The organism is Rhodoferax sp. LS1R11, from assembly GCF_056521395.1.
Window position 1 is genome coordinate 455,611 of record NZ_JBWMAW010000001.1, and the last position, 57,092, is coordinate 512,702.

General features: G+C 58.4%; 53 protein-coding genes and 1 other RNA gene (2 of these 54 only partly in view). 34 read left to right on the forward strand and 20 right to left on the reverse strand.

The genetic code is table 11. The features are described from left to right. The 5 genes in view from arsB to AC097N_RS02215 are tightly spaced (at most 31 nt apart) and all read right to left on the reverse strand, a layout consistent with a single transcriptional unit that may run on beyond the window. Positions 1–798, reverse strand: partial view of an ACR3 family arsenite efflux transporter gene (arsB, locus tag AC097N_RS02195; RefSeq protein ID WP_479579083.1) — the 5' portion only. The gene continues 288 nt to the left of window position 1, outside the view; 798 of the gene's 1,086 nt are visible here — the first part of the coding sequence; it begins with the start codon at positions 796–798; the stop codon falls past the left edge of the window. Beyond that, complete coding sequence (locus tag AC097N_RS02200; RefSeq protein WP_479579084.1) at positions 795–1,295, reverse strand: arsenate reductase ArsC; 501 nt, start codon at positions 1,293–1,295, stop codon at positions 795–797. Before AC097N_RS02200 ends, arsB begins: the two co-directional genes overlap by 4 nt. Beyond that, positions 1,288–2,601 (reverse strand): hypothetical protein, encoded by a 1,314-nt coding sequence (locus AC097N_RS02205; protein WP_479579085.1) that lies wholly within the window; start codon positions 2,599–2,601, stop codon positions 1,288–1,290. Before AC097N_RS02205 ends, AC097N_RS02200 begins: the two co-directional genes overlap by 8 nt. Next, positions 2,602–2,940 carry an ArsR/SmtB family transcription factor gene (locus AC097N_RS02210; RefSeq protein ID WP_479579086.1) on the reverse strand — a complete coding sequence of 113 codons (339 nt, stop codon included), beginning with the start codon at positions 2,938–2,940 and terminating at the stop codon, positions 2,602–2,604. A 31-nt stretch (positions 2,941–2,971) separates the two neighbouring features. Beyond that, positions 2,972–5,554, reverse strand: a complete 2,583-nt coding sequence (locus AC097N_RS02215) for a bifunctional diguanylate cyclase/phosphodiesterase (protein ID WP_479579087.1) — start codon at positions 5,552–5,554, stop codon at positions 2,972–2,974. A 148-nt stretch (positions 5,555–5,702) separates the two neighbouring features. Between AC097N_RS02215 and AC097N_RS02220 the strand changes: the two genes are divergently transcribed. The 11 genes from AC097N_RS02220 to AC097N_RS02270 all read left to right on the forward strand — a co-directional run bounded on the left by AC097N_RS02220 (position 5,703) and on the right by AC097N_RS02270 (position 18,667). Beyond that, positions 5,703–6,551, forward strand: a complete 849-nt coding sequence (locus AC097N_RS02220; protein WP_479579088.1) for a GNAT family N-acetyltransferase — start codon at positions 5,703–5,705, stop codon at positions 6,549–6,551. Beyond that, positions 6,548–7,561, forward strand: a complete 1,014-nt coding sequence (locus tag AC097N_RS02225; RefSeq protein ID WP_479579089.1) for a M14 family zinc carboxypeptidase — start codon at positions 6,548–6,550, stop codon at positions 7,559–7,561. Before AC097N_RS02220 ends, AC097N_RS02225 begins: the two co-directional genes overlap by 4 nt. Further along, complete coding sequence (locus AC097N_RS02230) at positions 7,562–8,356, forward strand: alpha/beta fold hydrolase (RefSeq protein WP_479579090.1); 795 nt, start codon at positions 7,562–7,564, stop codon at positions 8,354–8,356. Then, positions 8,353–9,858 (forward strand): CYTH and CHAD domain-containing protein, encoded by a 1,506-nt coding sequence (locus AC097N_RS02235; RefSeq protein ID WP_479579091.1) that lies wholly within the window; start codon positions 8,353–8,355, stop codon positions 9,856–9,858. Before AC097N_RS02230 ends, AC097N_RS02235 begins: the two co-directional genes overlap by 4 nt. Positions 9,859–9,926: 68 nt before the next feature. Further along, positions 9,927–10,157, forward strand: a complete 231-nt coding sequence (locus tag AC097N_RS02240; RefSeq protein WP_479579092.1) for a hypothetical protein — start codon at positions 9,927–9,929, stop codon at positions 10,155–10,157. An 87-nt stretch (positions 10,158–10,244) separates the two neighbouring features. Continuing rightward, entirely contained in the window at positions 10,245–11,258 is a 1,014-nt protein-coding gene (locus AC097N_RS02245) for a transporter (protein WP_479579093.1), read from the forward strand. A 228-nt stretch (positions 11,259–11,486) separates the two neighbouring features. Next, the gene (locus AC097N_RS02250; protein WP_479579094.1) at positions 11,487–12,923 is read left to right on the forward strand and encodes a methyl-accepting chemotaxis protein; all 1,437 of its coding nucleotides are present in this window, start codon (positions 11,487–11,489) and stop codon (positions 12,921–12,923) included. 211 nt (positions 12,924–13,134) lie between these two features. Beyond that, a complete protein-coding gene (locus tag AC097N_RS02255; RefSeq protein ID WP_479579095.1) occupies positions 13,135–13,998 on the forward strand; it encodes a UDP-2,3-diacylglucosamine diphosphatase in 864 nt (287 codons plus the stop codon). Between the two features lie 98 nt (positions 13,999–14,096). Further along, positions 14,097–16,199 carry a polyphosphate kinase 1 gene (ppk1, locus tag AC097N_RS02260; protein WP_479579096.1) on the forward strand — a complete coding sequence of 701 codons (2,103 nt, stop codon included), beginning with the start codon at positions 14,097–14,099 and terminating at the stop codon, positions 16,197–16,199. Position 16,200: 1 nt separating this feature from the next. Next, a complete protein-coding gene (locus AC097N_RS02265) occupies positions 16,201–16,662 on the forward strand; it encodes a SixA phosphatase family protein (protein ID WP_479579097.1) in 462 nt (153 codons plus the stop codon). A 169-nt stretch (positions 16,663–16,831) separates the two neighbouring features. Continuing rightward, positions 16,832–18,667, forward strand: coding sequence for an EAL domain-containing protein (locus tag AC097N_RS02270; protein WP_479579196.1), 1,836 nt, complete (start codon positions 16,832–16,834; stop codon positions 18,665–18,667). Here the strand turns inward: AC097N_RS02270 and ppx are convergent. Beyond that, positions 18,654–20,153, reverse strand: a complete 1,500-nt coding sequence (ppx, locus tag AC097N_RS02275; RefSeq protein ID WP_479579197.1) for an exopolyphosphatase — start codon at positions 20,151–20,153, stop codon at positions 18,654–18,656. The two genes, AC097N_RS02270 and ppx, sit on opposite strands and share 14 nt — an antisense overlap. Before the next feature lie 80 nt (positions 20,154–20,233). Beyond that, positions 20,234–21,151 (reverse strand): polyphosphate kinase 2, encoded by a 918-nt coding sequence (ppk2, locus tag AC097N_RS02280; RefSeq protein ID WP_479579098.1) that lies wholly within the window; start codon positions 21,149–21,151, stop codon positions 20,234–20,236. Between the two features lie 205 nt (positions 21,152–21,356). Here ppk2 and pstS point away from each other — a divergent pair, with 205 nt between their 5' ends. The 7 genes from pstS (at position 21,357) to phoR (ending at position 28,019) form a co-directional block, all read left to right on the forward strand. Further along, entirely contained in the window at positions 21,357–22,400 is a 1,044-nt protein-coding gene (pstS, locus tag AC097N_RS02285; protein ID WP_479579099.1) for a phosphate ABC transporter substrate-binding protein PstS, read from the forward strand. Positions 22,401–22,467: 67 nt separating this feature from the next. Next, on the forward strand, positions 22,468–23,472 hold the full coding sequence (gene pstC, locus AC097N_RS02290) for a phosphate ABC transporter permease subunit PstC (RefSeq protein WP_479579198.1): 1,005 nt from the start codon (positions 22,468–22,470) through the stop codon (positions 23,470–23,472). After that, complete coding sequence (gene pstA / locus AC097N_RS02295) at positions 23,469–24,353, forward strand: phosphate ABC transporter permease PstA (RefSeq protein WP_479579100.1); 885 nt, start codon at positions 23,469–23,471, stop codon at positions 24,351–24,353. The genes pstC and pstA overlap by 4 nt, the downstream gene beginning before the upstream one ends. Before the next feature lie 36 nt (positions 24,354–24,389). Next, on the forward strand, positions 24,390–25,169 hold the full coding sequence (gene pstB / locus AC097N_RS02300) for a phosphate ABC transporter ATP-binding protein PstB (RefSeq protein WP_479579101.1): 780 nt from the start codon (positions 24,390–24,392) through the stop codon (positions 25,167–25,169). 10 nt (positions 25,170–25,179) lie between these two features. Further along, entirely contained in the window at positions 25,180–25,881 is a 702-nt protein-coding gene (gene phoU, locus AC097N_RS02305) for a phosphate signaling complex protein PhoU (protein WP_479579102.1), read from the forward strand. Then, positions 25,878–26,600 carry a phosphate regulon transcriptional regulator PhoB gene (gene phoB / locus AC097N_RS02310; protein ID WP_479579103.1) on the forward strand — a complete coding sequence of 241 codons (723 nt, stop codon included), beginning with the start codon at positions 25,878–25,880 and terminating at the stop codon, positions 26,598–26,600. Before phoU ends, phoB begins: the two co-directional genes overlap by 4 nt. Before the next feature lie 48 nt (positions 26,601–26,648). After that, entirely contained in the window at positions 26,649–28,019 is a 1,371-nt protein-coding gene (gene phoR / locus AC097N_RS02315; RefSeq protein WP_479579104.1) for a phosphate regulon sensor histidine kinase PhoR, read from the forward strand. A 12-nt stretch (positions 28,020–28,031) separates the two neighbouring features. Here the strand turns inward: phoR and AC097N_RS02320 are convergent, their stop codons facing one another. The 4 genes from AC097N_RS02320 to trxA form a co-directional block, all read right to left on the reverse strand. Continuing rightward, positions 28,032–29,747 (reverse strand): hypothetical protein, encoded by a 1,716-nt coding sequence (locus AC097N_RS02320; protein WP_479579105.1) that lies wholly within the window; start codon positions 29,745–29,747, stop codon positions 28,032–28,034. 126 nt (positions 29,748–29,873) lie between these two features. Then, positions 29,874–30,155, reverse strand: coding sequence for a type B 50S ribosomal protein L31 (locus AC097N_RS02325; RefSeq protein ID WP_479579106.1), 282 nt, complete (start codon positions 30,153–30,155; stop codon positions 29,874–29,876). Positions 30,156–30,254: 99 nt separating this feature from the next. Further along, the gene (gene rho / locus AC097N_RS02330; RefSeq protein WP_479579107.1) at positions 30,255–31,520 is read right to left on the reverse strand and encodes a transcription termination factor Rho; all 1,266 of its coding nucleotides are present in this window, start codon (positions 31,518–31,520) and stop codon (positions 30,255–30,257) included. A gap of 239 nt (positions 31,521–31,759) precedes the next feature. Next, entirely contained in the window at positions 31,760–32,092 is a 333-nt protein-coding gene (gene trxA / locus AC097N_RS02335; protein WP_479579108.1) for a thioredoxin TrxA, read from the reverse strand. Between the two features lie 86 nt (positions 32,093–32,178). Here trxA and AC097N_RS02340 point away from each other — a divergent pair, with 86 nt between their 5' ends. The 4 genes from AC097N_RS02340 (at position 32,179) to AC097N_RS02355 (ending at position 39,940) form a co-directional block, all read left to right on the forward strand. Then, positions 32,179–34,722, forward strand: a complete 2,544-nt coding sequence (locus AC097N_RS02340) for a PD-(D/E)XK nuclease family protein (protein WP_479579109.1) — start codon at positions 32,179–32,181, stop codon at positions 34,720–34,722. A gap of 13 nt (positions 34,723–34,735) precedes the next feature. Further along, the gene (locus AC097N_RS02345; RefSeq protein ID WP_479579110.1) at positions 34,736–38,071 is read left to right on the forward strand and encodes a UvrD-helicase domain-containing protein; all 3,336 of its coding nucleotides are present in this window, start codon (positions 34,736–34,738) and stop codon (positions 38,069–38,071) included. Positions 38,072–38,088: 17 nt separating this feature from the next. Further along, positions 38,089–39,342 (forward strand): TIGR03862 family flavoprotein, encoded by a 1,254-nt coding sequence (locus AC097N_RS02350; protein WP_479579111.1) that lies wholly within the window; start codon positions 38,089–38,091, stop codon positions 39,340–39,342. A gap of 70 nt (positions 39,343–39,412) precedes the next feature. After that, on the forward strand, positions 39,413–39,940 hold the full coding sequence (locus tag AC097N_RS02355) for a superoxide dismutase family protein (protein WP_479579112.1): 528 nt from the start codon (positions 39,413–39,415) through the stop codon (positions 39,938–39,940). A gap of 6 nt (positions 39,941–39,946) precedes the next feature. Here AC097N_RS02355 and AC097N_RS02360 read toward each other — a convergent pair whose 3' ends face one another. Continuing rightward, positions 39,947–40,264: a DUF1840 domain-containing protein gene (locus tag AC097N_RS02360; protein WP_479579113.1), complete on the reverse strand. Its 318-nt coding sequence runs from the start codon at positions 40,262–40,264 to the stop codon at positions 39,947–39,949. 76 nt (positions 40,265–40,340) lie between these two features. Then, positions 40,341–41,285 carry a LysR family transcriptional regulator gene (locus tag AC097N_RS02365; RefSeq protein WP_479579114.1) on the reverse strand — a complete coding sequence of 315 codons (945 nt, stop codon included), beginning with the start codon at positions 41,283–41,285 and terminating at the stop codon, positions 40,341–40,343. A 115-nt stretch (positions 41,286–41,400) separates the two neighbouring features. Between AC097N_RS02365 and AC097N_RS02370 the strand changes: the two genes are divergently transcribed. From AC097N_RS02370 to AC097N_RS02385, 4 genes are read left to right on the forward strand one after another with little or no spacing between them, the layout of a single operon-like run. Further along, positions 41,401–42,363, forward strand: a complete 963-nt coding sequence (locus AC097N_RS02370) for a Bug family tripartite tricarboxylate transporter substrate binding protein (RefSeq protein WP_479579115.1) — start codon at positions 41,401–41,403, stop codon at positions 42,361–42,363. An 8-nt stretch (positions 42,364–42,371) separates the two neighbouring features. Beyond that, complete coding sequence (locus tag AC097N_RS02375) at positions 42,372–43,385, forward strand: 4-hydroxythreonine-4-phosphate dehydrogenase PdxA (RefSeq protein ID WP_479579116.1); 1,014 nt, start codon at positions 42,372–42,374, stop codon at positions 43,383–43,385. A 30-nt stretch (positions 43,386–43,415) separates the two neighbouring features. Beyond that, complete coding sequence (locus AC097N_RS02380) at positions 43,416–44,588, forward strand: L-rhamnonate dehydratase (RefSeq protein WP_479579117.1); 1,173 nt, start codon at positions 43,416–43,418, stop codon at positions 44,586–44,588. Positions 44,589–44,590: 2 nt separating this feature from the next. Then, the gene (locus AC097N_RS02385) at positions 44,591–45,508 is read left to right on the forward strand and encodes a dihydrodipicolinate synthase family protein (protein WP_479579118.1); all 918 of its coding nucleotides are present in this window, start codon (positions 44,591–44,593) and stop codon (positions 45,506–45,508) included. Positions 45,509–45,842: 334 nt separating this feature from the next. Here the strand turns inward: AC097N_RS02385 and AC097N_RS02390 are convergent, their stop codons facing one another. From AC097N_RS02390 to ffs, 4 genes are all read right to left on the reverse strand, one after another. Then, positions 45,843–46,367: a DUF6680 family protein gene (locus AC097N_RS02390; protein ID WP_479579119.1), complete on the reverse strand. Its 525-nt coding sequence runs from the start codon at positions 46,365–46,367 to the stop codon at positions 45,843–45,845. Positions 46,368–46,473: 106 nt separating this feature from the next. After that, a complete protein-coding gene (locus AC097N_RS02395; RefSeq protein ID WP_479579120.1) occupies positions 46,474–46,758 on the reverse strand; it encodes a hypothetical protein in 285 nt (94 codons plus the stop codon). A gap of 38 nt (positions 46,759–46,796) precedes the next feature. Next, entirely contained in the window at positions 46,797–47,093 is a 297-nt protein-coding gene (locus AC097N_RS02400; protein ID WP_479579121.1) for a DUF6538 domain-containing protein, read from the reverse strand. A gap of 102 nt (positions 47,094–47,195) precedes the next feature. Next, positions 47,196–47,292, reverse strand: an RNA gene (gene ffs, locus AC097N_RS02405) — signal recognition particle sRNA small type. Between the two features lie 74 nt (positions 47,293–47,366). Between ffs and AC097N_RS02410 the strand changes: the two genes are divergently transcribed. The 6 genes from AC097N_RS02410 (at position 47,367) to AC097N_RS02435 (ending at position 53,315) form a co-directional block, all read left to right on the forward strand. After that, positions 47,367–48,725: a tetratricopeptide repeat protein gene (locus AC097N_RS02410; RefSeq protein WP_479579122.1), complete on the forward strand. Its 1,359-nt coding sequence runs from the start codon at positions 47,367–47,369 to the stop codon at positions 48,723–48,725. A gap of 29 nt (positions 48,726–48,754) precedes the next feature. Next, positions 48,755–50,692 carry a DNA polymerase III subunit gamma/tau gene (gene dnaX, locus AC097N_RS02415; protein WP_479579123.1) on the forward strand — a complete coding sequence of 646 codons (1,938 nt, stop codon included), beginning with the start codon at positions 48,755–48,757 and terminating at the stop codon, positions 50,690–50,692. A 62-nt stretch (positions 50,693–50,754) separates the two neighbouring features. Beyond that, the gene (locus AC097N_RS02420) at positions 50,755–51,087 is read left to right on the forward strand and encodes a YbaB/EbfC family nucleoid-associated protein (RefSeq protein WP_479579124.1); all 333 of its coding nucleotides are present in this window, start codon (positions 50,755–50,757) and stop codon (positions 51,085–51,087) included. A gap of 6 nt (positions 51,088–51,093) precedes the next feature. After that, complete coding sequence (gene recR / locus AC097N_RS02425) at positions 51,094–51,684, forward strand: recombination mediator RecR (protein ID WP_479579125.1); 591 nt, start codon at positions 51,094–51,096, stop codon at positions 51,682–51,684. A gap of 61 nt (positions 51,685–51,745) precedes the next feature. Next, positions 51,746–52,159, forward strand: a complete 414-nt coding sequence (locus AC097N_RS02430; protein WP_479579126.1) for an MAPEG family protein — start codon at positions 51,746–51,748, stop codon at positions 52,157–52,159. Positions 52,160–52,268: 109 nt separating this feature from the next. Continuing rightward, complete coding sequence (locus AC097N_RS02435; protein ID WP_479579127.1) at positions 52,269–53,315, forward strand: ABC transporter substrate-binding protein; 1,047 nt, start codon at positions 52,269–52,271, stop codon at positions 53,313–53,315. 14 nt (positions 53,316–53,329) lie between these two features. Here AC097N_RS02435 and AC097N_RS02440 read toward each other — a convergent pair whose 3' ends face one another. Both AC097N_RS02440 and gloB read right to left on the reverse strand, forming a co-directional pair. After that, entirely contained in the window at positions 53,330–54,922 is a 1,593-nt protein-coding gene (locus AC097N_RS02440) for a transglycosylase SLT domain-containing protein (RefSeq protein WP_479579128.1), read from the reverse strand. Beyond that, positions 54,919–55,689 carry a hydroxyacylglutathione hydrolase gene (gene gloB, locus AC097N_RS02445; RefSeq protein WP_479579129.1) on the reverse strand — a complete coding sequence of 257 codons (771 nt, stop codon included), beginning with the start codon at positions 55,687–55,689 and terminating at the stop codon, positions 54,919–54,921. The genes AC097N_RS02440 and gloB overlap by 4 nt, the downstream gene beginning before the upstream one ends. Here gloB and AC097N_RS02450 point away from each other — a divergent pair. After that, positions 55,688–56,476 (forward strand): class I SAM-dependent methyltransferase, encoded by a 789-nt coding sequence (locus AC097N_RS02450; RefSeq protein ID WP_479579130.1) that lies wholly within the window; start codon positions 55,688–55,690, stop codon positions 56,474–56,476. The genes gloB and AC097N_RS02450 overlap by 2 nt on opposite strands. After that, positions 56,477–56,926, forward strand: coding sequence for a ribonuclease HI (gene rnhA / locus AC097N_RS02455; RefSeq protein ID WP_479579131.1), 450 nt, complete (start codon positions 56,477–56,479; stop codon positions 56,924–56,926). Positions 56,927–56,945: 19 nt separating this feature from the next. Here the strand turns inward: rnhA and moeA are convergent, their stop codons facing one another. Then, positions 56,946–57,092, reverse strand: partial view of a molybdopterin molybdotransferase MoeA gene (moeA, locus tag AC097N_RS02460; protein WP_479579132.1) — the final stretch only. It continues 1,128 nt past the right edge of the window; 147 of the gene's 1,275 nt are visible here — the last part of the coding sequence; the start codon falls outside the window, past its right edge; it ends in the stop codon at positions 56,946–56,948.

Genomic DNA, 57,092 nt, shown 5'->3' on the forward strand with positions numbered 1-57,092 from the left:
CGCCAGCAGGGCAATGACCAGCGGTTGGCGGATGATGGCCTCCCCCTGAAAGGCAAACAACAAGACCAGCGTGGCCAGCAGCGCGCTGATGGACCAGGGGCCAATCTTTTCCATTGTGGCGTCGAAAGCTGCCTGCCCCTTGGCTAGCAACACCTTGCGCCAAAGCTGGGCCAGGATGACGGGAATGACGATGTACAGCACGACCGAAGTCAGCAAGGTGTCCCACGGCACCGTGATGGCCGAGATGCCCAGCAAGAAAGCCACCAGCGGCGCAAACGCCACGATCATGATGCCGTCATTCAAGGCCACTTGTGACAGGGTAAACAGCGGGTCCCCACCGGTCAGCCGGCTCCACACAAACACCATGGCGGTGCAGGGCGCTGCGGCCAGCAAAATCAGGCCGGCAATATAGCTGTCAAGCTGGTCGGCAGGCAACAGCGGGGCAAACAGGTAGCGGATGAAAAACCAGCCCAGAAAAGCCATGGAAAACGGTTTGACCAGCCAGTTCACGAACAGCGTGACGCCAATGCCACGCATGTGTGTTTTAACTTCATGCAAGGCGCTGAAATCCACCTTGACCAGCATCGGAATGATCATCACCCAGATCAGCAGGCCCACCGGCAGGTTGACCTTGGCCACTTCCATGGCGCCAATGGCTTGAAACAGGCCTGGCAGCATTTGTCCGAGCGCAATGCCGACGATGATGCACAAAAAGACCCACACGGTGAGGTAGCGCTCGAACACGCTCATGGGGGCGATCGCCGCGGGTGCGGTGATGGCTGTGGTTGGCTTGCTCATGACTTGGACAATTCCCGCACGGTGTTTTGCAGCATCAGTTTGTTGACGCTTGCGGTGGGCAGGTTGACCAGCAGGTCGAGCCGGCGGCGGATGGCATGCAAGGTCTGGCGAAAGGCTTCGAGTTTTTCAGCATCAGTGCCATCGCCTGCAGACGGGTCGGCGTAGCCCCAGTGGGCGGTGGCGGGCTGCCCTGGCCAGTAGGGGCAGACTTCACCGGCGGCGTTATCGCAGACGGTGATCACCAAGTCCATATGCGGGGCGTCAGGTTTGGCGAATTCGTCCCAGCTCTTGCTGCTGAGGCCGTCCGTTGAAATGCCCGCAGCTTTGAGTACCGACAAGCCCAAAGGGTTGGGTTGTTGATTCTCGCGTGGGCTGCTGCCAGCCGAATAGCCCCGAAAGCGCGACCCACCGATGTCGTTGAGGACGGCTTCGGCCAGGATGCTGCGGGCCGAGTTGTGGGTGCACAAAAAGAGGACGTTGATGGGTTGTTCAGACATGACAGGGACTCCTGAGGTTAAAAAGAAAGGGGGACATATCGCCTAGCTGCGGCACCACCAGGACAGGTGAAAAACCGCCTCCAGGGGTGCGGAAGTTGGTGGTTTGCCCTTGGTAGGTGCGGGCGGCCAGCAGCTGCACCTCGCCCGCATAGGTGTAGGCGCGCACATCGAACTTCAGGTCAGTGGGCATGCCGTCGACCACCACCATGCGTTCGCCCGGTGGCACCAGCGCCTGGGCAATGAAATCGCCCGCCAGAATCTCGCCCCATACCTTGCGGGTCAACTTGTCGCCGCGATACACCGCTTTGGCCCCATAGCCCGCCACGGGTTTGAAAAACAACTGGCGGCGCTGTGTCCACAAAGCGTCCGCGTTTTGTGGTGTCACCGGTTGGGTCATGGGCACCGCGGTTGCCAGTAGCTGGCGGTCCGCGTCGCTCGCGCCCCAGGCGGCCAGCAGCGCGGCGTCGCTCAGCGCGACCATGCTGCGCTTGTCGGCCAGCAGGGCGTGCGCACGCGGGTGTGGGGTGAGCACCACGGCACCGGCCGTGTAGGCTTGTTGAAGTGCCAGGTGAGCAGGGTCGGTCAGGTAGAAGTCGGTGAGGCGGTTGTAGACCATGTCGACCAAGGTCGTGCCGTGCCACAACCGGCCATCACGCCAGGTCAGGTCTTGCGGCGAGACGATGGCCGCATCAATGCCGCGCTGCAGAAACAGGTGTTTGAAGAGTTCAAATTCTGGCGCCAGGTACTGCGCCTGTGGCGCCTCGTCCACGATGACCAGGGCGCGCAGGGTCTGCTCGCCCCGTTGGGCACGCCATTCCGTGGCGAACATCTCGAAGACGGTTTGTTCAAGTGAGTTGGGTTGGTGGTTGGGTTTCCACATGGCCGACATGGACTCGCAGCAGGCCGTCTGGGCCTGTGCCAACACGCCATTGAGCAACGCACCACCCGCATTGGTGTTGACCTCAATCAGCCGGGGCCCTTCGGTGGTGACATGGAAGTCATAGCCCATGAACACGCCGGCCGGTCCGAAATGGGTTTGGGCGATGGCCGGGGCGCGTGCCAAGGCCTGGGCCTGGTAAGCGGGCAGGGTGGCAACCCGTTCAATGGCTGAGACGGTGGCCGTGATCGTGCGAGCGGTGTCGCTGGAAATAAAGACAACGGTGGACGAAAACAGATGGGGCCGGGTCTGGGCAATGGTTTGTGCAAGCCCGGCCAGCGCGGGGTCATTTTCCAGTTGCGCCTGGAGTTTTCCCGCATTCAGGGTGCGGCAGATGCAGGCGTGGTTAAGTGCGGCGGCAAGGTTCATTCAGCAGCAGTCCGGGGAATTCACCTCGCAGGCCTCGCCCTGGCAGCAATGCTCAGTCAGGTAGCCGAGCAGTCCCGTCATTCGCGCAAAGTTGGCGCGGTAAATGAGATGGCGGCCCCGTGCCTCGCTCGTGACCAAGCCGGCATGGACCAGTTCTTTGAGGTGAAAGGACAAGGCGCTGGGAGAGACGCCCAAGGCGGGCGCGATGACACCGGGTGTCATGCCCGCCGGTCCTGCGATCACCAGGGCTCTGAAAGTGCGAAGCCGCTGTGCCTGTGCCAGCGCAGCCAAAGCCGTGACCGCTGCGTCTTCGTCAATATGAATCAAGTTGGTTTCCATATTTCAATAATACTTGAAATATAGAAATGATTTAAAAGGCCGGCAGTGGCTCCTGCATGAATTCGACAAACTGCAGGTGTGGCAGGGGGCGGCTGAAGTAGTAGCCCTGCACTTCGTGACAGCCTTTGGCCTGCAGAAACTCCAGTTGTCCTGCGGTTTCCACTCCTTCGGCAATGGTGCGCATGCCCAGGCTCGACGCCATGCTGATGATGGCGCCCACGATGGCCTTGTCATCAGGGTCTTCCGTGATGTCGCGAACGAAAGATTGGTCAATTTTGAGCGTCGATATCTGAAATTTTTTGAGGTAACTCAGCGACGAGTAACCCGTGCCAAAGTCGTCAATCGACATGCGCACACCTCGCTCATGCAGGTTGTTCATCACCGCAATGGCGCCGACCGGGTCGGTCATGGAGACCCCTTCGGTGAGTTCGAGTTCCAGCAAGTGGGCTGGCAACTGCGCCTGCTCCAGAATGGCGGTCACCAGTTCTGGCAGTGCCGCGTGGCGAAATTGCACCGATGACAGGTTGACCGACATCGTGATGGGCGCCATACCCGCGTCCATCCATGCTTTGAGTTGCTGCACCGCGGTGCGCAGTACCCACTCGCCGATGGGCAAAATGAGTCCGCTGGTTTCGGCCACAGGAATAAATTCCGCCGGTGACACCCGTCCCAGCTCGGGGTGCGTCCACCTCAGGAGTGCCTCTGCGCCGATGACGGACCGGCTCTCCAATGACACCTGGGGTTGGAAGTGCAGCTCAAACTGATTTCTCTCCAACGCACGGCGAAGCGCGTTTTCCAAGGTGATGGCGCGGTCGGAGCTGGCCTGAATTTCGGCCGTGAAGAAGCGGTACGTGTTGCGCCCGTCCTGCTTGGCGCGGTACATGGCTGCGTCAGCACAGCGTGACAAGGTGTCAAAGTCAGCGCCATCGTTGGGGTAGATGGCTATGCCGATGCTGGGCGTCACGGTCAGCTCGTACTGCTGCAGTTCAAAAGACTCGCCGGTCGCTTGGAGCAACTTTTCGGCTACGTGGGCAGCGCCCAGGGCATCGGTCTCGGGCAGGATCAAAATGAACTCGTCGCCACCCAGGCGTGACACGGTGTCCTGTTCCCGCACCGTCATTTTGAGGCGCTCGGCCAAAGTGACCAGCAGCTCGTCACCAACGCCGTGCCCCAAAGAGTCATTGATGTTCTTGAAATGATCCAGGTCGAGAAACATCAGCGCCAGTGACGTGCCATTGCGCTGGGCGGCACTGAGGGCCAGGTGGCACCGGTCATTGAGCATGGCCCGGTTGGGCAGGCCGGTGAGTGCATCAAAATGCGCGAGCTGGCGTATCTTTTCCTCGGCCTGTTTGTTTTGCGTGATGTCGCGGGACAAAAACAAAAAACGGGGCTCCTCACCCGGTGCGGAGGTTTTGCGCGAAACCGACAATTCAAACCAGTGGTCACCCGTCGCCAGCGGCAATTTGAACTGCTTTCCGGTGGACCAGGATGTCTCGTTGGCCTCCTGCAGTGCAGCTGCAACGATGGCGCACGCTTCCGGGGGCAGCACTTCGCTCACCGTCTTGCCAATCAACTCTTTGGCTGGCAATGCCAGCAAGTCGGCCCGATGTGAATGGGCACTGTAGTAGCGTCCATCCAGGCCCATCTCGAACAAGGGGTCAGGAATGGCGCGCATCGTGGCTTCAAGGTGTCGCTGGGTCGAAAGAATTTCAGCGGTGCGCTCGCCCACTTCGGCCTCCAGTCCAGCGTCGCGCAGTTTCATTTCATACAACAGCCACGCCAGGTAGGCCATCAACAGGCTGACCAGCAAGCCAAGGGCGGTCTTGAACCACAGGCGTATCGGATCGCCCCAGCCGTTGGCAGGGCTGACACTGAGCGTCCACTTGCCATTGGGCAATTCAAGTGCCCGCTCAACCGGGGTTTCCAGCGCCAGCGCACCAGACGCTTCAATGACCTGTCGCGTATTCGAGCCAGGCACGTTGCGCCACAGTTCATAGGCATAGCCTCGCTCTGTCAACACGGGGAGACGGGCATAGGCCAGGGCTTGTGGAAATCTCAGGGTCACATTGGCAAAGCCCCAAAACTCGCCATGCCCCTGCGCGTCATTCAGAAAGATGGGCAAGCGGCCTACGATGCCCAGGCCGCCCTGGGCGAGCTTCATGGGCCCTGCCAATGTTAATTTACCCGAATCGCGGGCCTTGATGGCCTCCTGGTTTTGCGCAACATCGCGCAGTTGGTTGAAACCAATGCTTTTTTCATTGCCCACCAGCGGCACCACTTGTCGGATCACGCCTCCGGGAGACAGGCCCAGGGCGGCAATGCCGGGGTAAAAAGGGAGCAGTTCAGTGGCCACGGCCTCGAAGTCTGAGACATGGCCATTGCCCTGTCGCACCAGGGCTGCTACTGCATAGGTGGCTGACAGGGCGCGTTCTATTCCCCGTTGAAGGGTTTGGGCATGGTCCGACGCCAGCTCTGCAGCACGGGTACGGGCTTCTGCCTGTTCTTGTTGTTCGGTACGCCAGATGAAAGCAGCCGCCACTGAGGCGCTGATGACAAAGGCCGCTGCGCAGGCAAGCCACTGGTAAGGATGGTGTCGGAGGCCGGTGTTGATCATCAGAAATGAAGTCTATCAACATTTGCGGTGTGCCAAAACCACGTGACGCACTGAGGGGCTGTGCCGTCATGAAATTGCCACAAAAATGCCATCGAGGGGTCACGAAGGCTTGCGACCATACCTGTCACGAACACCAAGGAGAATAAATATGAAAGAGTTGCCCAACCCGACCTTTGCCTTGTCTCCGCTGTCTCTGCCCAAGGGCTGGCTCCAACGCGCCAAGCCCGTGGTCATTGAAACGCGAGCGCCTGTCCCGGGCCCGTTGGAGCGCGGCGCGCTCGTGGTGTCTTGGGCCAAAAACAACGATGAGGTCCGCCAGGCCCAGCGCTTGCGATACAAGGTCTTTGCCGAGGAAATGGGTGCCCGGCTCAATACCACCCTGCCAGGCCATGATATTGACTTGTTTGATAACTACTGCGAGCACTTGCTGGTGCGTGACGAGATCACGCAGGAAGTAGTCGGAACCTACCGACTGTTGACCCCCGTGCAAGCCAAACGTGTGGGCAGCACCTACAGCGATCTCGAATTCGACCTGACCCGCCTGCGCAACCTGCGCGATCGCATGGTCGAACTCGGGCGCAGCTGTGTACACCCGGACTACCGCCATGGTGGTGTGATCATGGCTTTGTGGGGCGCATTGGCCGAGTTCATGGTGCGCAACAAACTCGACACCATGATCGGTTGCGCGAGCATCCCGATGCTGCACAACGGCATGGTCAGTGGCGATGTCGCGGCCAGCATCTGGCAGCAACTCCAGAGTACACACCTGGCTCCGATTGAGCACCATGTGCGCCCGCGCTTGCCATTGCCGGTAGAGCGGCTTGACAGCAGCCTGGTGGTGGAGCCGCCAGCCCTGATCAAAGGTTACCTGCGGCTGGGTGCCAAGGTGTTGGGTGCGCCAGCCTGGGACCCGGATTTCAACAGCGCTGATCTGCCCATGATGATGCGCATCAATGATTTGCCTTTGCGCTACCGCAAACACTTTCTGGGTACGTGACCCTGCCTAAACTGCCCGAGTTGGTTGCGCTGGAGCGCATCATCGAGTTGGGCGCGGGCGGGCTTGATGTCCGGGTGGCCTGTGAGGTCACCATGCCGGGCGGGGACTCCTACCCTGTTCATGTGATCACGCTTGGCAACCCCGCACTTGATGTGCCTGCGGTGGGCTATTTTGGTGGCGTTCATGGTCTTGAACGCATTGGTGCCGGGGTCGTCATTGCCTATCTGCAAAGCCTGGTGATGCGGCTGCAGTGGGACAGCACCTTGCATAAGCAGCTGGAATCGGTACGGCTGGTGTTCATGCCCATTGTCAATCCCGGTGGCATGAGCCTGGGCACACGAGCCAATCCGCATGGTGTGGACCTGATGCGCAATGCCCCTGTCGAGGCGCGCGACCCGGTTCCCTTTCTGGTCGGAGGGCAGCGCATCAGTTCCGGATTGCCGTGGTACCGGGGGCCCAAGGCCAAGCCGATGGAAATAGAAAACCAGGCGGTCTGCGATGTGGTGAGCGCTGAACTGCTGTCACGCGGCTTCAGTATGTCGGTGGACTGCCACTCCGGCTTTGGCTCCCGGGACCGCATCTGGTTTCCGTATGCCCACACGCGCGCCCCGATTGCCCATCTGGCGGAGATGCATGCGCTCAAAAGTATTTTTGTAGAGTCCAACAGCCACCATCGTTACATCATCGAACCCCAAAGTCTGCAGTACCTGGCCCACGGCGACCTGTGGGATCATTTGTACAAACAGTCGTGTGAGCAGGCGAACCGCGTTTTCCTGCCCCTGACGCTGGAGATGGGCTCCTGGCTTTGGGTCAAAAAGAACCCCCGGCAGCTGTTCTCGCGTCACGGTATTTTCAATCCCTTGATTGAACATCGGCAGCAGCGGGTGCTGCGCCAACACCAGTTGCTGCTTGATTTCTTATCACGTGCAGCTTGCGGGCATGACCTTTGGTTACCGGGCCATGAGCGACGTGTCCAGCATCATGCCCAAGCGCTGCAGGACTGGTATTAAATGGCTGGCAAGATTGCTGACTTGACGCCTGAGGCTCGCACATGGATTTTTCTGCGCGGCCTGGCGCGCGAAAGCGGGCATTGGGGCAGTTTTATTCATCAGTTTCAGGCTGCTGCGCCCGGCTGTCGCGTGATTGCCTTGGACTTGCCGGGCAATGGCGCTTTGAATCATCTCGGTAGCCCCCTGGACGTCAAGGAGATAGTGGCCCATTGCCGGGCACAGCTGGCGTCGCGCAACCTGGCACCGCCGTATCACTTGCTGGCCATGTCGTTGGGGGGCATGGTGGCCGTGGCTTGGGGGCAGGCATACCCGCATGAGGTGGCGGTTCAGGTGCTCATCAACACCAGCATGCGGCCTTTCAGCCCGTTTTATCAGCGCTTGCGGCCCGCGAACTATCTGACAGTGTTGAAGTTGATTGTTTTTGGTGGATCGCCAGAAAGTTGGGAGCGAGCGATTTTGCACATGACCAGCAACCGCGCAGGCGAAGAAGTCTTGCCGCACTGGCTGGCACTTCGTCGTGCCAGCCCCGTGTCGCGTGCCAACGCAGTCCGCCAATTGGTGGCAGCCGCACGCTTTTCAGCGTCTCTGGAAAAACCTGGAATTCAAACGCTCTTGATCGCCAGTGAGCAGGATCATCTGGTGTCGGTTGAATGCTCCAAAGCTCTGGCCCGTCATTGGCATTGTGCCGTGCACCTGCACGCCAGCGCCGGGCACGATCTGCCGCTGGACGACGGACCTTGGGTGGCTGAGCAAGTGCGAGAATGGTTCATTGTGCGAAAGGATTTCAATTCATGAAGTCAGATCCCCGAATTCCCCATTCAGAAGAAATAGAACTCAAGCTGGCGTTGATTGACCCGGATCTTTCGAGATTGGCTAAACAATTGGCTCGTTCTCCGGTGTTGGCACGCCGAAAGCCTGCGCACAAGCAGTTGCACAACGTTTATTACGACACGCCGGATGAGCAGTTACGCCAGGAACGGGTTGCCTTGCGTGTGCGACGGGTGGGCACCGTTGAAAGCCCCCAGTGGTTGCAGGCACTCAAAATGGGCGCGCGCGCGGACTCCGCTTTGAGCCAACGAGGGGAGTGGGAGGTGCCTTTGGCCAGCGCCAAGCTGTCTTTGAAAGCCCTGAAGGCCTCGCCCTGGTCAAGTATTGATCCTGAGGGCACTGTGTTTCAGGCGCTGCGCCCCAGTTTTTTGACCAACTTTGACAGGACCATTTGGTTGATTCGCCGGCGTGACGGCAGTGTGGTCGAGGTGGCGCTGGATATTGGGGAGGTCGTCGCCGGTGACAAGCGCGCACCCATCTGTGAACTGGAACTGGAGTTGTTGGCAGGTGCTCCTGCTGCTTTGTTTGACATTGCACGTCAGATTGCGAAAACTGTTGCTGTTCTTCCTGCCACGATGAGCAAAGCCCAGCGTGGTTTTTCGTTGGCAGACGGTACGCTCATGGCGCCACTGCTTGCGCAGCCCCAGCCGCTAACCCGCAAGATGCCGGTGGTGGAGGCGGTGCAGCGTGTTTTGCGTGAAATGTTCAGTCAGTTCACGGCGAACCTGAATGCGATTCGTTCTTCCGATGACCCGGAGCTGGTGCATCAGGCGCGCGTTGGCTGGCGACGTTTCAGGAGCGCCTTGCGGCTTTGCCGACCGGTGCTTGCACCCGACGTCATACCGTCGTGGCAGGCGCTTGAGCCACTGCTGACCTTTTTGGGCGAGTTACGTGACCTTGATGTCGCGTGTACCGAAACCCTCCCACCGTTGGCGCAGGCCTACATGGCTGGTGACCCCCGACGCATTGAGGCGTGGGAGGCCATGGTTCAGGCGCTGACACAAGCGGCGAGTCTCCGGCGTAAATCAGTGCGCTATGCCCTTCAGGACCCGGCGGTCGGTGTCGCACTCTTGTCGATCACGCAATGGCTGGAAGAACTGTCGGTCGAAACCGTGGCTGGTGTTGTTGCCGTCGGGCAGGATATGTCCCTGCGCCATTGGGCGCGGCAACGCATTGCAAGATTGCACGCCCGGCTGAAGGATTCGCGCATCAACGACGGCACGCTTGAGAGTCAGCATCGCGTTCGAATTTTTGCCAAACGCATCCGCTACGGCATTGAGGTTGTCAAACCACTGTTGACCAGGCATCAAGCGCAGCATTGGTATAAACAGGCCGCAAACTTGCAGGCGAGCATGGGGTCGGCACGAGACGTCTTGCAAGCCGCCTCACTGGTCGCAAAGCTGGAAGGCGATCGTGGATTGATCGAATTTTTACGGGGTTGCGCAGTCGGACAAAGGTACCAGAAATAGGTTTGCCCTTGGTGTTTTGCGCGACGAGATGACTACATTGAGTGGATGGTTTCAAACAGGAGTTTTTCATGTCCAGACACCTCGATAACTTGAGTAGATTGTTGTCGAAACTTCGTGATCGGTATGGCGAACAGGATCCCACTGTTCTGGAACTGAAGTCCGAGTTTGAGGCCTTGCAAGTCATGGATTCAGTCGTGATTCAAACTCGCATGCCTTTTGGCGAGCGTCGTCGTGACAAATCGACGGCAAAATTTTGGACTGCTGCGTGTCGCAGCGACGCGCAAGTCAAAAGGCCGTGATTTAACCCGCGGTCTTCAGAACGATTTTGTCATTGAATTGACACACGGGGCGGCGATGATGAGAAGTTGAAATCAACTCGAACCCCCTTGCCTCCTTTGACTGGATTGACTTACGGCGCAGATTCCGCCGGCTTGATTTGTGGTTTCCGTTTTGACGCCGACGGGCGTGGCTTGGCGGTTGATTCAGTGCAAGCACTTTCCTGGTTATCGAGCACGTCGGCAGGTGATGGTTTCGTGTGGCTCCATTTCAATCTGGCTCACGCTACAACTGAAAAATGGTTGCGTGAGAATGTCACACTTTCTGACGTCTTTCACGAGGCGCTGCTTGAGGGGTCCAGGTCGACCCGCGTAGAGCTGGACGACGACACGCTGGTGGCTGTCGTCAATGATGTTCACTACGACTTCGCCTTTGAACCGTCTGATATCTCCACTCTCTGGCTCTCAGTCAGCTCGAGATTGGTGGTCAGTGTCAGGCTTCAACCGCTACGGTCCATTGATCGTTTGCGTGACGCGGTGCGACGGGGCACAACTTTGCGGTCAACCGTCGATTTGCTGGTTCACTTGATGCACGACCAAGGCGACGTGTTGGTCAATATTGTTCGTGACGCTACCGGGCGTGTTGACGACTTTGAAGATCAACTGCTTGCCGGTCGACTGGAAAAGCGTCGAGCTGATCTGGGGTCCTTGCGCCGGCTCCTGGTACGACTGCAGCGCCTTCTGGCGCCTGAACCAGCGGCGTTGTTTCGCCTCCTCCAAAAGCCACCGGCCTGGGTCTGCGATGAAGACCTGCAGGATCTCCGTCAGTCGACCGAGGAATTCAACGTCGCACTGCGTGATATGGCAGCGCTTCAAGAGCGCATCAAATTGCTACAGGAAGAAATTGCAGGCAGTGTTGCAGAGCAAAACAACCGAAGCCTCTTTGTGTTGACCGTTGTCACGGTTTTGGCACTCCCGATCAATATCATCGCCGGGCTTTTTGGGATGAACGTGGGTGGTATACCTTTGGCTGAAAACCAGGCTGGTTTCTGGATTGTGGTGGCAATCATCGTCACCTTTACCGTCGTGGCGGGCTGGATTGCACTTCGAAAGAATCGAGACTAGGACGATATGAATATATCCATTGCACTCGCGCGTCTACAGCCGCGTGGCTCACTGCTTTTAGACCGTCAGTCACCTGTATCTGATACTCGCTTAGCCATCCCGCCCCGTTTGTCCCGATCTTTTTCGCGCAGAATATGGACTGTACTGTCTTGTGTCTTGCTGTTTGTTCTTGCGGGGTCAGCGCTAGGCGTTTCGTCACTGCTACGCGTGTCCGGTGAGACAAGGAATTTGGTCGACCAAACCATGTCAGCGGAGCGATTGGCAGGTGAACTGCATCGCCATTTGGCTATCAATGTTGCTCGAGCCAAAGCATTTGCGTTGAGTTCTGAGCCGCAGGTCGGTGATGTGCTTACCCCGGAAATCAACTCAACTGCGCTTGCAGTGGAAGGCGTGATCGTCAAACTGGGCTCCGCTTTGGTGACTGACGAAGACCGCGCAAGATTCATTCGCGTGAAGAATGCGAATATTGAATTCGGCAAGGCACGGATGGAGCTGACGGTCGCCCGCGATAGCGGCTTGACCACGACGATTGACCGCGTGTATGCCACGCGATTCACCCCGTCAGCGCAAGCCTTGATGGCAGCTGTCACTGAGTTGGGCGATTCACAGCGAGCGAGGATTGGCGCTTCTGTCACGCGCATTGATGATGTCAGCCGGTCCGCGTGCCTGGGCCTCGTTTTATTTGGCTTGTGTGCTGTGCTGGCGGGGGGCTTGTTGTCTCTCTGGCTTGTGCGTGCGATTACGCGGCCGATAGAGGTTGCCGTTGCCACCGCCAGCCGGGTGGCGGAACTGGATCTTTCTGAGCCTATTCATGGGCACGATCGGGATGAAGGTGGACGTCTGCTGACTGCGTTGAGCCAAATGCAAATGTCATTGCATTCACTGGTGGTGCAGGTGCAGGACACTAGCAGAAGTGTGGCCGCTGGTGTTTCGGAAATTGTGACGGGAAACCTGGACGTCGCCAATCGAACCGAGCTCACCGCCTCATCCTTGCAGCAGACAGCTACCTCGGTCGATCAAATTGCTACAACCATGAACCAGTCCCTGATGGCTGCATCCAGTGCCGAAGTCTTGGCTCAATCAGCTGCCATACAAGCGGCAGGCGGCAGCAAAGTTATGTCGGAGGTCATGCAAACGATGGATGATATTGGCACGTCGTCACGACAAATCGTGGAGATAACGGGAGTGATCGATGGAATTGCCTTCCAGACCAACATTCTTGCGCTGAACGCGGCGGTCGAGGCGGCGCGCGCCGGAGATCAAGGCAGGGGTTTTGCTGTGGTGGCGGCTGAGGTACGGTCCTTGGCAAACCGTTCAGCCGTGGCTTCAAGGCAAATCAAGTCTTTGATTAGTCTTTCCGCTGAAAACGTGGCACTGGGGAGCATCAAGGCCATTCAGGCTCGCGACGCCATGAGTGCAATTGTCAATTCGGTCCAGCGCGTCACATACGCCATTGAAGAAATAGCAGAGGGAACGCGTGGCCAAAGCGCGGGTATGGCGAGCATCAACGAAGCTGTGGCCAGACTCGAATTGATGACCCAGCAAAACGCGGCGTTCGTGGAGGAGTCTGCTGCGGCAGCGCAGAGACTGCAGGAACAGGCCGATGATTTGCGTGATTTGGCTGGGCAGTTCAGACTGCCGGGTGGCCGCCCCCAATATTCGTAAGTGCCAGCTTGCTGTTTGGGTCATTTGATTGAGATTTTTGGTTCTTTTCTTTTCCGGGGTCACGAAAGTGCCATTGAACTGCCACTGAGCGGTCATGAAAGGTTGCGACGATTCAGCAACCGATCCAGAGGAGACAAATGAAAAAAATGCCCAGTCTGACTATTGCACTTACAGCGCCATTTCATGTTGGCCTTAACGCTTTGGGAGCGCGATGCGTTTGAATTTTGACTTCACGGGTTCATTGGGAGGTGGGAGCCTCAGTGGTGAGCGACCTACCCATGACGATGACGCCGTCGGCAGACGCTACCGAGCTATTTTCATCTCGGATTTGCATTTGGGAACGCCTGGGTGCCAGGCTGGCGCGCTGCTGGACTTCATGAAGGCGCACCCAAGCGATTACCTCTACCTGGTCGGTGACATTGTGGACGGCTGGCAGCTGCGTCGTCGCTGGTTTTGGCCCCAGTCCCACAATGATGTGGTACAAAAACTGCTGCGCAGTGCTCGCAAAGGCTGTAAGGTTATTTATGTGCCCGGCAACCACGACGAGTTTGCGCGTGGCTTCATTGGTCATCAATTTGGTGGCATCGAAGTCGTCGAAGATGCTGTTCATCTCACTGCAGATGGCCGCAGCTTGTGGGTCACGCATGGTGATTATTTCGACGGTGTCATCCAGTGCGCGAAGTGGCTGGCTTACTTGGGTGACAACATGTATGAATTCACGCTGAAACTAAATCGGCACCTCAATCATTGGCGCGCCCGCTTGGGTATGCCGTATTGGTCGCTTTCTGCGTACCTTAAACAAAAGGTCAAAACGGCTTTGAATTATGTTACGGACTTCGAGATCGCTGTGGCGAATGAAGCCAGGCGCCGTGGTCACCATGGGGTGGTTTGTGGTCACATTCACCGGGCTGAAATGCGGGACATTCAGGGCACGCTTTACTGCAATGACGGGGACTGGGTTGAGAGTCGAACCGCATTGGTCGAGCATGTGGACGGTCGCCTTGAACTGGTGCATTGGTCGCCTGTGCCGGAACAACGGGGTCAAGGTGCGAAAGTGGGTGCTTTGGTCATCTAATCGGACTATTGTGACGATCGTATGACATTTGTCACAATATCGTCATTGTGTGCATCAACAATCGGTCATCTATTTGAAACATCAAGACGCACAACAGCATGCCTTCATTACTTCGTCAATCGAAATTGACACTGAGATCTTCAGGCGTTGCACTCCTTGATCGTGACCATAGTATTCTTGCTTTCAATGAGCGGGTTCTGGATTGGGCCTATCGGGAAGATGTGCCCCTGCTGGAGCGTCTTCGTTACCTGTGTATTGTTTCGTCCAATCTGGACGAGTTCTTTGAGGTGCGGGCAGAACCGCATCTGGTTGCCAATCAACGGGAAGATGAGGCGGGGGCGTTTTCTGTAGACTCATTTCATAAACTTGCTGTTGCCGCACACACCTTGGTGGCACGCCAGTATGCGTTGTACAACGATGCATTGATCCCCGCACTTGAACGTCAAGACATCAAGATCGTCTCTCATGGTGATCGCAATGACGTGCAGCGACGCTGGGTCAAACAATATTTTGAACGGGAGGTTCGCCCACTGCTTATCCCTGTGGGACTTGATCCTTCGCACCCGTTTCCGCAGGTGGCCAACAAGTCGCTGAATTTCATCGTTCGGCTTGGGGGTCTCGACGCTTTTGGTCGTGCCAATGATATTGCGATTGTGAAGGTTCCCCGAGTTCTGCCGCGCATGATCCGCATGCCAGAAAAAGTCAGCGGAACCGCCAATTTCTTTGTGTCTTTGTCCAGCGTCATTCGTGCGCATCTGGCCGAGCTATTTCCGGGACGGGATGTGGGTCAGTTTTCGCAGTTTCGTGTAACTCGGCACTCGGACCTGGCCGTGGATGAAGATGATGTCAAAAACCTGCGAACGGCATTACGTCAGGGCCTGGAGCATCGAAATTTTGGACAGGCTGTGCGGCTTGAAGTGTCGGCGGGTTGTTCTGAGCATCTGTCCAATTTTCTGCTTAAACAATTTGATTTGCCACTGCCGTCCCTCTACCGCGTTCCTGGGCCGGTCAATCTGGTCCGATTGACCCAGTTGATTGATTTGGTGCACGCGCCACAGCTTTGTTTTCCGTCCTATAAAGCGTGTTATCCGACGCAACTGGTTCCTGGGGCATCTTTTTTTGAGCGGCTGAAACAAGGCGATGTCTTGATCCATCAGCCATTTGAAAGTTTTGGTTGTGTGCTGGACTTCTTGAGGGAGGCCGTCAACGACCCAGATGTGCTGGCAATCAAGCAGACGATTTATCGCACAGGCAGCGACTCCGGGCTCATGGATCTGCTGCGCGAAGGTGTACGGCGCGGAAAAGAAGTGACCGTCGTCGTTGAGCTGAAAGCCCGCTTTGATGAAGAAGCCAATATCAACTGGTCGGAAATGCTGGAGTCCATCGGGGCTCAGGTTCTCTATGGTGTGGTGGGGCTTAAAACTCACGCCAAGATGATGCTTATCACGCGCCGTGAAGGTAAGCAGTTAAAACGCTACGCGCACCTTTCGACAGGCAATTACAACCCGCGTACAGCTCGTCTGTATACGGATTGGAGCCATCTGACGGCCGATCCCCTGCTGACTGCGGATGTGGAAAATGTATTCGTTCATTTGGCCAGCCACAGCCGTTTGCCAAAACTGAACAAGATACTGCTGGCACCTTTTTATCTTCATCCCAAGTTGATCGAAAAAATCAATGAGATGGCGGATGCGGCCTCGACTGGTGGCACGGGCCGCATCGTGGCCAAAATGAATGCCCTGACCGACGAAGCGCTCATTCATGCCCTGATCCGTGCTGGGCAAAAGGGCGTCAAGATTGATCTCATTGTTCGCGGGGCCTGCATGTTGCCTGCCCAGATGCCTGGCATTACAGACAACATCCGGGTTTGCTCAGTTATTGGCCGCTTCCTGGAGCATTCGCGTGTTTTCTACTTTCGTCGCAATGAGGTAGAAGAATTGTATCTTTCAAGTGCAGACTGGATGAACCGCAACATGATGCGTCGGGTGGAGCTTGCCTGGCCGGTCACAGATCCTGTTCAACGTCAGCGCATTGTTGATGAGTGCCTGGTCGCCTATCTGCATGATGGCGTGGATGCTTGGGATCTATTGCCGGATGGTACTTATGCCCGTGTCACAACTCATGGCCGTCGGTTGCCGTATAGCGCACAAAATGCTTTGATGGCACGATATGGCTGTCAATCTGACGGAAGGGGTGATTGATATGGATCTCATCTTGTGGCGGCATGCCGAGGCACAGGAGTGGGAAGAAGGTTGTGACGATATGGCACGAGTGCTGACCTCGCGTGGTGACAAGCAGGCGGCTCGCATGGCGAGTTGGCTTGACCGCCAGTTACCTGAAGGTACGCGTATTTTTGCCAGCCCCTCGCGCCGTACCGAGCAGACTGCCCTTGCACTTGGCCGCAAATACAAGGTAAGGCAGGAACTCGCCCCAAATGGCAGTGTTGACGAGTTGCTCCAATTGGTTCAATGGCCGAATGCCAAAGGAACGGTGCTTGTCATAGGCCACCAGCCAACACTGGGGCAGACGATTGCTCAATTGTTGGGTTTGACGGCCACAGAGTGTTCTGTCAAAAAGGGGGCCATTTGGTGGCTGCGTAACCGGGAGCGTGAAGCTTTGAACCAGACGGTGGTGGTTGCCGTGCAGTCACCAGAGGTGCTCTAGCGACTAATCAATTGCAGTCGTACCAATACTGCTGAGGGCGCTTTTCATTCAAATGTCACGAAGCGTCATTAAACTAAAAAAATAATTATCAGTACGTTGGAAATTAATGAACGATGTTCGGTTGGCCACTTTTGCGGCACTTCCATTGACTGAGTTGCGTCCCGATATGATGGACGATGGTCAAGATGAAAGTGTGAGGGGAGTGCCACTTGCTATGAGGTCTGCGGCCGTTCTACGTGGGCGGGGCCCGCTGGCCGGACTGATTCGCAAGAACAGCCTCAACTCTGTCTTTCAACCCATCGTCTCCCTGCGTGACGGATCCATTTTTTCTCACGAAGCGTTGATCAGGGGACCACAAGACACCTTGTTTCAAACGCCCGATGTCCTGCTCGCTGCGGCGGCACTCGAAGTCTTAAATCTTGAGTTTGAGAGCTTTTGCGTGATGGTGGCGCTGAAGCGTTGGGGCGCCCTTCGTGAGTCCGGGCGACTTTTCGTCAACATCAGTGCTGAGGTGCTGGTGCAGGTGATGAAGCGCTGTGGACGCGATGTACTTTTGGGGCTCATGAACGGCTATGGTGTTGGCCCACGCATGCTGGTACTGGAGATTACGGAGTACGAGCGTGTCACCGACATGGACTGCTTGGCTACTGTGGTAGCCGACATCCGATCAGCTGGCGTGTCGCTCGCGCTGGATGACTTTGGTGATGGTCGGTCGAGTTTGCGGCTTTGGTCACAATTGAAACCCGAGTTTGTGAAAATCGACAAGTACTTCACAAAAGACCTGAGCCAGCATGCGGATAAATTAAAGACAATTCAGGCAATTCAACAGATCGCTGTCATCTTTGGCACCAGTCTTGTGGCAGAGGGAATCGAGGCAGAAGATGATTTGCGGGTGTTGCGCGATCTTGGCATTGAGTACGGGCAAGGCTATTTTCTAGGGCGACCAGCGCTGCTGCCGCGAGAACATATTGAGCCGGACGCTTTAGAGGTGATGCGGGATCCCCGGGTGTCGGTGTTTCCTGAGCTGCGCAGAGCATCCAATGCCGGATTTCTCAGCCGCATTGCTGTCATGGATGCTCCCACCGTGGGCGAGGTGACCACCAACGATGAACTGGCGGCACTGTTTCTGTCCCACGCCAATCTTCATGCTATCGCTGTCGTTGACTCCTATCGTCCGGTTGGCATCATTAACCGCGCCCGGTTTATGGACGAGTACAGCAAGCTCTATTACCGTGAAGTATGGGGTCGCAAGTCGTGCATGGCCCATGCCAACCGTGAGCCCCGTCTGATAGAGCGGGATCATAACGTTGATGAATTGGTTGGTATTCTTACCTCTGATGATCAGCGCTACTTGGTTGACGGCTTCATCGTGACCGAAAATGGGCGTTACGAAGGCCTTGGGACTGGCGAGCAACTTGTACGGTCGGTTACTGAAACCCGTATCGAGGCGGCGCGGCACGCCAATCCCTTGACGTTTCTCCCTGGCAATATTCCCATTAGTCAACATATCGACCGGCTTTTAAAAAGCGGTGTTGCTTTTGTTGCTTGCTACGCCGACCTGAACAACTTCAAACCGTTCAATGACCAATATGGTTATTGGCGCGGAGACGAAATGATTCGTCTGGTGGCCGGACTGGCCTTGACGCACTGTGACCCACAACGTGACTTTGTGGGGCATGTCGGCGGAGATGACTTCATCATTCTTTATCAGAGCGCTGACTGGCAGCAGAAGTGTGAAGAAATTGTGGCTGAGTTTGCGGCACGCGCTGTAGACCTTTTTGACGAGTCGGCCCGTGCTGCAGGTGGCATTCAAGCTGAGGATCGCTACGGAGTGCCCCGATTTTTCCCTCTGACCACCATATCAATCGGCGCGGTTCGAATTCAGTGCGGTGAATTGACCAGCGCAGAACAGGTTGCGTCAGCTGCAGCGCGCGTGAAGCACGAGGCCAAGACGCAAGGCGCGGGCTTGCTGGCCAGGAGTGCGGCCGAACTTAGTATTCGTTGAGGTTCAGTGACCAAGGCGTTTTCTGCCAAGCTAAGGATTCTTCGCGCAGGAGATGAGCTGACTGTGGATATGTTTGAGCCCAACCGGCCCGGTAGTCCAGTGCAAAGCTGTTTCCTTTTGCACTATCACGGGTCAAAATCAATCCATTCAAATCAGGGTCGCGGCGTGCATGGCAAAAGATCACGGCAAGGCGCAAGGCCAATAACTGTTGGATGAAGGCTTCGTCTTCAAAGTCAACTTCCAGCTTGCGCAATTTACCCCGGTGCCCTAGGACCAAAAGACTTAAGCGGTGCAGTTCAGATTGTGCGAAGCCCATGGCATCAGCATTGTCCAGAATGTAGGCGCCGTGTTTGTGGTAGTCGCTGTGCGATATCTGGCTGCCAATTTCGTGTAACTGAGCTGCCCAATTCAGTTTGCGGCCCAGGCGATCATTCGTTGTATCTCGAGTCACGCTCGCAAGCTGGTCAAACATGTGAAGGGCTACTTTGCCTACCCGCAGTCCATGGGCAGGATCGGCCCCGAACTTCGCAGCTAGCCGCTGAACCGAGGTGGAACGAACGTCACTCTGGTCCGTGGCACTGCCCATCAAATCAAACAGCAGTCCGTGGCGCAAGCCTCCTGACGCCTGTTTCATTTGATCAATCTGTAATAAATCAAAGATGGCTCGTAATATGCTTAAGCCGCCACCAATGATGGCGCGCCGATCATCTTTCATACCTGGCAGGCGAATGCGGTCGGCGCTTTGTGCGCTGATGAGCTTGTCCTGCAGCCAGTCCAGGCCCGTCCGGCTCACGTATCCACTCGGCCAGCCTGAGGCGGCCAGTACGTCACCCACTGCGCCCACGGTTCCGGCTGACCCGTAGGCTACGTCCCAGGTGTCGCGTCGGTAGGCGTTCAGTACTTCGTCAAGGACGGCTTTGGCAGCAATTTCTGCCATTTGAAAGGCGTGTTTGGTAAATAAGTTGTCTGGAAAATACCGTGTTGACCAGGCAATACTGCCCACCCGGTACGACTCCATGAGTTTTGGCTCAAAGCCCTGGCCCAAAATGAGTTCAGTCGAACGTCCACCAATATCAATGACGAGCCGCCGCTCGTTGCTTTGGGGCAGTGCCTGGGCAACACCTTGGTAGATTAGTCGCGCTTCTTCACGGCCTGAAATCACGTCGATGGGGAAGCCCAGCACTTCGTTGGCCCGGGCAAGAAACTCGTCACGGTTTCGGGCCTCACGCAGGGTTTGGGTTGCCACGGCGCGCACTTCATTGCAGTTGAATCCGGCCAAGCGTTCGCCAAAACGTGCCAGGCAGTCCCAGCCTCGCTGCATGGCTTCATCGGTTAGGTTGCGTTCGTCGTCCAGGCCATTACCCTGACGGACCGTTTCTTTCAAATATTCAGTCCGGTAAAACTGACCATGTTCAATACGGCCAATTTCAAGCCGAAAACTGTTCGATCCCAAATCCACGGCCGCCAGGCGAGTTCCATTTTGCATTGCTGATATTTCTCTGTGTTTCATTGTCCAGCATAGCATTGGGGTGCTTGCACACTTTGCCGTTTGCAGGGTAAGGTGGCTCAATAGACGTCGGGGACCATGATTTCGTGGGAGACAGGCTGACGAATGTAGTCGTCATGGCGCTCCCGTAGAGGCAACACAATCGCCGGATGTTCGATTTCACCATGCGGTATTTGTCCCAGCAGGTGATGGATGCAATTGAGGCGGGCTCTTTTCTTGTCATCGGCCTGCACGACCCACCATGGCGCGTCTGTCGTGTGAGTGCGCTCAAGCATGACTTCTTTGGCCTTTGTGTATTCCTCCCACCTACGCCGCGACTCCAGGTCCATTGGGCTGAGCTTCCATTGTTTCAAAGGATCGTGAATTCGCCCCAGAAATCGCAGGTGCTGCTCTTCGTCTGAGATTGAAAACCAATATTTGATGAGTTGAATGCCTGAACGGACAAGCATTTTCTCGAATTCCGGGACTGATCTGAAGAATTCTTCGTACTGTTCATCGGTGCAAAAGCCCATGACCCGTTCGACACCTGCACGGTTGTACCAACTGCGGTCAAAAAGAACAATCTCGCCAGCGCCCGGCAAGTGCGAAACATAGCGTTGAAAGTACCATTGAGTTCGCTCCCGGTCGTTCGGCGCGGGAAGCGCCGCCACCCGGCACACGCGTGGGTTGAGCCGCTGGGTAATCCGTTTGATCACGCCGCCTTTGCCCGCTGCGTCGCGTCCCTCAAACAAAATGACCACTTTGTGCCCTGTTTTGACGACCCAGTCTTGCAGTTTGACCAACTCGGCCTGCATGCGAAACAACTCACGAAAGTACTGGCGACGGTTCTCCTTGTACTGTTCCGAAGATGTGTCCAGGGTGCTGTCAGCGAGTTCATCGAGGTTGCGGTCCTCAAGCTCCAGCTCAAACTCTTCGTCGTAACTGTCAGCCAAGTCGTGGCGAATGCGCTGGACGAGATCTTCTTGATTCGAATTCACTACTGACTCCTGAAAACTACGTAGAGCTTTTTAGCATAAGTAAATTTTGTGACATTATTGTGACGAAAATTGCAAGATTGAGGGTGTAGCTGGTCAGATCACAATATGCAGCCAATTTCAAATATGTCACATCACTGTCACATAAAGTTCTTATATTCAAGCAGTCGCCGAAAGTCATCTTTCAATCAATATCAAAGGTATAACGATGAAAACCAGTTTTAAAATTGCCATGGTCAGCTTGGCTGGCATTGCGTCACTGACTTATGTCAGCCTTGCTGCTGCCCAGGAAATAACCGGCGCTGGCGCCACATTTCCTGCGCCGCTGTACTCGAAGTGGGCTGCAGATTACAACAAGGCTACCGGCGTCAAGGTAAATTACCAGTCGGTTGGCTCTGGTGCAGGCATTAAGCAGATTGATTCCAAAACCGTTGATTTTGGTGCTTCGGACATGCCGCAAACAGACGAGGTGCTCAAGTTCAAAGGGCAGGTGCAATTCCCCACGGCCATTGGCGGCGTGGTTCCTGTCATCAACATCAAAGGCATCAACCCTGGGCAGCTCAAGTTGAATGGTCAGGTTTTGGGTGATATTTATCTCGGCAAAATTACCAAGTGGAATGATGCGGCCCTTAAAGCCCTGAATCCGACCTTGACATTGCCAGATGCCGACATTGCTCAGGTCCGTCGTGCTGATGGCTCGGGAACGACCTTTATCTTCACCAATTACTTGAGCAAGGTGAATGCCGAATGGAAGTCCAAAGTGGGCGAGGGTACGGCGGTGAACTGGCCGGCCGGTGCTGGCGGCAAGGGTAATGAGGGTGTTGCGGCTTTTGTGACCCGTTTGCCCAACTCTATTGGTTACGTGGAATACTCCTACGTCATTCAAAACAAAATGACCTATGCCTTGATGCAAAACTCGACTGGCGCGTTTGTAACGCCCAACGATGTGGCATTCAAAGCTGCTGCTGCTGGCGCTGACTGGAATAAGAGTTTCTATCAAATCCTGACCAATCAGCCTGGCAAGGATGCGTGGCCTATCTCCGGTGCCACGTTCATCATGATGCACAAGCTGCAGGATAAGCCCGCAAACGCGACCGAGACACTGAAGTTCTTCTCTTGGGCCTACCAAAACGGCGACAAAGTTGCTGACAGCCTTGACTATGTGCCAATGCCAAAAACTGTCATTGCCACCATCGAAAAAGCTTGGGGTGAGATCAAGGATGCATCGGGTAAACCGGTTGCCTTCAAGTAACAAGCCTATGCCTTTCGTGCCGTTTAACTAGGAGTAATACGTGTCATCTACACTTCCGGCAAGCGAAATGCCCTTTAACGAGTCTGCTAGAACTTACGGACGTGTCATGACGAATCCTCCTCCAGCTAAGGCGGCCCGATCGGGTCCCATGGCGGACCGCATTTTTGGCTGGGTGGCCAAGGGTGCGGCCCTTTTTACTTTGGCTATGCTAATCGCCATTTTGTTGTCTTTGACCATCAGTGCTTGGCCAGCCATTAGTAAATATGGTCTCGGCTTCCTCACCAATACAACCTGGGACCCTGTTAAGGAGGAGTTCGGCGGGCTGGTCATGATCTACGGTACCTTGATGACTTCGGTTATCGCGCTGTTGATTGCGGTGCCTGTCAGCTTCGGTATTGCCCTCTTTCTCACCGAGTTGGCGCCGGCCTGGTTGAAGCGTCCCTTGGGTACCGCCATAGAACTGCTGGCGGCCATCCCTTCCATTGTCTATGGCATGTGGGGGTTGTTGGTTTTTGGTCCGCTGTTGGCTACTTATGTTCAGCAGCCCTTGCAGGCTGTCTTCAAGGGTGTTCCTTACATTGGGGCATTCTTTTCTGGTCCGCCTGTGGGGATCGGTATTTTGTCTGCAGGCATCATTTTGGCGATCATGATCATTCCGTTCATTGCCGCTGTGATGCGTGATGTGTTCGAGGTGACGCCAACCTTGCTCAAGGAATCTGCCTACGGTCTTGGTGCGACGACCTGGGAGGTCGTCTCTACTGTGGTGTTGCCCTACACCAAAGCCGGTGTGATCGGCGGCATCATGTTGGGCCTAGGTCGAGCTATCGGCGAGACCATGGCTGTCACATTTGTCATTGGTAACTTCAACCAGTTGGACTCCTTAAGTCTGTTTCAGGCGGCCAACAGTATCACTTCGGCGCTGGCCAACGAGTTTGCCGAGGCTGGCGAAGGTTTGCACCAGGCGTCGTTGATGTATCTGGGGCTTGTGCTGTTTTTCATCACCTTTGTGGTGCTGACCCTGTCGAAAATATTGCTTTCCCAGCTTAAAAAGAACGAAGGAGCGAAGTCATGACAACTGGTGACTCCCTTTTACAAGCCGCCGCGCTGGATTTGACACGTCAGGCCCGTTATGCAAAGCGTAAGTTTGTCAATCGCGTTGCGTTGACGTTGTCCCTCATGGCCATGGCCTTTGGCCTGTTTTGGCTGTTCTGGATTTTGTTCGAGACGGTTCGGCTGGGTTTCGAGGGGCTGACTCTCGACACCTTGACGCAGATGACGCCCCCCCCGAACGACGCCGGTGGGCTGGCCAATGCGATTTATGGTTCGTTTTTGATGGTGCTGCTTGCCACTTTTGTCGGAACCCCAATTGGGGTGATGGCTGGTATTTATCTGGCCGAATTTGACACCAAAGGCTGGCTTGCATCGGTGACTCGTTTTGTCAATGACATCTTGTTGTCAGCACCATCGATCGTTATCGGACTCTTTGTGTATGCCGTCATCGTGACGCGTTTCAAATCGTTCTCGGGCTATGCGGGTGTGATGGCACTCGCTTTGATTGTCATTCCTGTAGTGATTCGCACCACTGAAAACATGCTTCAATTGGTGCCGCCAGGCTTGCGCGAAGCCGCCTACGCGTTAGGAGCTCCGAAGTGGAAGGTCATTTTGAGCATCACGTTGCGATCGGCTCGATCGGGTGTCGTCACGGGCATTCTGTTGGCGGTAGCCCGTATTGCTGGCGAAACGGCGCCTTTGCTTTTCACCGCGTTGAGCAATCAGTTCTGGACCTCAAGTCTCAGTGAACCCATGGCAAGTTTGCCAGTCACGATTTTCAAGTTTGCCATGAGTCCTTATGAGAATTGGCAAAAGTTGGCGTGGGCTGGGGTTTTGCTGATCACGGTTGCGGTGTTGGGTCTGAATATTCTTGCCCGGGTATTGACCCGGACAAAGAACTGATCCTGTCGCTGATCAAAATTCGAGAAAAGGATAAACATGACTACCGCTATTGCTACGAATGAGAAGACCAAGATTTCCGTCAAGGATCTGAATTTTTATTACGGAAAATTTCATGCACTCAAGGGCATCAATCTGGAAATTCCCGAGAACAAGGTGACTGCCTTTATCGGGCCTTCGGGTTGTGGAAAATCCACTCTTTTGCGGATTTTCAATCGCATGTTTGAGTTATATCCGGAACAACGAGCGGAAGGACAGGTGTTGCTGGATGGCGAAAATTTGTTGACCAGTAAAAAAGACGTTGCATTGCTCCGGGCCAAAGTTGGCATGGTCTTTCAGAAGCCCACCCCGTTTCCCATGTCGATTTTTGACAATATTGCGTTTGGCGTCAAATTGTTCGAGTCGCTCAACACGACCGACATGGAAGAGCGTGTGGAATGGGCCTTGCGCAAGGCGGCCTTGTGGACCGAGGTGAAAGATAAGTTGAACCAGAGCGGCTCCAGTCTATCCGGCGGTCAGCAGCAGCGGCTATGTATTGCACGTGGTATCGCTATCAAACCCGAAGTGTTGCTGCTCGACGAACCATGTTCGGCGCTTGACCCGATCTCCACCGCTAAGGTGGAAGAGTTGATCACCGAGCTCAAGACCGACTACACCGTCGTCATCGTGACTCACAACATGCAGCAGGCAGCCCGTTGCAGTGACTACACCGCCTACATGTACCTGGGCGACTTGATGGAGTTTGGCTCGACAGAGCAGATGTTCTTCAAGCCTTCGCGTAAAGAAACAGAAGACTACATAACTGGCCGATTCGGCTAAGGGAGCAGACATGCCTGATAAACATCTTTCCACGCAGTTCGACAGCGAACTTAGCGCCGTTTCCACCCGGGTCATGGAGCTCGGTGGACTGGTTGAATCGCAGATTCGCCAGGCCATCTATGCCCTGTCCCAATTCAGTGTGGATGTGGCCAATCAGGTCACGGCAACCGAGGCGCGGGTCAATGCGATGGAGGTTGACATTGATCGTGAACTCTCCAGCATCATTGCCCGTCGACAGCCCACCGCTCGTGATTTGCGCTTGCTCATTGCCATTTCCAAGACAACGGCCAATCTCGAGCGGGTTGGTGACGAAGCCGAGAAGATTGCCCGCATGGTGCGGTCCATCATCAACAGTGGTGCACCACGCTCGTTGCCTTCTTTGGAGCTTCGCGTCGCGTCTGACCTGGCCTCCGGCTTGCTGCGCAAGGCTCTGGATGCTTTTGCCCGCCTGGATACCGCTGCAGCAGTGTCGATCCTGAAGGAGGACGATCTGATTGACAAAGAGTTTGATGGCTTTGTTCGCAAGCTCATCACCTACATGATGGAAGATCCACGCATGATCTCGCCTAGCCTGGACTTGCTGTTCCTTGCGAAGGCCATCGAACGCATTGGGGACCATGCCAAAAATATCGCGGAGTTCATCATTTATGTGGTCAAGGGGGCGGATATCCGTCATACCTCGATGGAGCAGATTGAATCGGTGTTGAAATGAGAAACCAGCCTGGCGTTCTGATTGTTGAAGACGAGCCGGCGATCGCCGAGTTGATAGCCGTCAATCTGCGCCACAACGGATTTCGCCCGACGTGGGCCATGGATAGCGTGTCTGCGCAAACCGAGCTTGATGCGGTGTTGCCCGATGTGATCTTGCTGGACTGGATGCTGCCCGGTGAGAGTGGCTTGGTGCTGGCCAAGCGCTGGCGTGCTGCGGCCCGGACCAAAGGGGTCCCCATCATCATGCTGACAGCCCGTGGCGACGAGATGGACCGTGTGGCTGGGCTGGATGCCGGAGCTGATGACTACATTGCCAAGCCCTTTTCCACCAAAGAGCTCCTGGCCCGCATTCGCGCGGTTCTGCGTCGTCGTGCACCTGAACAATCGGGGGGGGTGATATCAGCGGGCGCACTGTCACTGGACTCGTCAACCTACCGGGTTTTTTTCAATGACCAGATGCTCAAACTTGGGCCAACCGAATTCAAGTTGCTTCAATACTTCATGAAGCATGCTGAGCGGGTTCATAGCCGTTCACAATTGCTGGACAAGGTCTGGGGGGATCATGTTTTCATTGAAGAACGAACCGTGGACGTTCATGTCAAGCGCCTGAGGGAAGCTCTGGGTGTTCAAGCTGGCGCCATGATTGAAACCGTCCGCGGTGCAGGTTATCGTCTGACTGCTCAAAACGCACAGCCTGCTGCTTCGCAAGTCAGCGCCTGACCTACTAGAGAGACATGTTCGCTGGCATCAGGCAGCGACGATCTGAGCATGATCTGGCGACTTTTAACTTTTTTTGTCTTTCAATTGGCCGGATGTTTTGCCGGTTGGTATCTGGCGCCCGCACTTAAAGTGGGCATGGACCCGCGGGTGGACGTGGTCTCCGGGGTGTTGCTGGGCGGATTGTTGTGGGTTTTGGTGGACGTTTACCGGGGCACGCGCCTTTTGGGCTGGTTACGGGTGGGTGACGTCTCGGATGTCGCCATGAACGCGGGACTCTGGGGTGAGGTGTCTGACCGCGTGCGGCGCCTGGTTCGCGCCAGGGAGTTGACCATTCGTGAAAGTCAGAATCGTCTGCAGGAGTTCCTGGCAGCCCTCCAGGCATCGCCTAATGGCGTTCTGCTGCTCGACTCCGAAGGCCGCATTGAGTGGTTTAACCAGATGGCCGCGTCGCATTTTGGCCTGGATGCCCAGCGGGATATGCTCCAGCATTTGGGCAACTTGGTGCGCGACCCCGGATTTGCGGCCTATTTCGCGGGACATGATTTCCAGGCGGATCTGGTCATGCCGGGCAGGCAAAGCACGCCCGGCAGACCCGTCACGCTGTCGGTTCATCTACATCCTTATGGGGACGGGCGCCTCTTGCTTTTGTCACGGGATGTGACCGCGCTTGAACAAGCCGAGGCCATGCGCCGCGATTTTGTTGCGAATGTTTCCCATGAAATCCGTACGCCTTTGACCGTGCTGGGCGGATTTGTGGAGACCTTGCAGACGCTGCCTTTGAGCGATGATGAGCGTGAACGCTACCTCGCCCTGATGGCCCAGCAAGCCGAACGCATGCAGACGCTGGTCAGTGATTTGCTCACGCTGTCGCGTCTTGAGGGGAGTCCGCCGCCCGGCGCCTTGGACTGGGTTGCAGTGCCTTTTCTCATGCGACAGCTGGAGCAGGATGGACGCGCCCTGTCAGCTGTCCTGAGTCCAGCATCCGACCGCTCCCACAAACTGATTTTTGGCTCTTTCCTGGAGGGCGAGCTTGCTGGTTCAACCAACGAGCTTCTCAGTGCCATGAGCAATCTGATCAGCAATGCCATCAGGTACACACCTTCCGGTGGAGAAATTCACGTGCGCACCTTGATGTTGCCAGACGGCCGTGCCGAGTTTTCGGTGTCTGATACCGGCCCTGGCATTGCGCCTGAGCATCTGCCCCGCCTCACGGAGCGGTTTTACCGGGTTGACCGCAGCCGTTCACGAGACACTGGCGGGACCGGGTTAGGGCTGGCGATTGTCAAGCATGTTGCTCAGCGCCATGATGCAGAGTTGAAGATTGAAAGTGCGCCTGGCAAGGGGTCAGTTTTCAAGATCATTTTCCCTGCCAGCCGTACCAAGCATCGCCCTGACCGGGCGGATGCTCAACTCCTGTAGATATCCTGCGGTTTACTGTGCCGGTTTGCCGGTGCGTTGATAGATGAGAACGTCTTCGTCGTGATCGGCAGGGTGCCGCATCGAACTATGCGCAGTCCACGGTGATAGGTCCATCACTTGTGGCAGTAGTTTCACCGAATCCCTGTCTACGATCATCCAGGCGCAGCCGGGTTGCGCGCCCGCAGGCTTGATGGTCAGATTGCCGTGAAATGCGAAGGCTGCGATCTGGCCGCGACTCAGTCCATATGCTTCCACGCAGAGGGGTTGACGTTGCATGATGATCATGGTGCGCCGTACCAGCGGTGCATAGCTGCGGGCGAAATCCAGCAGCGGTAACCACAGGGTCATGAGCAAAAGCCAGCACAGCGCAGCGCCGCCAGCAGGCAGCACCAGGCTTTTCCAGATGGCCGCCCTGTGTCGGCCAACACGCCATTTGACCAACCAAGCCCAAGCCAGTGTTGCGCAGGTAGCTATTAAAAAAGGAGCAAAAGAGAAACTGTGTTCAAACTCGGGCGCCAGACGGGCAACATTGGCGGCGGGCTGCCGGGGTATTCCGGTTTGCATCGAGATCCAGACGACCCAAATGGTCAGCGCGCAGCTCGAGAAAAACAGCAGCGTGAACCAGTCAATCAACGCGGCAAAACTGCGCTCCAAAGTGGGCAAGGCAAAGGCGGCCAAGGTAGCCAAAGCCGGCAGCGCCAGCAGCAACGACCGGTCGGCCGAGCCCGTGGTCAAAGTAGCCGCCACGGCGACGCTGGCAAACCACATGGGCAGGGCCAAGTGACGGCTGGTAGCGCCGCCCTGTATCAGTTGCCGGCGCCAGCGCCAGACGGTCCAAAGCGCCAGAGGCCAAGCGGGCCATGTGAACCAGAGAAACAGCCGCCCTAGGCTGCGCCACTCGGCCCAGGTGGCTTGTGGCAATTCAATACGCCAGCGCCACAGATTCAGGGTGCTCGCCAGCATGGTGATCAGGAGCGTCAGCAGCGCAATACCCCCGGCCCAATACACCTTGTGACGGGCGTTGGCATCGTCGGGCGACTTGACCAGCAAATGAATCACGGCACTGCCCGCGCCGAACAGCACTGCCAGGGTCGGTGCTCCGGACAAAGCTAGTCCGGTCAAGCCCAGCACACCGGCAATGGTGGGGAATATGGTGCGGTAGGGCAATGCGGCCAGCGCATAGAAGGTCAAGGCCGTGAAGCACAGTTGTGCCAGTGCCGGTGTTGTTTCATGGGAGAGTTGGGCCAATCCCAAACAGGCGATGAATGCCAGCAAGCCGCCATCTGCCATGGCCCGTGCATAGTCGGGCGGCAGGGCTTCCCCGCCAAAAGCAAATGCCACGGGTTGTGCCTCGGGACTGCGTGCCAGGTAATAGGTGCCGTACCAAGTGGCCAACAGTGTGACGGTCATCAGCAGGATAAACGGCAGGCGTGCAGCCAGGTCCGGCGTGATCCAGCCGGGTGTCATCTTCATGGCCCACGCCCCAAGCCAGTAGGGAAGCAAGGCGTCCACCTCGGGCGACAGGCCCAGCAATTGGGGTGAAAACCAAGACGTGTTGCCTTTCGCCAACTCTGCCATGTAACCAAAGGCCGTGATGTCGGCACTTTTCCAGGGCCCCCGGCCCAGGAACCCAGGCAAAACGTAGGCAATACAAAACAGGAACAGTGCCACACGTGGCAAGCGGTGCACGGCGCCTTGGGCAACGATGGCTGGAGTAGGGTGGTTCACGCGTCGGAACTGAAAACAGAGGAATGTATCAAGGTGGAAGTAAGGCTGGCAATGCTAAACCGTATTGGAATTGAAAAAGGCAGCGCGGTCACCCGGGCTGCCTTTTTGCAAGAAGCAATTGCCAGTTTATTCGGCTGCTGGTACTGCTGCGTCTGCGGCTTTGGTTTTGCCGAAACGGTTGCGGAAGCGCTCAACGCGACCACCCATGTTGTCCACGGATTTCTGAGTGCCCGTGTAGAAGGGGTGTGACTCGCTGGTGGTATCCAGTTTGTACAGCGGCAGTTCGCGGCCGTCTTCCATCTTGACCATCTCTTTGGCGTTAGCGCAAGAGCGGGTCACGAATTTGAAACCATTGGACATGTCCTGGAAACAAACTTCGCGGTAATTGGGGTGAATGCCTTTTTTCATATCTTCTCCATCAGTTGCGCTAGCCGCGTCGGGCCCTCGCACAAACCATTGTGCAATTCAAAGCCGGGCGTACTTGTCGCGAAAACCCTAGATTATAGCCTAGCCACCCCGACGCATCATGTCGAAGAACTCGCTGTTGGTTTTGGTCGCCCGCATTTGCTTGAGCACCATCTCCATGGACTCGATTTCATCCATGTTGTAAAGAAACTGGCGCAGGATGCGGGTTTTTTGCAAAATTTCCGGGGCCAACAACAACTCTTCACGACGGGTGCCGCTGCGATTGAGCTGGATAGACGGGAAGACGCGTTTTTCATACAAGCGGCGGTCCAGGTGAATTTCGCTGTTGCCTGTGCCCTTGAATTCTTCAAAGATCACCTCGTCCATGCGGCTGCCGGTATCGACCAGCGCGGTCGCGATGATCGTGAGCGAGCCGCCTTCTTCCACGTTGCGTGCCGCACCGAGGAAGCGCTTGGGGCGTTGCAGGGCGTTGGAGTCCACACCGCCGGTCAAGACCTTGCCGGAAGATGGCACCACGTTGTTGTAGGCACGGGCCAGGCGGGTGATGGAGTCCAGCAGGATCACCACGTCTTTTTTCAGTTCGACCAAGCGCTTGGCGCGTTCGATCACCATCTCGGCCACGTGCACGTGGCGGGCGGCGGGTTCGTCAAAAGTAGAGGCAATCACCTCGCCCTTGACGGTACGCTGCATCTCGGTCACTTCTTCGGGGCGCTCGTCGACCAGCAGCACCATCATGTGGCTGTCGGGGTAGTTGGCCGAGATTGCGTGGGCGATGTGCTGCATCATCACCGTTTTGCCGCTCTTGGGCGGTGCGACCAGCAAGGCGCGCTGGCCTTTGCCGATGGGCGCAATGATGTCGATCACGCGGCCGGTGATGTTTTCTTCTGACTTGTTGTTGTCGCGTTCCAGGCGCATTTGCACGTTGGGGAACAGCGGCGTCAAGTTCTCGAACATCACCTTGTGCTTGTTCTCTTCCGGCCCGCCACCGTTCACTTTGTCCAGCTTGTTGAGGGCAAAGTAACGTTCACCGTCTTTGGGTGTGCGTACTTCGCCTTCAATCATGTCGCCGGTATGCAGGTTGAACCGGCGCACCTGGCTGGGGCTGATGTAGATGTCGTCTGTTGACGCGGTGTAGCTGGTGTCGGGGCTGCGCAGGAAGCCAAAACCGTCGGGCAAAATTTCCAGCACGCCATCGGCAATGATCTGCTCACCAGTGCGGGCGCGTTTCTTGATGATGGCGAACATCAGCTCCTGCTTGCGCATGCGGCCGGTGTTTTCAATTTCAAGCTCTTCAGCTTGTTTGAGGACTTCCGACACGTGCAGTGCCTTGAGTTCGTTTAAGTGCATGGAATGACCCAGAAGGGAGTTGAACGAAATGCGGGGGGAGGTTGGGGTGAGGGGGATTGGTGTCCACCACCTCAAGGTTTAAAACCTGAAACTCGAACTGGCTCGGGGTGGGAGCCAGCGATTGGGGAAGATTATGACAGGAAATTTTGAGGGGATATGACGCCGGGCTGATCCGGCTTGCACCCAGGACGCAGCAAGGCGGCCTGGGCACCGGGTTAAACCCGGTGGTGCGCTGTAGATCAGGCCAGTTGCTGGTCGATAAAAGCGGTCATTTGAGCCTTGCTCATGGCGCCCACTTTGGTGGCAGCCAGTTGGCCATCTTTGAACAGCATGAGGGTAGGAATGCCACGGATGCCGAATTTGGCGGGGATGTCGCGGTTCTCGTCCACATTCATCTTGGCGACTTGCAGTTTGCCTTCAAACGCGGTGGACACTTCATCCAGAATCGGGGCGATCATCTTGCAAGGACCGCACCATTCGGCCCAGTAGTCGACCAGCACGGGCAAAGTGGATTGCAGCACATCGGTTTCGAAGGACGCGTCGGATACATGTTTGATGAGTTCGCTGGCCATGGGGGTTTCCTAAATGGGGGATCGGTACAGGTAAAGTGGGGAAATTGTGACAGAAACCAAGCCCCCCTACCGATTGCCCGCTCCCTATGGCTGAAATAGTAAAAAAACATCATGCCGATTGGGCGTGGGACCATGCCATGGCGCAGGTCGGTGCCGAGATGGCGCGTCGACAGGTTCATCCTTCCCGAACGGTGGTGCTGGTGCCCTATGCCCAGCTGATGCAGGAGGCCCGTCGCGCCTGGCTTCGTGTCCAGGCGGGCGCGCAAGAGCCCGTGTCGGGACCGGCCCAGATGCCAGCGCAGTTTTTGCCCCGCTTCGAGACCACCATGAACTGGACCCGGAGTCTGGGTGGTTTTGAGGCCGGTGGTGATGATTTGCGGCTGGATGCGGCCCGTGATGTGCTGACCGCTGACTCCCTGCTGGCGCGTGCTGGCCTGGAGGCGCATCAGCGCGTGCTGGGTGGGCGGCTCATGGAGGCGGCCTGGAGCCTGGCCCGTGTGGCCGCCGCCGTGCCGCCGCAAGACCGTGCCACCTGGGGCGCCAACCTGGGTGACACGCTGGCGACCGGCATGGAGTCCCCCGTGCTGGCAATGGAAGTGGCCACAGGCCGCCTCGCGCTGGCGTGGGCGGCCAACTCCAGTTACCCGTCTGATCCGGTTTTTTCCGCTTCGCCCGACTTGCTGGTGGTGATTGAGGGCTTTCAGTCCGAACCGCTGGCGCTGGCCTTGCAGCACAAGCTGGGGGATCGCGTGATCACGATGGCGCTGAATGTTGACGGTGAACGCAGCGATGACGCCGGCAACCTGGCCCTGCACGCTGCAACCGATGCCGAAGACGAGGCGCATTGCGCTGCGGCCTGCGTGCTGGCGCATCTGGCGGCCGGTCGCTCGCCGGTGGCACTGGTGGCGCAAGACCGGGTGCTGACCCGCCGTGTGCGGTCCATGCTGGGCGAGCGCGGCGTGGCTGTGCGCGACGAGACCGGCTGGAAGCTCTCCACCACACGCGCCGCTGCGTCGCTGATCAGCCTGCTGCGGGCGCAGGTATGGGACGCTTCGTCTGATGCGGTACTGGACTGGCTCAAGAATGCCCCGGCGTTTGCCCCCGTACAGGTCACGCAATCCGAGACCCGATGGCGCAAGCTGGGCATCCGTGACTGGCGCGCGGTACCGGCAGATGATGCCGTGGTGCCGCTGGTCAAGGCACTGCGCGACCCGCTGCAAGCAGCGCGGCCCCTGATGCGCTGGCTGGCTGACTTGCGCGCCACCCTGCAAAGCGCTGGCCAGTGGCCCTCTCTAGAAAAAGATCCCGCCGGTCAGGCCGTGCTGGACGTGCTGCGCCTGCGCGACGGCGCCGAAGCGGAGTTTGCGGACGTGAACGTGCGCATGAGCCAGAGTGAGTTCTCCTCGTGGGTCGGCCAGACGCTGGAGGGCGCCAGTTTTCTCCCGAAACACCCCACGCAAACTACGCAAGGGCAGGTGGTGATTCTGCCGTTGAGCCAGCTGCTGGGCCGGCCGCTGGCCGCCGTGGTGTTGCCCGGCTGTGACGAGGTTCGCCTGCCCGTGTCGCCCGAGCCCCCTGGCATGTGGACGCCTGACCAGCGTCTTCTGCTGGGTTTGCCGTCACGCGAGCAACTGGCCGAGGCCAACCGGGCCGCGTGGCGCTACGCGCTGCAGTTTCCTCATGTGGATTTGTTGTGGCGCCAGAGCGAGGGCGGTGAACATTTGATGGCCAGTGGTTTTGTGCAGGAGTTGCAGCTTCAGCACGCGCCTGAGCAGGTGGCCGACCCCAGCGTTCTGCGTACGGTGACCCCGCAGCCCGGCGCCATGCCGGCGCCGCGGGGTGATGCGCTGCCGCTGACCCAGTTGTCCAGCACCGCCTATGAAGACCTGCGGCGTTGCCCCTACCGGTTTTTTGCCCTGCGCCAGCTCAAGTTGCAGGAGGCGGATGAGTTGGAATCTGAATTGGGCAAGCGGGATTTTGGCAATTGGCTGCACTTGGTTCTCAAACTATTTCATGAGGCATTTAATCCGGCTGTAGCCCATGATGTACCTGGGCGAGTAGCTATGATTAATATAGCGTCCGAGTTGGCCACGCAGGAGCTGGGTTTGTCCCAAAGCGAGTTCCTGCCCTTCGCTGCCGCGTGGCCGCGGGTGCGTGATGGCTACCTGCAATGGCTGACCGGTCACGAGGCCAGCGGCGCCACCTTCGGCGAGGCCGAAGCCTGGAAGGAAACACCGCTGGGCCGCCTGACGCTGGTCGGCAAGCTCGACCGCATTGACCGCCAGGCCGACGGCAGCGCGCTGGTGATGGACTACAAAACCGAGGCACCGGGCCTGACCGCCCAGCGCATCAAGGCCTCGCTGGAAGACACGCAGTTGCCGTTTTACGCGGCGCTCATCACCGACGACACGCTGGCGGCGGCTTACATCAATGTGGGTGAAAAAGACGCCACCAAGAGTTATGGGCAACCGGACATCGTGAGCCTGCGCGACCACTTGATGGAAGGCATTGCCACGGACATGGCGCGCATTGCGGCTGGCGAACCGATGCCGGCCCTGGGGGAAGGCAAAGCCTGCGACTTTTGCGCTGCACGCGGCCTGTGCCGCAAAGATTTCTGGGAATTGGGATAAGGGATAACAAGACATGCAGAGTTCACAACCCCAAGCCGCCTACGAACACAACGGCCACCTGGTCAGCGCCGAAGCCTTTTACAAAATAGCCTGCGACCCCCGGCGCAGCGTGGCGGTGGAAGCCTGCGCCGGCGCCGGCAAGACCTGGATGCTGGTCTCCCGCATCCTGCGCGCGCTGCTCGATGGCGTGGACTCGACGACCGGGCAACTGCGCGTGCAACCGCACGAGATTCTGGCCATCACCTTCACCAAGAAGGCCGCCAGCGAGATGCGCGAGCGGCTTTACAACTGGCTGGAAGAATTTTCCGGCGCTTCGACTGAAAAGCTGCTCCAAGAACTGCGCGACCGCGGTGTTTTTATTCCAGAAGGCCTGCAGCCCGCGTCCGTTCTGCCGGAGCAGCTATCAAATTTATACCAGAGCATTCTCTCCAACGGGCGGCAAGTGCAGGTGCGCACTTTTCACAGCTGGTTCGCCGCCTTGCTGCGCAGTGCGCCGCTGGCCATCCTGCAGCACATGGAGTTGCCCGCCAACTACGACTTGCTGGAAGATGACTCGCAACCCAAGGCGCTGGTGTGGCGGCGGTTTTATGCCGCGCTGGTGGCCGACGGGGACGTGAACGCAGCCCTCAAGGCCGACTTTGAAGCCGTGGTGTTTGAGCACGGCCGCTCGCAGACCGAAAAAGCCCTGCAGACCGCGCTGGACAAGCGCACCGAGTTCGCCCTGGCCGACGCGCAGGGCGTGGTGGATGAATCGGTGCAGCACTTTTGCGACCAGTTCCCCGACTTTGCGTGGCTGGAGTCGCCGGACGACTACCTGCGTGCGAACCCGCTGCGCTGGCAAACGTTGCTGGACGCCGCCAAGGCCCTGGGCGGCGCCAGCGCCAAGACCTTTGCCGCCAAAGGCGTGGAGCTTGAAATGGCCTTGACGGCGGGTGACATCACGGCCGCGTTTGACGCCTTGCTGACCGCCACCGGCACGCCGCGCAAGTTTGGCGAGAAGATTGCCGGTATCGAACGGGTGCGCGATGCGCAAGACCTGGTGCTGCGCGTCGTGTCGGCGCGCCTGCAACACGCGGCGTGGACCTACCAGCAACGCATGGCGCGGCTCAGCCGGGTGCTGATTCAGGAGTTTTCCGCCCTCAAACGCGAGCGCGGCTGGGTCGACATGAATGACGTCGAGCGCGCCGCCCTGGTGATGCTGGGCGACCCCGTGCTTTCGGGCTGGGTACAGGAGCGGCTGGATGCACGCATCAAGCACCTGCTGATTGACGAGTTTCAGGACACCAACCCGCTGCAGTGGCAGGCCCTCAAGTCGTGGCTCAGCGGCTACGCGGGCGCGGGCGGCACGGCGCCCAGCGTGTTTCTGGTGGGCGACCCCAAACAAAGTATTTACCGCTTTCGGCGTGCCGAGCCGCAGGTCTTCAAGGCCGCCAAGGCCTTTGTGCGCGACGGACTGGGAGGCGACCTGCTGAGTTGCGACCACACCCGGCGCAACGCCACCGGTGTGATCGCAACCGTGAACGCCGCCATGGGCGAGGCCGCGCAGGCCGATGGTTACGACGGTTTTCGTGTGCACACCACCAGTTCGGAGAAGGCTGGCGCGGTCTACAAGCTGCCGCCCATCCCCCGTTCGGCTCGTCCTTCGGGCGCACCCGGGAGCGACGTGTGGCGCGACAGCCTGACCCAGCCCCGTGAAGTGCCCGAAGAAACCCTGCGCACGCTGGAGGCGCGCCAGGCCGCGCAGTGGATTGCGGCGCAACTGGCTCACCCCGACCCCGCTTTGCCAAAGCTGAAACCGGCCAATGTCATGGTGCTGTCGCGCAAACGCGCCGGTCTCATGCCCCTGCGTGACGAGTTGCGCAAGCGGCACATTGCCGCCCAGATTGGCGAAAAAACCGACCTGATCGACTGCTGCGAAGTGCAGGACGTGGTGGCTTTGCTTGACGTGCTGGTGTCCCCGCAGCACGACCTGTCCCTGGCGCGCGTGCTCAAGTCGCCCTTCTTCGGATTGGCGGACGAAGCTCTGGTGCAACTCGCGCTGGCGCAGCGTGAAACCAAAGCGCCGTGGTTTGAGTTGCTACAAAAAAAAGAGCTGCTTACGCCCGATGGACGGGCGGTAGCGGCCTGTTTGATCCGATGGAAAGGCTGGCTGGACCAGTTGCCGCCGCACGATGCCCTGCAGGCCATTTATTTTGATGGCGACGTGCTGGCGCGTTTTGCCGCCGCCGCACCGGCCAACCAGCGCGACGCCGTGCTGGCCAATTTGAGCGCCTTGCTCAATGTGGCGCTGCAAATGGATGGCGGGCGTTTTGTCACGCCGTATGCGTTGGTGCGCGCCCTCAAAGCCGGTGGGGTGCTGGCCCCGGCGGCGGTCAACCCGCACGCGGTGCGCCTGCTCACCATTCACGGTGCCAAGGGACTGGAGGCCGAGCTGGTGCTGCTGCTCGACACCGACACCCCCGAGCGCAGCGCCGACACCATGGGCGTGCTGGTGGACTGGCCGGGTGAAGACGCCTGGCCCAAAAAGTTTGTCTTTCTGGCCAGCGAGAGCAACCCGCCCGCCTGCGCCCTGCCCACGCTGGACGCCGAGCGCGTGGAGCGCCAGCGCGAGGAACTCAATGCCCTGTACGTCGCTCTCACGCGGGCCCGGCACACGCTGGTGTTCTCCAGCATTGAGCCCTTCAGGGCGGCTGAGCGCAGTTGGTGGCAACGCCTTGCCAGCCTGGCCACGGACGTTGTCCCTGCGACCAACGCTGAACCCGTGGCCGCCACCGGCGTCCCTGAACAAAAGGTGTTTTATATGAAAGAACTGCCCGCAGCCCCCGTCGAATCAGCGCAGTCCGCTATAAAAATTGAAGCGACCGCCGAGCCGGATTCGACCGCAAATGACGTAGACTCCACCGCTGCCCGCGTGGGCAAGGCCATGCACCGTTTGCTGGAATGGGGCGATGCCTCGGCGGGCAATGTCAGTGCCGCGGCGCGCGAATTTGAACTCACGCCTGAGCAGGGTTCCACTGCCGCGGCCATGGCCGTGCGCATTCTGCAGGGCGAGGGTGCCTGGGTGTGGGATAACGCGGTGCTGAGCTGGCAGGGCAACGAGGTGGAGCTGATGTACCAGGGCGAGCTGGTGCGGCTGGACCGCCTGGTACAACGCCAGGATACTGATCATGCGGGCCACTGGTGGGTGCTGGATTTCAAGTCGGCCCAGGCGCCGCAAAACCAGCCAGAGTTGGTAGCGCAATTGCGCGACTACCGCGCCGCTGTGCAGGCCATTTACCCGGGCGAGTTCGTCCGGTGTGCTTTTCTGACACCTCAGGGCGCCTTGATCGAAGTGCTGGATGAGGTTTAACAATGAATAGAGATGTGATGAAAAAAGTGATTGTGGTTGGGGGTGGTCCCGCCGGTTTGATGGCGGCGGATGTGTTGTCTGCCGCAGGCGTGGAGGTGCATTTGTTTGATGCCATGCCCTCGGTGGGGCGCAAGTTTTTGCTGGCCGGCAAGGGCGGGCTGAACCTGACGCATTCGGAACCAGCGGACATTTTTTCGTCGCGTTACGGCGCCCGGCGCCAGCAGATCGAGGCTTTGCTGCAAAGCTTTGACGGCACGCAGGTACGAGCCTGGGCGCAAGAGCTGGGTGTGGACACTTTTGTCGGCACGTCCGGGCGTGTGTTCCCGGCCAGCATGAAGGCTGCGCCCCTGCTGCGTGCTTGGCTGCACCGCTTGCGCCACCCCGCTGCGGGGCCCGCCGTCCAATTTCACATGCGCCACCGCTGGACCGGCTGGGGCCCTGACAGCGCGCAGGGCAACCAGCTCAACTTCGACACGCCCCATGGCCCGGTGCAAGTGCTGGCCGACGCCGTGGTGCTGGCCCTGGGGGGCGGCAGCTGGGCGCGCCTGGGCTCCAACGGCGCCTGGGTGCCGTGGCTGCAGGCGCGGGGCGTGGCAGTGGCGCCGCTGCTGCCCAGCAACTGCGGGTTTGATGCCAAAGGCGGTTGGAGCGAACATTTCAGCAGCCGCTTTGCGGGCCAGCCCTTCAAGTCGGTGGCGATCAACGTCACCACCTCACAGGGCGTCAGTTTCCAGCGCAAGGGCGAGTTTGTGGCCACGGCCACTGGCCTGGAAGGCAGTCTGATTTATGCCGCCTCCAGCCTGCTGCGCGACGACATCATCCAGACCGGGCAGGTCACGTTGCAGCTCGATTTGTTGCCCGACATGTCGGCCGAGAAAGTGCTGGCCGAGGTGCGCCACCCGCGCGGCTCGCGCTCGCTCTCCAGCCACCTTAAAAGCCGCCTGCACATTGAAGGCATCAAGGCCGCCATCCTGCATGAGCTGCTGACCAAAGAGCAGATGAACGACCCGCTCCAACTGGCTGCCGCCATCAAGGCCCTGCCCATCACCCTGGTGGCCGCGCGCCCCCTGGACGAGGCCATCAGCACCGCCGGTGGCGTGCTGTTTGAAGCGGTTGACCCGCACCTGATGCTGGAGCAATTGCCCGGCGTGTTTTGCGCTGGCGAGATGCTGGACTGGGAAGCGCCCACGGGCGGCTATTTGCTGACCGCCTGCTTTGCCAGCGGACGGGCGGCGGGGCAGGGGGCGTTGGCTTACCTGAGCGCCAAATAGGGTGGCAGGCCAGTTCCCAAATCATGCAAATTGGCTCATACTGAAAGTTGCATGATGAAAGGACTTGACCATGAAATCCCTCTTTTTAAAGCACGCGACTTTGGGTGCACTGTCGCTTACCCTGGTGGCGTGCGGCAGCATGGGCCCGCATGGCCCCAGCGCGAGCAGCCGTCTGGAGGCGCGCAGCGGCTCCAGCGTGGCAGGCAACGTGAGGCTGGTTCAGCACGGTGAACACATGATGGTGAGGGTCGACCTCTCTGGTTTGACGCCGGGCCAGACCCATGGTTTTCATATTCATGACAAAGGCGACTGCTCGGCGCCAGACGGCATGAGCGCGGCGGGCCACTTCAACCCCGCCAGCAAGCCGCATGGTCCGCCAGATGCGGATCATCATGGCGGCGATATGCCCGCGCTGTTGGCTGATGCGAACGGCAAGGCCCTGGCACGTTTTCACCTGACGGGGATCACGCTGGACGACGGACCCACCAGTGTCGTGGGTCGGGCCATCATCGTGCACAAGGATCCAGATGACTACAAGACGCAGCCCACGGGGAACTCTGGCGCCAGGCTGGCCTGCGGCATCATTGTCAAAGACTAGCTGTTTTCAAACGCCCCAGACCACGTCCTTGCCCGCTTCGGCGCTGTGCTTCAGTAGCTCGATGAAGGGCGTTGCCCGTGCTCGCAGCATGACGCTGTCACCCTCCACGTCTTCTTCGAGTTCAACCCCATTTTTGCGTTGGGCTATCGCCGCCTCATGCACCACGATGGCAGCATGAAGTGCTGCGATGGCGGCGGGGATCTGTTCTACGGTGATGATGCCCTGGGTCGAGGGGCCTTTGCCAATGATCTTGAGCATCTGCTCGCCGTTGGTCTGAAGCATGATGACGTCGGCGGTGGCTTGGGATTTGAATTTGTAAACCATGTTCAGTTCTCCATGAAATAGCTTGTTGGCAATCGTACAGTTTTGATTGTGCGCGTTTGAAGGCGTGTTGGGTGTTTCAGGGCAAGACCGGGTTGGTTGGCTTGTCGTGCAGCAGCGCCAGAAACCGGGCCGTAGGTGTACTCAGGGGGCGGTCCCGGCGCACGATGCTGCCGTAGGCAGCCAGGCTGTTCTGGATGGCATAGGGCAGGATCGCCAGCAATTTGTGGCGCTGGTAACGCGATGCCACCGAGTCCGGAATGACCGCAATCATGTCTGACTGTGCAATCAAATTGGTGGTGGTGAGGATGGAGGCGGTCTCGATCAGCCCCTTGGGCATGGGGGCAAAGTGCATGGCAAATTCCCGCTCCATGACATCACGCATCGGGCTGCCTGCGGGCTGCAGTATCCAGGGGTAGGCCTGCATGGCCAGGAAGGGGACTGACGTTTCGCCCGCCAGCGGATGCGTCCGGGATACCACCACGGCCAGTGCTTCATCCGCCATGGGGCGAAATTCGTAGTCCTGCGCAGGCAGACCCATCGCGCGGCCGATGACCAGGTTCAGCGAACCCTCCTGCAGCAGCTTGACCAGGTGATCGCTGGTCCCCACCGATATCTCGATGGACAGCAGCGGGAATTCCTTTTTGAGTTCAATCAAGGCGTGGGTCAGGTGCGAGGGTGATGCCGCCATGATGCTGCCGATGAACAGTTTGCCCGCGCTGCCCAGCGTGAGTTCCTGCAACTCCTGGCTGAGCGCCGCCATGGTACCGCGCACCCCCCTGAAGTAACCCAGCACGCATTGGCCCGACGCGGTCAATTGCAGCCCGCGGCCCACGCGGTCAAACAAGGGATGACCCACGGCGTCTTCCAGCTCATGGAGCATCTTGGTCGCGCCCGGCTGGGTCAGGCCCAGGGCTTCCGAGGCGCGGCGCAAGGTGCCATGTTGCTCGATGGCCAGCAGCAGGGATACCTGCCGCATGCGCAAGCGGTTCAGGAGTTGAGGGGCGGGTTTGGGGGTGCTCATTGATAACTAAATGATATCAATACTTAATAAACATTCAATTTACGTTTAATTGTTTGAGTCCTACGATGCAGCCCATAGTCCACGCCATCTCGGCGTGGATACAACGGAGACAACGATGAAAAAAATTCTATGGGTAAGCGCCCTGGGGCTGGTTGCTTTGGCCTGTGGCACCACCAACGCGCAGGAATGGCCGACCAAGCCCCTGCGCATTCTGGTTGGCTCATCACCCGGTGGCGGCACCGATGCCATGGCCCGCGCCGTGGCAGACCGGCTGGGCCCGCTGCTCAAGCAACCCGTGGTGGCTGAGAACCGCCCTGGCGCCTCCAACACGCTGGCCGCCGACCTGACCGCCAAGTCCACCGACGGCCACACCCTGGTGATGGGCGTGTCCACGGCGCACGCCATTGCGCCCCATTTGCTCAAACTCAATTACGACAGCAACAAAGACCTGGTGCCGGTGGTGTTTGTAGGTGCTGTGCCCAACGTGCTGGTGGTCAACCCCAACCTGCCGGTCGACTCGGTGCAATCCCTGATCAAACTGGCCAAGAGCAAGCCCGGCAAGCTCAACTACGCCACCAGCGGCGCGGGCAGCACCCAGCACATTGCAGCCGAATTGTTCAAGGATCAGGCGGGTGTTTTCATCACGCATATTCCTTACCGGGGCAGCGGCCCGGCTTTGGTGGACCTGGTCAGCGGCGAGGTGCAGTTGAGCTTTGACACCATGCCTTCGGTCATCAATCACATCAAGAGCGGTCGCATCAAGGCGCTGGCCGTGGCCAGCGCCCAGCGTAATCCACAGCTTCCCAATGTGCCCACCATGGCCGAAGCCGGCCTGAAAGGCGTGGAGATGAGTGCCTGGTATGGCATTTACATGCCCAGCGCCACGCCCAAGGCTGTGCAGGAGCGCGTTTACACCGAGGTGACCAAGATTCTGGCCATGCCTGAAACCCAGACCCGTCTGGGCGCCATCGGTGCCGACCTCACGCCCATGACACAGGCCCAGTTTGCGCAGTTTCACGCTGACGAGAACAAACGCTATGGCGATCTGATCCGCAAGAAAAACATCAAACTGGAGTGACCCAAGCCATGAGCATCAAAAACACGCCCGTGGTGGCGCTGACCCTGGGCGATCCCGCTGGCATTGGCCCGGAGCTGATCGCCAAACTCTTGAGCGAGCCGGGCATCACCACCAAGGCTAACATCGTGCTGCTGGGTGACCCCTGGCTCTGGCAGGATGGCCAGACAACGGCCGGCGTGACGGTGGCGACCCAGGCGGTGAGCAGCCTGGCCGAGGTGCGCAGCCGTGCCGACCAAAGCCTGCCCGCTTTTCTGGCGCTGGACACGATTCGCCCCGAGCAAGTGCAGCGCAGTCAGGCCCAAGCCGCGTGTGGTGCGTCCACCTTGCAGGTGCTGAACCTCTGCATGGACGGGACCCAGCGCTGCGAGGTTGATGCCATCTGCTTTGCGCCACTCAATAAATTTGCCATGAAGCTGGGCGGCTTGAAGCATGAAGACGAGTTGCATCACTTTGCCCAATACCTGGGCGTAACGGGCTACTTTTGTGAGTTCAACACTTTGGGTGATTTGTGGACCTCGCGCGTGTCCTCGCACATTCCGCTTAAGGAAGCCGCCAGTTACCTGAGCCAGGAGCGCATCCAGCAAGCCGCCCGCCTGATTTACAACTCGCTCAAGGCCAATGGCATTGCGCAGCCCAAGGTTGCCGTGGCGGCCTTCAACCCGCACGGTGGCGACGGCGGCACCTGTGGCCGTGAGGAACTGGACATCATTGCCCCGGCGGTGGCGGCGCTGAATGCGCAGGGGCTGCCCATCGCAGGCCCGTTCCCGGCAGACACCATCTTTTTGAAAGCCCGCGATGGTGAGTACCAGGCCATCGTCACCATGTACCACGACCAGGGCCAGATCGCCATCAAGCTCATGGGCTTTAGCAAGGGCGTGACGGTGCAGGGCGGCTTGCCCGTGCCCATCACCACGCCAGCGCATGGCACGGCGTATGACATTGCGGGCCAGGGCCGGGCCGATGTGAACGCCACGCTCAATGCGTTCCAGATTGCGTGCCGCATGGGTGCAGCACGTTTGTAAACCTCTCATCTTCAACTTCTCAACACCATCATGAAAATCAAATCCGTACGCGCCCGTGTGTTCGAGTGGAAAGGCAAGACCGTTCCACCCCAAGGCAACTTCTGCTCCAACGCCATGGACCTGGTGTATTCCAAAACCGAATCCATGAGCACCTTCCGCTTCCACTCCTGGACGGTGGTGGAGATTGAAACCGATGACGGCATCATCGGCCTGGGCAATGTCGCGCTGGCACCGGCCATTGCCAAAGCCATCATCGACCAGTACCTGACGCCGCTGGTGCTGGGCCAGGACCCGTGGGATTACGAATACCTGTGGCAGCGCATGTACCGCGCCACCCACGCCTGGGGCCGCAAGGGCGTGACCATGGCCGCGATCTCGGCGATTGACCTGGCCATTTGGGACATTCTGGGCAAGTCGGTCAACAAACCCGTGTTCAAGCTGCTGGGCGGTCGTACCAAGGAAAAAATCCCTTGCTACTACTCCAAGCTGTACCGCACCGACCTCAAGGAAATGCAGGCTGAGGCCCAGAAGTTTCTGGACCAGGGCTTCACCGCCTTCAAGATGCGCTTTGGTTACGGCCCGGCGCACCTGCAAAAAGGCGTGGCGGAAAACCTGAAGTCGGTGGAAGCGATTCGCGAAGTCATCGGCTACGACAACGACCTGATGCTGGAGTGCTACATGGGCTGGAACCTGGAGTACGCCAAACGCATACTGCCCAAGCTGGAAAAGTTCGAACCCCGCTGGCTGGAAGAGCCGGTGATTGCGGACGACATCGACGGCTACGCCGAACTCAACCAGCTCACCAGCATCCCGATCTCGGGTGGCGAGCATGAATTCAGCCTGTATGGCTTCAAGCAACTGCTGGACAAAAAAGCCGTGAGCGTGGTGCAGTACGACACCAACCGTGTCGGCGGCATCACGGCGGCACACAAGATCAATGCCTTGTGTGAAGCCTACAGCGTGCCCGTCATCCCGCACGCTGGCCAGATGCACAACTACCACCTCACCATGAGCACCATCGCCTCGCCGATGAGCGAGTACTTTCCGATGTTCGACGTGGAAGTGGGCAACGAGTTGTTCTATTACATCTTTGATGGCGAGCCCGTGGCCGAGAACGGCTTTGTGCAGCTGGACGACAACGTCCCCGGCCTGGGGCTGACGCTCAAAACCGAGTTTCTCGACCAGTTCAACATCATCGAATGAGCATGACTGCACGTTACAAGGGCGTCTTTCCGGTGGTGCCCACCACCTTCACCGACGCTGGCGAGCTGGATCTGGAGAGTCAGAAGCGTTGCGTTGATTTCATGATCGACGCCGGTTCCACCGGTCTTTGCATTCTGGCGAATTTCTCGGAGCAGTTTGTCCTGAGTGACGACGAGCGCGAGGTGCTGACCCGAACCATGCTGGAGCATGTCAACGGCCGCGTGCCGGTGATCGTCACCACCACGCACTTTGGCACCCAGGTGTGCGCCGCGCGCAGCCGCCGGGCGCAAGACATGGGCGCGTCCATGGTGATGGTGATGCCGCCTTACCACGGCGCCACCATTCGCGTGTCTGAAGACAAGGTGTACGAGTTTTACGCAGCCTTGTCGGATGCGATTGACATTCCCATCATGGTGCAGGATGCGCCGGTCAGCGGCACGCCGCTGTCAGCCGCCTTCCTGGCGCGCATGGCGAAAGAAATCAGGAACGTTGCTTACTTCAAAATCGAAACCGCCGGTGCCGCCAGCAAGCTACGCGATCTGATTCGCCTGGGCGGCGACGCCATTGAGGGCCCGTGGGACGGCGAAGAAGCCATCACCCTGTTGCCCGACCTGGACGCTGGCGCCACTGGCGCCATGACGGGCGGTGCCTACCCGGACGGAATCCGCACCATCGTGGATGCCTACCTTGCCGGACGCCGGGGCGACGCCATTGCGGCCTATACCAAATGGCTGCCCCTCATCAATTTCGAGAACCGCCAGGGCGGCATCCTGACGGCCAAGGCCTTGATGAAGGAGGGCGGCGTCATTGCCTGCGAGGCGCCGCGTCATCCCTTCCCAACCATGCACCCCGAGGTGCGCAAGGGCCTGATCGAGATTGCCCAGCGGCTGGACCCGCTGGTGCTGCGCTGGGGCAACTAGCCGGCTTGTTGGAATAAAAAATGGTTTTTTTGCTCGCAGGCCCAGGTGGGACCTGCGGGAGTAGCTATTGAAAATATAGCAATTTCAAGTCATGCCAAATGACCAGTTCCTGCTGACTGGGGCGTTTTTGAAACCCGCGTCAACACGGGGTTTCCTTGAATGAGGTTGACGAGCCTTGACTTCACAGTCAAATGGCTGGATATCCCTATCCATGGGGTTCTCCGGAGGTTGGTCCGTCGCGAGGGTCGCATCAGAGTGTCACACTTAGGAACTAACTCTACCATTTCAAAGCTGCAAACAATGATGCGGGTGTTTCGGCCAATGCAGCCGTCCCCTACGCTTCGCCATTCTGTTGGCCGGGGATATTGGTGACAAACATCGATAGAGGTCTTTTGCCCGAGAGTATTTCAGCAAGTGAACTGCGAATGACCCCGTGCTCACCCTCTTGGCTCCCGTACCCTTCAGGGTAGTAGCACTGATTCTTGATGTGCGTCTTATCAAAGTCGAAACCTAGAAAGACTGCCATGGCATGCAGCAATTCAACTAGGAGCTCAATTCGGCGAGTCCCCCATAAGTCCCTTGGGTAAGACTTGTCTCCAAGATGGTCAAGGTAGTGCTTCCACAGTCTGCGGATTTCCACTTGACTCTTAAGGTTTGAATGGAAGACAACGTCGATCATGTTGAGTGCCTCCACATGCCGTGGATCGAGATTGGCCGCGCGGGTCGCCATCAGTGTCTTGAAGATGCGTAGCTGCTCCTCGCGGTACTGCCGTTTCCTGTCTAGCCACTGTGTGACCTGAACCGCAAAAAGGGGTGCGGCCAGCGTTGATATGAGAACCATCCAGTCTTTGAAATCCATACAGTCCTATTTAAATGTCACTGGGCACTATATATGGCGCCTGTGGCCGCCTCAAGCAATTGTTGGCTGTGTGTCTGTAGGAGGAGCCCTTCAGGATAAGTCCTGGCTAGTCGTCTGATGCTTCGGGCGCCCGTTGCTCCCAGTACTTGCCAGTGCCGGTAATTTGTTCAACTGCGTCATTGGCGGCTTCGTACTCTTTGTTGTAGAGGAGTGGGATGCCAAAAACAGGGACTAGAAACCCTGCGAGTGAGGCTAACACCGTGTCGTACTTGACGTACAACAAACCCGCTAGGAGGGTCGCTATCAGGAACCGCAGGTCCTCGGCAACGCCCAATTTCGCCCCAGCAACGGCAACTCGCAACTCGGCGGTCAATAGGTCCTGACTTTTCATTTCAAACTCCTAAGTTTCCAGGTGGGTCCTGAGCGTGGCTACTTCGAGCAGTTGCAGTTGAATAGCGGCAGGTTCTGATTGCCGGTTGTCACTAGGCGATCACTGAACCAAGTCGGTGATGTTCCAGTCAAGGTTAGCTTGGGACCTTTCACGGCAAAAATGCCTGAGGCTAGCACCTTGGCCTCGCGGAGGTCGGACGTTCCAAGGGATTGGACCAGCTGGGTCCTTCCTGCATACGCGGCCCTGATTTCAAGGGGGATAACGACTCGGAGTTGATAGACGCTTCCGCGTGGGAAGAGTCCCGGGAGCTTCGCCATGTTCGTGTCGATTTTCATGTTCGGATTTTATGAAAGTGACACACTGAACTGACACACAAGAGGCCCGTAAGTCCTTGTCAGGACTTACGTTGTTGATTTCTCAGGAGAATCTTGAATAAGGTTGACGAGCCTTGACCCCGGCACTGGCTTCACAGTTAGGGCTGCTTGGTTCCCCACCTGACCCGGTTGGCCGCTTCACCATGCGGGAAGGCCCGTCAGCCGTTATTGTAAATGCATTGGGGACTTTTTTGCTGGCAGCCCTCGTCAATGTGGATGCCGTAACCTCAGGGCATGACCGAGTTTGTTCCCGTTTCTGCTGAAAGCCTGTTTTATGAGGGTGCGCGCCATATGGTCGAGGGCGACTCCGTCCGGGCCGAGGCCTGTTTTCAAAACGCCTTGCAACTGTCGCCTGATCTGGCGGAAGCGCATGCCAATCTGGCATTCTTGTTCGATGAGCGGGGCGCCGTTGCCGAGGCCGAAGCCTGCTACCGGCGGGCCATTGCCTTCAACCCCGGGATCTCGCAAGTTCACCTGAATTTCGGTACCTTGTTGGCAAGCCTCATGCGCCTTGACGAAGCCATCGCGGCCTACCAGCGTGCGATTGAGTTGGCGCCGGAGTCCCCGGCGGCTTGGTCCAATCTGGGTGGGCTTTATGCGGCCATGAAACGGGACGTCGAGGCCGAGGCCTGTTGCCGTCGGGCCATGGCGCTGGAGGAGGGCTACGCCAAGGCGCGTTTCAACTTGGCGTATGTGCTTTTGCGACAAGGCCGGTTTGACGAAGGTTGGCCGTGTCTGGACGCCCGGGATTGGTATGTCGGCCTGGAGGCGCACCTGGACTGTCCGCGCTGGCACGGCGAATCGCTGGATGGCAGGTCACTTCTCATCGGTTTTGAGGCGGGTCATGGCGACATGATCCAGTTTGGCCGCTATGCCGCGGTTCTCAAGGGGCAAGGCGCTGCACGCATCACCTTGCTGTGTCACCCGGCGCTGAAGACTTTGTTTGCCACCTTGGGTGGGGTCGACGAGGTGATCGCTTTTGACGAGCCTGTTCCGTCCACCGGCTGGGACTGCTGGACGCCGTTGATGAGTATTCCCCTGTATTGCCACACCCGGCTGGACAACATGCCCGCAAGCCTGCCTTATTTGCAGGCCTCTGACGTTCAAGTGGCTAAGTGGCGTGATCATTTGCCGGCAGACGGAGTGCGCGTCGGCCTAGTCTGGAAGGGCAACCCCCGGTTTGAAAACGACGCGCATCGTTCATTGCCGGGGCTGGAGGTGTTGCGGCCTTTGGCGCAAGTGCCTGGCGTGCGTTGGGTCAGCCTGCAAAAAGGGGCGGGGGAAGACCAGGCCCTGAGCCCGCCTGAGGGCTTGTCGTTGCTGCATCTGGGTTCGCAGATCGAGGATTTTTCGGACACGGCGGCCATCGTGGCGGGGCTGGACCTGGTCATCTGTGTGGACACGGCCGTTGCCCATCTGGCAGGCGCTTTTGGGCAAGCCCTGCTGGGTGCTGCTACCGGCTTACAAGACCGACTGGCGCTGGCTGGAGGACCGCACGGACTCGCCCTGGTACCCCGGCGTGCTGCGGCTGTTTCGTCAATCGGTGCAGGGGCGCTGGACGGACGTCGTGGACGAGGTCGCGGTGGCCCTTGAGGCATTCGTGCAGCTTAGAATCGGTCCCCATGTCTTATCTCGTGCTAGCCCGCAAGTACCGCCCCCGTAACTTCACTGAAATGGTGGGGCAGGACCACGTGGTGCAGGCGCTCACCAATGCGCTCACCACTCAGCGGCTGCACCATGCCTACCTGTTCACCGGCACTCGGGGCGTGGGCAAGACGACGGTGTCGCGCATTCTGGCCAAGTCGCTCAATTGCCAGGGTGTGGACGGCACGGGCGGCATCACCGCCACGCCGTGTGGTGTGTGCCAGGCCTGTACCGACATTGATTCCGGCCGCTTTGTGGATTACACCGAGCTGGATGCAGCCTCCAACCGGGGCGTGGACGAAGTGCAGGCGCTGCTGGAACAGGCGGTTTACAAGCCGGTTCAGGGGCGCTTCAAGGTTTTCATGATTGACGAGGTGCACATGCTCACCAACACGGCGTTCAACGCCATGTTGAAGACGCTGGAAGAGCCCCCTGAGTATTTGAAATTCGTATTGGCCACGACCGACCCGCAAAAAGTGCCGGTCACCGTGTTGTCGCGCTGCCTGCAGTTCAACCTGCGCCCGATGGCCCCCGAGACCATCCGCGAGCACTTGCAACAGGTGTTGCTGGCCGAAAACGTTTCCGCCGATGTTCAGTCCTTGCGTTTGGTCGCCCGTGCCGCCCGCGGCTCCATGCGTGACGCCCTGAGCCTGACCGACCAGGCCATTGCCTTTGGTTCCGGTCAACTTGATGAAGCCACCGTGCGCCTGATGCTGGGCAGCGTGGACCGGTCGTATGTGTTCCGTCTGCTGGAGGCGCTGGCCCTGGGGGATGGCAAGACGGTGGTCGAGACCTCCGAGGCCTTGCGCCTGAACGGCTTGAGCGCTGCGTCCACACTGGAAGAAATGAGCAGTGTGTTGCAGCGCATGGCCGTGCTCCAGGCCGTGCCGTCAAGCGCCACAGAGGCCGACGACACCGACCCGGAAGCGGGCGAGATGGCCCGCCTGGCCGCGCTGATGCCCGCCGACGAGACGCAGTTGCTCTACAGCATCTGCCTGCATGGACGCGGGGAACTCGGCTTGGCCCCCGACGAATATGCGGCGCTGACCATGGTGCTGTTGCGTTTACTGGCCTTCAAGCCCGCCACTGGCCACTTGGCCGTGGCGGAAAAAAAAACTCCAAATAATGCTCTGACCGAGGTTCGGCCGACGTCTGTCGCGTATGCGCCGCGGCCCGTGGCCGCTCCGGTGCGAATGGCGCCACCTGTCCCAGCGTCCAGCCCCCCAGCGCGTGTGCAGCCTTGGGAGGATGAGCCTGAGAGGGCTCCAGCCCAGGCAGAACAAGCGCAAGCTGCTACAAAACTGGAAGCAGTGCCTGCGCCGCAACCCGATTTGCCGCCGGGCCAGCAGTTGCATGTCGTGACCACGCCATTGGCGGTGGATCATGCACGTTATTTTGAGTCAAAAGAGGCTGTAGCCCCCGTGGAACGTGCGCAGGTAGCTACAGAAGTTGTAGCAATTCCCGTGCGTGTGCAGGCTGATTCTCGTTCCGAGGCCGCGTCGGGGCAAACGGCTGCCGCGGTTCTGGTGCCCACCGAGGAGGGGGCGTTCTGGCATGGCACGGTGCAGCAGCTCATTGCTGCCGAGGCCATCACCGCGCTGGTGCGCGAGTTGGCCTTGCAGTCACAGCTCATTGCCCGCGACACCGACCAGTGGATATTGCGGGTCGAGCGTGAATCGCTTAACCAGCCCGGCACGCGTGATCGGTTGACCGCCGCCTTGCAGACCTCGGGCCACAGTGTGCGCCTGGTGGTCGAAATCGGCCGCGTGACCGACAGTCCCGCCCGGCGCAATGCGGCGCTGGTGGCTGAACGTCAACTGGCGGCCGAAAAAATCATTTTTGACGATCCGTTCGTGCAAACCATGATGCGTGACTTTGGGGCGAAAATCGTCCCCGGCAGCATCAAGCCGGGCTGATTCCGCCTGCCGCACCAAATTGCTTCACCGCTTTACATTTCAAACCAAACCAAGGAATTCCCATGTTCAACAAAGGACAACTCGCCGGCCTCATGAAGCAGGCCCAGGCGATGCAGGACAACATGAAAAAAGCCCAGGACGAACTGGGCTTTGTGGAAGTCACCGGAGAATCCGGTGCTGGCCTGGTCAAGGTCACCATGACCTGCAAACACGACGTCAAACGCATCACCATCGACCCCAGCTTGCTGGCGGACGACAAGGACATGCTGGAAGACCTGGTGGCCGCCGCTTTCAACGCCGCCGTGCGCAAAGCTGAAGAAACATCGGCCGAAAAAATGGGCAAGCTCACCGCGGGTATGCCTGGTTTGCCCGGTGGCATGAAGTTTCCGTTCTAAGGCTGCGTGGCTGATCTCAACTCGGTTGACGTCCTGATTCAGGCGCTGCGACGCCTGCCAGGCGTCGGGGTGAAGTCTGCCTCGCGCATGGCTTTTCACCTGCTGCAGCATGACCGTCCGGGCGCGCTGGAGTTGTCGCGCGCCCTCAGTACGGCGGCCGACAGTGTGCGGCATTGCGAGCGCTGCCATACCTTCACGCAGGCCGAAGTTTGCGCCACCTGTCTTGATCCGCGCCGTGACACCTCCAAACTCTGCGTGGTGGAAACCCCGGCGGATCAGTCCGCGGTGGAGCGCACGGGCGCTTACAAAGGTTTGTATTTTGTGCTGATGGGCAAGCTCAGCCCGCTCGATGGCATCGGGCCCAAAGACATTGGGCTCAAAAAGCTGTTTGACCGGGCCTGTGACGGCACCGTGCAGGAGGTCATTCTGGCCACCAACTTCACCGCTGAAGGTGAAACTACGGCACACGTGATCAGCGAGGGGCTCAAGTCCCGCGGGTTGCGCCTGACGCGTCTTGCACGTGGCGTACCTGTCGGAAGCGAACTGGAATATGTTGATCTGGGCACTATTGCACACGCATTTGTGGACCGGCGTTGAGTCCCGGCGGACCAGCCCAATGAACTGGCAATAATTCCGCCTTTTTTAAATTGAATTCCTGATGAATTTTTCTCATTTCACCATCGCTTACTGGTGCGTTCTTGTGGCCGCCTTGCTGCCTATTGTTTGTGCAGGCATCGCCAAGTCAGGCAAGTTCAGCACAGCCCGGCGTGACGGGGGCTATGACAACGGCAACCCCCGCGCGTGGCTGGAGCAACAAGTGCATTGGCGCGCCCGCGCCAATGCCGCGCAAGCCAACAGCTTTGAGGCGCTGCCTTTTTTCATCGGTGCCATCATCATCGCGCATCAGCTGGGCGCGAACCAGGCGCGCGTGGACGTGCTGGCGCTCATCTATATTTTCCTGCGTCTGATGTACATCATGATGTACGTCTCGGGTCTGGCAACCGTGCGCAGCGTGATTTGGGCGCTGGCACTGGGCGTGAACATCGGCATTCTGTTGGTCGGTTACCGCTGAATCTAAGTACTAACCCCCTCGGGGATGTTCCCGATGCAGGTTAGTTGACGGCTGACTATGCTCAGACCCAGGCAGCTCAAAAAAATAAAGAGCGCCAAAGAGGACTCCTATGAACTCGATTCGACTTGATCGCCGAACCTTTGCTGCTGTCACGGCATGGTCGGCTACGGCGGTGGTTGCGCCTGCCTTGTGGGCTCAACCGCGGCTGGAAAAAACCAGGGTCAGTATCGCCGTGGGCGGCAAAGCAGCTTTTTACAACTTGCCACTGACCATTGCCGAGCAGCTCGGTTATTTCAAGGCCGAGGGGCTGGAGGTTGAAATCGGTGATTTTGCCGGTGGCGCGCGTGCTTTGCAGGCCGTCGTCGGGGGTGTGGCTGATGTGGCATCCGGTGCCTATGACCACACCATCAGTGCGCAGGTCAAAGGGCAGAAGTTGCTGGCTTTTGTGATGCAGGGGCGGGCGCCAGGTATTGCCATGGGTGTGTCGCTCAAGGCGGTGCCGCATTTCAAATCAATCGCTGATCTCAAAGGTAAAAAAATTGGTGTTTCATCGCCCGGGTCGTCCACCAACATGGTGGCCAATTTGATTCTGCTGCGTGCAGGCCTGAAGCCCGCTGATGTGAGCTTTGTGGGCGTGGGCACATCCGCAGGCGCACTGAGCGCATTTCGCTCCGGTCAGATCGACGCCATCAGTACCGTTGACCCGGTGATGACGATGTTGGAACAAAAAAGCGAGATTCGCGTCATTGCCGATACCCGAACGCTCAGGGGCGCCCAGGAAGTGTTCGGCGGTCCAATGCCGGCGGCATGCCTGTACGCGCCTGCCGAGTTCGTCAAAAAAAACCCGAAAACGGTTCAGGCGATGAGCTACGCCATCGTGCGCAGCCTGAAATGGCTGCAGACGGCGGGGCCCAGTGACATCATCAAAGTGGTTCCTGAGGCCTACCTGCTGGGCGACCGGGCTTTGTACCTGGCCGCCTTCAACAAAGGGCGCGAAGCCCTTTCGCCCGATGGCGTGATGCCCGAAGAAGGTCCACGCACGGCAGCGCGCGTGCTGTCGAGTTTTGATCCGGCAGTCATTGAGGACAAGATAGACCTTGGTGCCACTTACACCAACGAGTTTGCGAGGAAGGCCAAGGAGCGTTTCAAGAGTTGACCGGCTCCCGGGGTTTAGCGATTTGCGACGCGCGTACCTTTGGCCAGTTTGTTTTTTGCTTGTTGGGGGCTGGACTTGGGTTCGCCTTTGCCCTTGCCCTTGGCCGACACCCTGGTTTCGCGTGCGTCTTCTTCTTTGCTGCTGCTTTTGGCTTTGGCCAGCATTTTGCTGGACTCCGGCAAGTGCAACACGATGGCCTGGCGGGCTTTGAAGGTGGCAGACGTGCTCACCTTGTTCCATTCCGCCACACTGGCGGTGCTGACGTGATAACGGTGCGCAATACTTGCCACCGAGTCTTTTTTGCCCGCTTTGACCGTGGTGCGGACCAGAATGATCTCAGGGGCGAGTGAGACCTGTCCGTGGTCTGCCACATGCGCGCCGACGTCGGTATCAAGATGGGTTCCGCGAGGTACCAGCAAGCTGGAGCCCGCCTTGACCACCATGCGCGGCGGGATGCTGTTCATGCTGCGCAGATCGCTCTCGGTCATGCCCACGCGCTTGGCAACTTCTGATACCTTCATGGTGGACGGCGCCAGCCATACGGTCCAACTCGCCAGCCGGCCGCCGCTGTAGGCCTCCAGGTTGCTCTGGAACGTCGCGGCATTGTCCCAGGGCAACAAGATGTGTGGCGTGCCGGCAGCCATGATGACGGGGCGGCTGACCGACGGGTTCAAGGCCTTGAAGTCTTCCAGTGGAATCTCGGCCAGCTTGGCAGCCAGCGCTACGTCAATGTCACGTTTGATGTCGACGGCTTGAAAGTAGGGGTGGTTTTCAATGTGGGGCAGGCGTGAGTTGTACGCAGCCGGATCGCCCACAATATTTTTCACGGCCTGCAATTTGGGCACGTAGAAACGTGTTTCCATGGGCATGTCCAGATCGGAATAGGTCAGGCCCAGGCCTGCCCGCTGGTTTTTGGCGATCGCACGTCCCACGCTGCCTTCACCCCAGTTGTAGGAGGCCAGGGCGAGCTGCCAGTCACCAAACATGCGGTGGAGTTTTTGCAGGTAATCCAGCGCTGCGCGGGTGGACGCCATCACATCACGCCGGTCATCGCGGAACACACTTTGCTTGAGTTCAAAGTGTTTGCCCGTGGCCGGCATGAACTGCCACATACCGGCGGCTTTCGCGCTAGACACTGCCTGCGGGTTGAAGGCACTCTCAATGAACGGCAACAAGGCCAGCTCGGTCGGCATGTTGCGACGTTCCAGCTCCTCAACAATGTAGAACAGGTACTTGCGCGAGCGGTCGGTCATGCGCAGGATGTAGTCAGGCCGTGAGCTGTACCACTGTTCGCGGTCATGCACCAGATCGCTTTCAAGGTTGGGCATGGCGTAACCACGGCGAATACGTTCCCACAAATCGGCAGGAGGCACCAGTTGGGCGACTGCGCGCGAACTGGCTTGCGCAGCGGTGATGGGTTTGAGGGTATCGCTGTAGCTTGGGTTGCCCGACCGGCTGGAGTTGGCAGCCGTGCCTTTGGTAGACGAGGCATTGGGTTGTTGATTGCCGTAAGCGCCAATCGGGTCCGAGGAGGAGGAGGGGCCCAGATTGGCACAACCTGTCAGCCAGACCAGGCCGGTTAGGCAAAAAATATTGAGTAATTTCATTGAAACTTGTTTTTCCATTGGCGAAGGGCGGCAAAGATGGCCACCTCATCGCTGGCTGATGCGTCAAAGCCTTGTGCTGCCTTGATGAGGGCCGCCTGGCGAGTACGCAAAAAAGGATTGATCTCACGTTCCAGCTGGATCGTTGAGGGCAGGGTGGGCTGCAGGCGCGCCCGCGAGTCCTGTGCCTGAGCGGTGTACGCGGCCAGCGCCTGGTTGTCCGGGTCTACTGCATTGGCGAATTTCAGGTTGCTCAAGGTGTATTCGTGGGTGCAGCACACGCGGGTCGCCGCTGGCAAGGCCGCCAGTGAGTCCAGCGAGGCCAGCATTTGCACCGGTGTGCCTTCAAAAAGCCGCCCGCAGCCGCCGCTGAACAGCGTGTCGCCACAAAACAGCAGCGGCGCGCTGTCCATTTCCTTGCAAAAATAGGCAATGTGCCCCGCCGTGTGTCCGGGTACATCCATGACCTCGAAGGTCAGGCCGAGGGTGTGCACCTGATCGCCGCCCTGGAGCCGGATCAGGGGCTCTGGCATGACTTCGTGCAAGGGGCCGAACACTTTGGCGCCGGTGGCCTGGCGCAAGGCGCTCACGCCGCCGGTGTGATCGGGGTGATGGTGCGTGACTAGAATGGCATCGAGCCGCAAACCCAGTTGTTGCAGGGCCTCAAGAACGGGTTGTGCATCACCAGGGTCGACCACCAGGGCCTGCTGTCCGTCATGCAGCATCCAGATGTAATTGTCGGTAAACGCGGGTAGTGGTAATAACTTCATGAGCGATCAAATTATAGGTTTGCACGACTGGTTTCAGACGCCGCCTGGCCGTTACATGCTGGCGTGGGAGCGTGCCCAGCTGGATCTGGCGGTGGCTGACGTGTTCGGATTTCACGCTTTGCAACTGGGGATGCCCGAGCTGGACGCCCTGGCGGCCAACCGCATGCCGCACCGCTGGCTGGCGACGCCGGTGCCGACACCCATGGCCACCTTTGTGACTGATTTCTCCGCACTCCCCTTTACCGCCAACAGCCTGGACCTGGTGGTGTTGCCTCATGCCCTGGAATTGGCGCGTGACCCACACACCACTTTGCGGGAGGTCGAGCGGGTGTTGGTGCCTGAAGGGCGGGTCATCATCAGCGGGCTGAATCCGGCTTCCCTATGGGGATTTCGGCAACGGCGAGCGCACCTGTACCATCGGCTCGGTTTTGGGCACATGTTTTTGCCTGAAGCAGGTGAGTTCATTGGCTACTGGCGCTTGCGCGACTGGTTGCGGTTGTTGGGGTTTGAGGTGGAGGTGGCACGTTTTGGTTGCTACCGTCCGGCACTCTCCAGCCAGAAATGGTTGGATCGTTTTGACTGGATGGACCGGGCGGGTGACCGCTGGTGGCCCATTTTGGGGGCGGTGTACTTTGTGGTCGCCGTCAAACGGGTGCGTGGCATGACGCTGCTGAGTCCGACATGGAAAACTTCCCGGCCACTGGTTTCTGCTCCTGTTTCAGTAGCAAATAGCGCAGCATTGACGGGGGCTAAGGCCCTGAATGACAAGATAAATTTGGAGCTTTGATTGAACGCGATAGAAATTTACACGGATGGCGCCTGCAAGGGAAATCCGGGGCCGGGCGGTTGGGGTGCATTGCTCAAGACGGAGGACTCCCAAAAAGAACTGTTTGGCGGCGAACTGGGCACCACCAACAACCGGATGGAGATGATGGCCGTGATTGAGGCGCTCAGTGCCCTGAAGCGTCCCTGCAACGTGACCCTGCATGTGGACAGCCAGTATGTGCTCAAAGGCATGACGGAATGGCTGGCCGGCTGGAAAGCCAAAGGCTGGAAGACCGCGGCCAAACAACCCGTGAAAAACGTAGACCTCTGGCAGCGTCTGGACACGCTGGTCAGTACCTCCGGCCACAAGATTGACTGGCGCTGGGTACGCGGTCACAACGGTGACCCGGGCAATGAGCATGCCGACATGCTGGCCAACAAAGGTGTGGAACTGGCGCTGCGGCAGCGTTGACCCGAGCGCGGGCGGGGCCTCAGATCACGCCGTCAAACATCATCACATCGACTTCGTCGCCAACCGCCACATGGCCTTGTTCGTGATGTAAAACGATCAAGCCGTTGGCCTGCACCATGGAGCTCAGCACGCCTGAGCCCTGGTTGCCGGTGGTTTTGACTTGCAG

Excerpts from the sequence above, each read along its gene's own strand:
- AC097N_RS02340 (WP_479579109.1), top strand. The coding sequence starts at position 32,179 with ATGGCTGAAATAGTAAAAAAACATCATGCCGATTGGGCGTGGGACCAT.
- AC097N_RS02235 (WP_479579091.1), top strand. The coding sequence starts at position 8,353 with ATGAAGTCAGATCCCCGAATTCCCCATTCAGAAGAAATAGAACTCAAG.
- AC097N_RS02435 (WP_479579127.1), top strand. The coding sequence starts at position 52,269 with ATGAACTCGATTCGACTTGATCGCCGAACCTTTGCTGCTGTCACGGCA.
- pstC (WP_479579198.1), top strand. The coding sequence starts at position 22,468 with ATGCCCTTTAACGAGTCTGCTAGAACTTACGGACGTGTCATGACGAAT.
- AC097N_RS02440 (WP_479579128.1), bottom strand. The coding sequence starts at position 54,922 with ATGAAATTACTCAATATTTTTTGCCTAACCGGCCTGGTCTGGCTGACA.
- AC097N_RS02365 (WP_479579114.1), bottom strand. The coding sequence starts at position 41,285 with ATGAGCACCCCCAAACCCGCCCCTCAACTCCTGAACCGCTTGCGCATG.
- ppk1 (WP_479579096.1), top strand. The coding sequence starts at position 14,097 with ATGCCTTCATTACTTCGTCAATCGAAATTGACACTGAGATCTTCAGGC.
- AC097N_RS02395 (WP_479579120.1), bottom strand. The coding sequence starts at position 46,758 with ATGAAAAGTCAGGACCTATTGACCGCCGAGTTGCGAGTTGCCGTTGCT.
- AC097N_RS02200 (WP_479579084.1), bottom strand. The coding sequence starts at position 1,295 with ATGTCTGAACAACCCATCAACGTCCTCTTTTTGTGCACCCACAACTCG.
- AC097N_RS02265 (WP_479579097.1), top strand. The coding sequence starts at position 16,201 with ATGGATCTCATCTTGTGGCGGCATGCCGAGGCACAGGAGTGGGAAGAA.
- AC097N_RS02255 (WP_479579095.1), top strand. The coding sequence starts at position 13,135 with ATGCGTTTGAATTTTGACTTCACGGGTTCATTGGGAGGTGGGAGCCTC.
- AC097N_RS02385 (WP_479579118.1), top strand. The coding sequence starts at position 44,591 with ATGACTGCACGTTACAAGGGCGTCTTTCCGGTGGTGCCCACCACCTTC.
- gloB (WP_479579129.1), bottom strand. The coding sequence starts at position 55,689 with ATGAAGTTATTACCACTACCCGCGTTTACCGACAATTACATCTGGATG.
- AC097N_RS02450 (WP_479579130.1), top strand. The coding sequence starts at position 55,688 with ATGAGCGATCAAATTATAGGTTTGCACGACTGGTTTCAGACGCCGCCT.
- AC097N_RS02380 (WP_479579117.1), top strand. The coding sequence starts at position 43,416 with ATGAAAATCAAATCCGTACGCGCCCGTGTGTTCGAGTGGAAAGGCAAG.
- AC097N_RS02215 (WP_479579087.1), bottom strand. The coding sequence starts at position 5,554 with ATGATCAACACCGGCCTCCGACACCATCCTTACCAGTGGCTTGCCTGC.
- AC097N_RS02350 (WP_479579111.1), top strand. The coding sequence starts at position 38,089 with ATGAAAAAAGTGATTGTGGTTGGGGGTGGTCCCGCCGGTTTGATGGCG.
- AC097N_RS02325 (WP_479579106.1), bottom strand. The coding sequence starts at position 30,155 with ATGAAAAAAGGCATTCACCCCAATTACCGCGAAGTTTGTTTCCAGGAC.
- dnaX (WP_479579123.1), top strand. The coding sequence starts at position 48,755 with ATGTCTTATCTCGTGCTAGCCCGCAAGTACCGCCCCCGTAACTTCACT.
- AC097N_RS02370 (WP_479579115.1), top strand. The coding sequence starts at position 41,401 with ATGAAAAAAATTCTATGGGTAAGCGCCCTGGGGCTGGTTGCTTTGGCC.
- AC097N_RS02205 (WP_479579085.1), bottom strand. The coding sequence starts at position 2,601 with ATGAACCTTGCCGCCGCACTTAACCACGCCTGCATCTGCCGCACCCTG.
- AC097N_RS02240 (WP_479579092.1), top strand. The coding sequence starts at position 9,927 with ATGTCCAGACACCTCGATAACTTGAGTAGATTGTTGTCGAAACTTCGT.
- ppx (WP_479579197.1), bottom strand. The coding sequence starts at position 20,153 with ATGCAAAATGGAACTCGCCTGGCGGCCGTGGATTTGGGATCGAACAGT.
- pstA (WP_479579100.1), top strand. The coding sequence starts at position 23,469 with ATGACAACTGGTGACTCCCTTTTACAAGCCGCCGCGCTGGATTTGACA.
- AC097N_RS02210 (WP_479579086.1), bottom strand. The coding sequence starts at position 2,940 with ATGGAAACCAACTTGATTCATATTGACGAAGACGCAGCGGTCACGGCT.
- phoB (WP_479579103.1), top strand. The coding sequence starts at position 25,878 with ATGAGAAACCAGCCTGGCGTTCTGATTGTTGAAGACGAGCCGGCGATC.
- AC097N_RS02230 (WP_479579090.1), top strand. The coding sequence starts at position 7,562 with ATGGCTGGCAAGATTGCTGACTTGACGCCTGAGGCTCGCACATGGATT.
- AC097N_RS02360 (WP_479579113.1), bottom strand. The coding sequence starts at position 40,264 with ATGGTTTACAAATTCAAATCCCAAGCCACCGCCGACGTCATCATGCTT.
- pstB (WP_479579101.1), top strand. The coding sequence starts at position 24,390 with ATGACTACCGCTATTGCTACGAATGAGAAGACCAAGATTTCCGTCAAG.
- trxA (WP_479579108.1), bottom strand. The coding sequence starts at position 32,092 with ATGGCCAGCGAACTCATCAAACATGTATCCGACGCGTCCTTCGAAACC.
- AC097N_RS02410 (WP_479579122.1), top strand. The coding sequence starts at position 47,367 with ATGACCGAGTTTGTTCCCGTTTCTGCTGAAAGCCTGTTTTATGAGGGT.
- phoR (WP_479579104.1), top strand. The coding sequence starts at position 26,649 with ATGATCTGGCGACTTTTAACTTTTTTTGTCTTTCAATTGGCCGGATGT.
- pstS (WP_479579099.1), top strand. The coding sequence starts at position 21,357 with ATGAAAACCAGTTTTAAAATTGCCATGGTCAGCTTGGCTGGCATTGCG.
- AC097N_RS02375 (WP_479579116.1), top strand. The coding sequence starts at position 42,372 with ATGAGCATCAAAAACACGCCCGTGGTGGCGCTGACCCTGGGCGATCCC.
- AC097N_RS02400 (WP_479579121.1), bottom strand. The coding sequence starts at position 47,093 with ATGAAAATCGACACGAACATGGCGAAGCTCCCGGGACTCTTCCCACGC.
- AC097N_RS02420 (WP_479579124.1), top strand. The coding sequence starts at position 50,755 with ATGTTCAACAAAGGACAACTCGCCGGCCTCATGAAGCAGGCCCAGGCG.
- AC097N_RS02355 (WP_479579112.1), top strand. The coding sequence starts at position 39,413 with ATGAAATCCCTCTTTTTAAAGCACGCGACTTTGGGTGCACTGTCGCTT.
- AC097N_RS02430 (WP_479579126.1), top strand. The coding sequence starts at position 51,746 with ATGAATTTTTCTCATTTCACCATCGCTTACTGGTGCGTTCTTGTGGCC.
- AC097N_RS02345 (WP_479579110.1), top strand. The coding sequence starts at position 34,736 with ATGCAGAGTTCACAACCCCAAGCCGCCTACGAACACAACGGCCACCTG.
- phoU (WP_479579102.1), top strand. The coding sequence starts at position 25,180 with ATGCCTGATAAACATCTTTCCACGCAGTTCGACAGCGAACTTAGCGCC.
- AC097N_RS02220 (WP_479579088.1), top strand. The coding sequence starts at position 5,703 with ATGAAAGAGTTGCCCAACCCGACCTTTGCCTTGTCTCCGCTGTCTCTG.
- rho (WP_479579107.1), bottom strand. The coding sequence starts at position 31,520 with ATGCACTTAAACGAACTCAAGGCACTGCACGTGTCGGAAGTCCTCAAA.
- AC097N_RS02270 (WP_479579196.1), top strand. The coding sequence starts at position 16,832 with ATGGACGATGGTCAAGATGAAAGTGTGAGGGGAGTGCCACTTGCTATG.
- AC097N_RS02390 (WP_479579119.1), bottom strand. The coding sequence starts at position 46,367 with ATGGATTTCAAAGACTGGATGGTTCTCATATCAACGCTGGCCGCACCC.